Source organism: Mesorhizobium sp. YL-MeA3-2017, from assembly GCF_030814575.1.
Taxonomy (GTDB): Bacteria; Pseudomonadota; Alphaproteobacteria; order Rhizobiales; family Rhizobiaceae; genus Mesorhizobium; species Mesorhizobium terrae.
Window position 1 is genome coordinate 3,387,314 of the sequence record NZ_JAUSVH010000001.1, and the last position, 55,983, is coordinate 3,443,296.

Annotated in this window: 51 protein-coding genes (2 of these 51 only partly in view); 30 read left to right on the plus strand and 21 right to left on the minus strand. The window is 64.5% G+C overall.

Going from position 1 to position 55,983, the window contains the following annotated elements; genetic code table 11:
* From QFZ88_RS16290 to QFZ88_RS16300, 3 genes are all read right to left on the minus strand, one after another.
* On the minus strand, positions 1-81 hold the start of the coding sequence (locus tag QFZ88_RS16290; protein ID WP_024922559.1) for a hypothetical protein. The gene continues 333 nt to the left of window position 1, outside the view; 81 of the gene's 414 nt are visible here — the first part of the coding sequence; it begins with the start codon at positions 79-81; its stop codon lies beyond the left edge, outside the window.
* Positions 82-247: 166 nt separating this feature from the next.
* Positions 248-2,386 carry a ParB/RepB/Spo0J family partition protein gene (locus QFZ88_RS16295; RefSeq protein ID WP_024922560.1) on the minus strand — a complete coding sequence of 713 codons (2,139 nt, stop codon included), beginning with the start codon at positions 2,384-2,386 and terminating at the stop codon, positions 248-250.
* A 172-nt stretch (positions 2,387-2,558) separates the two neighbouring features.
* Complete coding sequence (locus tag QFZ88_RS16300; RefSeq protein WP_024922561.1) at positions 2,559-3,752, minus strand: hypothetical protein; 1,194 nt, start codon at positions 3,750-3,752, stop codon at positions 2,559-2,561.
* A gap of 254 nt (positions 3,753-4,006) precedes the next feature.
* On the opposite strand from QFZ88_RS16300, the gene QFZ88_RS16305 reads away from it, so the two are divergent.
* The 7 genes from QFZ88_RS16305 to QFZ88_RS16330 all read left to right on the plus strand — a co-directional run bounded on the left by QFZ88_RS16305 (position 4,007) and on the right by QFZ88_RS16330 (position 11,865).
* Positions 4,007-4,600 (plus strand): DUF6088 family protein, encoded by a 594-nt coding sequence (locus QFZ88_RS16305; protein WP_024922562.1) that lies wholly within the window; start codon positions 4,007-4,009, stop codon positions 4,598-4,600.
* Entirely contained in the window at positions 4,593-5,609 is a 1,017-nt protein-coding gene (locus QFZ88_RS16310) for a nucleotidyl transferase AbiEii/AbiGii toxin family protein (protein ID WP_024922563.1), read from the plus strand. The genes QFZ88_RS16305 and QFZ88_RS16310 overlap by 8 nt, the downstream gene beginning before the upstream one ends.
* Positions 5,610-5,626: 17 nt before the next feature.
* A complete protein-coding gene (locus QFZ88_RS16315) occupies positions 5,627-6,409 on the plus strand; it encodes a HamA C-terminal domain-containing protein (RefSeq protein ID WP_024922564.1) in 783 nt (260 codons plus the stop codon).
* Positions 6,396-9,899 (plus strand): DEAD/DEAH box helicase, encoded by a 3,504-nt coding sequence (locus QFZ88_RS16320; protein WP_024922565.1) that lies wholly within the window; start codon positions 6,396-6,398, stop codon positions 9,897-9,899. Before QFZ88_RS16315 ends, QFZ88_RS16320 begins: the two co-directional genes overlap by 14 nt.
* A 96-nt stretch (positions 9,900-9,995) precedes the next feature.
* Complete coding sequence (locus QFZ88_RS16325) at positions 9,996-10,616, plus strand: competence protein CoiA (protein ID WP_244431158.1); 621 nt, start codon at positions 9,996-9,998, stop codon at positions 10,614-10,616.
* Positions 10,613-10,729, plus strand: a complete 117-nt coding sequence (locus QFZ88_RS29535; RefSeq protein ID WP_161773054.1) for an SEC-C metal-binding domain-containing protein — start codon at positions 10,613-10,615, stop codon at positions 10,727-10,729. The genes QFZ88_RS16325 and QFZ88_RS29535 overlap by 4 nt, the downstream gene beginning before the upstream one ends.
* Entirely contained in the window at positions 10,726-11,865 is a 1,140-nt protein-coding gene (locus tag QFZ88_RS16330; RefSeq protein WP_024922567.1) for a DUF3800 domain-containing protein, read from the plus strand. Before QFZ88_RS29535 ends, QFZ88_RS16330 begins: the two co-directional genes overlap by 4 nt.
* A 26-nt stretch (positions 11,866-11,891) precedes the next feature.
* Here QFZ88_RS16330 and QFZ88_RS16335 read toward each other — a convergent pair whose 3' ends face one another.
* Positions 11,892-13,253 carry a tyrosine-type recombinase/integrase gene (locus QFZ88_RS16335; protein ID WP_024922568.1) on the minus strand — a complete coding sequence of 454 codons (1,362 nt, stop codon included), beginning with the start codon at positions 13,251-13,253 and terminating at the stop codon, positions 11,892-11,894.
* A 332-nt stretch (positions 13,254-13,585) separates the two neighbouring features.
* Positions 13,586-14,737, minus strand: coding sequence for an acyltransferase family protein (locus tag QFZ88_RS16340; RefSeq protein ID WP_024922569.1), 1,152 nt, complete (start codon positions 14,735-14,737; stop codon positions 13,586-13,588).
* 296 nt (positions 14,738-15,033) lie between these two features.
* Between QFZ88_RS16340 and QFZ88_RS16345 the strand changes: the two genes are divergently transcribed.
* Entirely contained in the window at positions 15,034-15,825 is a 792-nt protein-coding gene (locus QFZ88_RS16345; protein WP_024922570.1) for a metallophosphoesterase family protein, read from the plus strand.
* Between the two features lie 28 nt (positions 15,826-15,853).
* Here QFZ88_RS16345 and QFZ88_RS16350 read toward each other — a convergent pair whose 3' ends face one another.
* The 10 genes from QFZ88_RS16350 to QFZ88_RS16395 all read right to left on the minus strand — a co-directional run bounded on the left by QFZ88_RS16350 (position 15,854) and on the right by QFZ88_RS16395 (position 27,403).
* Positions 15,854-18,214 carry a polysaccharide biosynthesis tyrosine autokinase gene (locus tag QFZ88_RS16350; protein ID WP_024922571.1) on the minus strand — a complete coding sequence of 787 codons (2,361 nt, stop codon included), beginning with the start codon at positions 18,212-18,214 and terminating at the stop codon, positions 15,854-15,856.
* Positions 18,215-18,302: 88 nt separating this feature from the next.
* A complete protein-coding gene (locus QFZ88_RS16355) occupies positions 18,303-19,199 on the minus strand; it encodes a UTP--glucose-1-phosphate uridylyltransferase (RefSeq protein ID WP_024922572.1) in 897 nt (298 codons plus the stop codon).
* 52 nt (positions 19,200-19,251) lie between these two features.
* Positions 19,252-20,214 (minus strand): glycosyltransferase family 2 protein, encoded by a 963-nt coding sequence (locus QFZ88_RS16360; RefSeq protein WP_024922573.1) that lies wholly within the window; start codon positions 20,212-20,214, stop codon positions 19,252-19,254.
* The gene (locus QFZ88_RS16365) at positions 20,204-21,163 is read right to left on the minus strand and encodes a glycosyltransferase (protein ID WP_036253693.1); all 960 of its coding nucleotides are present in this window, start codon (positions 21,161-21,163) and stop codon (positions 20,204-20,206) included. Before QFZ88_RS16365 ends, QFZ88_RS16360 begins: the two co-directional genes overlap by 11 nt.
* Positions 21,160-22,128, minus strand: coding sequence for a glycosyltransferase family 2 protein (locus QFZ88_RS16370; RefSeq protein ID WP_036253770.1), 969 nt, complete (start codon positions 22,126-22,128; stop codon positions 21,160-21,162). Before QFZ88_RS16370 ends, QFZ88_RS16365 begins: the two co-directional genes overlap by 4 nt.
* Before the next feature lie 77 nt (positions 22,129-22,205).
* On the minus strand, positions 22,206-23,381 hold the full coding sequence (locus QFZ88_RS16375) for a glycosyltransferase (protein ID WP_024922576.1): 1,176 nt from the start codon (positions 23,379-23,381) through the stop codon (positions 22,206-22,208).
* 57 nt (positions 23,382-23,438) lie between these two features.
* On the minus strand, positions 23,439-24,287 hold the full coding sequence (locus tag QFZ88_RS16380) for a glycoside hydrolase family 16 protein (RefSeq protein ID WP_081766818.1): 849 nt from the start codon (positions 24,285-24,287) through the stop codon (positions 23,439-23,441).
* A 157-nt stretch (positions 24,288-24,444) separates the two neighbouring features.
* Positions 24,445-24,843: a hypothetical protein gene (locus QFZ88_RS16385; RefSeq protein ID WP_024922578.1), complete on the minus strand. Its 399-nt coding sequence runs from the start codon at positions 24,841-24,843 to the stop codon at positions 24,445-24,447.
* Between the two features lie 32 nt (positions 24,844-24,875).
* Positions 24,876-25,862: a UDP-glucose 4-epimerase GalE gene (galE, locus tag QFZ88_RS16390; protein ID WP_081766819.1), complete on the minus strand. Its 987-nt coding sequence runs from the start codon at positions 25,860-25,862 to the stop codon at positions 24,876-24,878.
* Positions 25,863-25,909: 47 nt separating this feature from the next.
* Positions 25,910-27,403 carry a lipopolysaccharide biosynthesis protein gene (locus QFZ88_RS16395; protein ID WP_024922580.1) on the minus strand — a complete coding sequence of 498 codons (1,494 nt, stop codon included), beginning with the start codon at positions 27,401-27,403 and terminating at the stop codon, positions 25,910-25,912.
* Positions 27,404-27,528: 125 nt separating this feature from the next.
* Between QFZ88_RS16395 and QFZ88_RS16400 the strand changes: the two genes are divergently transcribed.
* Positions 27,529-28,488: a glycosyltransferase family 2 protein gene (locus tag QFZ88_RS16400; RefSeq protein ID WP_024922581.1), complete on the plus strand. Its 960-nt coding sequence runs from the start codon at positions 27,529-27,531 to the stop codon at positions 28,486-28,488.
* 11 nt (positions 28,489-28,499) lie between these two features.
* The gene (locus QFZ88_RS16405; RefSeq protein ID WP_024922582.1) at positions 28,500-29,450 is read left to right on the plus strand and encodes a polysaccharide pyruvyl transferase family protein; all 951 of its coding nucleotides are present in this window, start codon (positions 28,500-28,502) and stop codon (positions 29,448-29,450) included.
* On the opposite strand, the gene QFZ88_RS16410 is transcribed toward QFZ88_RS16405, so the two are convergent.
* Both QFZ88_RS16410 and QFZ88_RS16415 read right to left on the minus strand, forming a co-directional pair.
* Entirely contained in the window at positions 29,441-30,448 is a 1,008-nt protein-coding gene (locus QFZ88_RS16410) for a glycosyltransferase family 2 protein (protein ID WP_024922583.1), read from the minus strand. The two genes, QFZ88_RS16405 and QFZ88_RS16410, sit on opposite strands and share 10 nt — an antisense overlap.
* A 146-nt stretch (positions 30,449-30,594) precedes the next feature.
* The gene (locus QFZ88_RS16415) at positions 30,595-30,891 is read right to left on the minus strand and encodes an exopolysaccharide production repressor protein (protein ID WP_024922584.1); all 297 of its coding nucleotides are present in this window, start codon (positions 30,889-30,891) and stop codon (positions 30,595-30,597) included.
* A gap of 619 nt (positions 30,892-31,510) precedes the next feature.
* Here QFZ88_RS16415 and QFZ88_RS16420 point away from each other — a divergent pair.
* From QFZ88_RS16420 to QFZ88_RS16435, 4 genes are all read left to right on the plus strand, one after another.
* Positions 31,511-32,188: a sugar transferase gene (locus QFZ88_RS16420; RefSeq protein ID WP_024922585.1), complete on the plus strand. Its 678-nt coding sequence runs from the start codon at positions 31,511-31,513 to the stop codon at positions 32,186-32,188.
* A 77-nt stretch (positions 32,189-32,265) separates the two neighbouring features.
* Positions 32,266-33,522, plus strand: coding sequence for a polysaccharide biosynthesis/export family protein (locus tag QFZ88_RS16425; protein WP_024922586.1), 1,257 nt, complete (start codon positions 32,266-32,268; stop codon positions 33,520-33,522).
* Between the two features lie 100 nt (positions 33,523-33,622).
* Positions 33,623-34,882, plus strand: a complete 1,260-nt coding sequence (locus tag QFZ88_RS16430; protein WP_024922587.1) for an O-antigen ligase family protein — start codon at positions 33,623-33,625, stop codon at positions 34,880-34,882.
* A complete protein-coding gene (locus tag QFZ88_RS16435) occupies positions 34,879-35,880 on the plus strand; it encodes an acyltransferase family protein (RefSeq protein WP_024922588.1) in 1,002 nt (333 codons plus the stop codon). Before QFZ88_RS16430 ends, QFZ88_RS16435 begins: the two co-directional genes overlap by 4 nt.
* 17 nt (positions 35,881-35,897) lie before the next feature.
* On the opposite strand, the gene hemN is transcribed toward QFZ88_RS16435, so the two are convergent.
* Complete coding sequence (gene hemN / locus QFZ88_RS16440; RefSeq protein ID WP_024922589.1) at positions 35,898-37,244, minus strand: oxygen-independent coproporphyrinogen III oxidase; 1,347 nt, start codon at positions 37,242-37,244, stop codon at positions 35,898-35,900.
* A 161-nt stretch (positions 37,245-37,405) separates the two neighbouring features.
* On the opposite strand from hemN, the gene QFZ88_RS16445 reads away from it, so the two are divergent.
* Positions 37,406-38,134, plus strand: coding sequence for a Crp/Fnr family transcriptional regulator (locus QFZ88_RS16445; protein WP_024922590.1), 729 nt, complete (start codon positions 37,406-37,408; stop codon positions 38,132-38,134).
* A gap of 138 nt (positions 38,135-38,272) precedes the next feature.
* On the opposite strand, the gene QFZ88_RS16450 is transcribed toward QFZ88_RS16445, so the two are convergent.
* A complete protein-coding gene (locus QFZ88_RS16450) occupies positions 38,273-38,680 on the minus strand; it encodes a hemerythrin domain-containing protein (protein WP_024922591.1) in 408 nt (135 codons plus the stop codon).
* A gap of 265 nt (positions 38,681-38,945) precedes the next feature.
* On the opposite strand from QFZ88_RS16450, the gene ccoN reads away from it, so the two are divergent.
* From ccoN to ccoS, 8 genes are all read left to right on the plus strand, one after another.
* Positions 38,946-40,556, plus strand: coding sequence for a cytochrome-c oxidase, cbb3-type subunit I (ccoN, locus tag QFZ88_RS16455; RefSeq protein WP_024922592.1), 1,611 nt, complete (start codon positions 38,946-38,948; stop codon positions 40,554-40,556).
* 12 nt (positions 40,557-40,568) lie between these two features.
* A complete protein-coding gene (gene ccoO, locus QFZ88_RS16460) occupies positions 40,569-41,300 on the plus strand; it encodes a cytochrome-c oxidase, cbb3-type subunit II (RefSeq protein ID WP_024922593.1) in 732 nt (243 codons plus the stop codon).
* Positions 41,301-41,312: 12 nt separating this feature from the next.
* A complete protein-coding gene (locus tag QFZ88_RS16465; RefSeq protein WP_024922594.1) occupies positions 41,313-41,471 on the plus strand; it encodes a CcoQ/FixQ family Cbb3-type cytochrome c oxidase assembly chaperone in 159 nt (52 codons plus the stop codon).
* Positions 41,468-42,331 carry a cytochrome-c oxidase, cbb3-type subunit III gene (gene ccoP, locus QFZ88_RS16470; RefSeq protein ID WP_024922595.1) on the plus strand — a complete coding sequence of 288 codons (864 nt, stop codon included), beginning with the start codon at positions 41,468-41,470 and terminating at the stop codon, positions 42,329-42,331. Before QFZ88_RS16465 ends, ccoP begins: the two co-directional genes overlap by 4 nt.
* A 161-nt stretch (positions 42,332-42,492) precedes the next feature.
* Entirely contained in the window at positions 42,493-44,052 is a 1,560-nt protein-coding gene (gene ccoG, locus QFZ88_RS16475) for a cytochrome c oxidase accessory protein CcoG (protein ID WP_024922596.1), read from the plus strand.
* Positions 44,049-44,546, plus strand: a complete 498-nt coding sequence (locus tag QFZ88_RS16480) for a FixH family protein (protein ID WP_024922597.1) — start codon at positions 44,049-44,051, stop codon at positions 44,544-44,546. Before ccoG ends, QFZ88_RS16480 begins: the two co-directional genes overlap by 4 nt.
* Complete coding sequence (locus tag QFZ88_RS16485; RefSeq protein WP_024922598.1) at positions 44,543-46,825, plus strand: cation-translocating P-type ATPase; 2,283 nt, start codon at positions 44,543-44,545, stop codon at positions 46,823-46,825. Before QFZ88_RS16480 ends, QFZ88_RS16485 begins: the two co-directional genes overlap by 4 nt.
* Complete coding sequence (gene ccoS, locus QFZ88_RS16490) at positions 46,822-46,977, plus strand: cbb3-type cytochrome oxidase assembly protein CcoS (protein WP_024922599.1); 156 nt, start codon at positions 46,822-46,824, stop codon at positions 46,975-46,977. The genes QFZ88_RS16485 and ccoS overlap by 4 nt, the downstream gene beginning before the upstream one ends.
* Positions 46,978-47,049: 72 nt before the next feature.
* On the opposite strand, the gene QFZ88_RS16495 is transcribed toward ccoS, so the two are convergent.
* A complete protein-coding gene (locus tag QFZ88_RS16495; protein WP_024922600.1) occupies positions 47,050-47,946 on the minus strand; it encodes a D-alanyl-D-alanine carboxypeptidase family protein in 897 nt (298 codons plus the stop codon).
* Positions 47,947-48,252: 306 nt separating this feature from the next.
* Between QFZ88_RS16495 and dnaK the strand changes: the two genes are divergently transcribed.
* The 6 genes from dnaK (at position 48,253) to QFZ88_RS16525 (ending at position 54,017) form a co-directional block, all read left to right on the plus strand.
* Positions 48,253-50,175, plus strand: a complete 1,923-nt coding sequence (gene dnaK, locus QFZ88_RS16500; protein ID WP_024922601.1) for a molecular chaperone DnaK — start codon at positions 48,253-48,255, stop codon at positions 50,173-50,175.
* Between the two features lie 220 nt (positions 50,176-50,395).
* The gene (gene dnaJ, locus QFZ88_RS16505) at positions 50,396-51,526 is read left to right on the plus strand and encodes a molecular chaperone DnaJ (RefSeq protein ID WP_024922602.1); all 1,131 of its coding nucleotides are present in this window, start codon (positions 50,396-50,398) and stop codon (positions 51,524-51,526) included.
* A gap of 118 nt (positions 51,527-51,644) precedes the next feature.
* Positions 51,645-52,253, plus strand: a complete 609-nt coding sequence (pmtA, locus tag QFZ88_RS16510; protein ID WP_024922603.1) for a phospholipid N-methyltransferase PmtA — start codon at positions 51,645-51,647, stop codon at positions 52,251-52,253.
* A 64-nt stretch (positions 52,254-52,317) separates the two neighbouring features.
* Positions 52,318-52,908 carry an NADPH-dependent FMN reductase gene (locus QFZ88_RS16515; RefSeq protein ID WP_024922604.1) on the plus strand — a complete coding sequence of 197 codons (591 nt, stop codon included), beginning with the start codon at positions 52,318-52,320 and terminating at the stop codon, positions 52,906-52,908.
* Complete coding sequence (gene pyrF / locus QFZ88_RS16520) at positions 52,905-53,597, plus strand: orotidine-5'-phosphate decarboxylase (protein WP_024922605.1); 693 nt, start codon at positions 52,905-52,907, stop codon at positions 53,595-53,597. Before QFZ88_RS16515 ends, pyrF begins: the two co-directional genes overlap by 4 nt.
* Positions 53,598-53,729: 132 nt before the next feature.
* A complete protein-coding gene (locus tag QFZ88_RS16525) occupies positions 53,730-54,017 on the plus strand; it encodes a DUF1330 domain-containing protein (protein WP_024922606.1) in 288 nt (95 codons plus the stop codon).
* Positions 54,018-54,029: 12 nt separating this feature from the next.
* On the opposite strand, the gene QFZ88_RS16530 is transcribed toward QFZ88_RS16525, so the two are convergent.
* Positions 54,030-55,118, minus strand: coding sequence for a citrate synthase/methylcitrate synthase (locus tag QFZ88_RS16530; protein WP_024922607.1), 1,089 nt, complete (start codon positions 55,116-55,118; stop codon positions 54,030-54,032).
* Positions 55,119-55,196: 78 nt separating this feature from the next.
* On the opposite strand from QFZ88_RS16530, the gene QFZ88_RS16535 reads away from it, so the two are divergent.
* Positions 55,197-55,983, plus strand: partial view of a citrate synthase gene (locus QFZ88_RS16535; RefSeq protein ID WP_024922608.1) — the 5' portion only. It continues 353 nt past the right edge of the window; the window shows 787 of its 1,140 coding nt (coding positions 1-787); the start codon lies at positions 55,197-55,199; the stop codon falls past the right edge of the window.

Below are 55,983 nucleotides of genomic sequence, written 5' to 3' on the forward strand. Positions count from 1 at the left end.
GTAGAGGTCGAGCGCGCGAGCGGCGTTGTCAGCCGTGCGGACGTCGAGCAGGCATGAGAAATGGGTGAAGTATTCGGCCATGCGGCCTCTCCCAGAGAGCAGGGAACGGGAGAGCCGGCAGGCGCTCTCTCCTCCAGGTCTGGCTCGCCTCGTCCGGGCCAAACTCTCCCTCTCGATCGCCTCGCATGAAAAAAGCCCGGCGCCTTCGAAGGGACGCCGGGCTGATCAGATCAGGAAAGGTACATCGTCACTCGGCGGCGGCGAGGTGCTGTTCCTCGTCATCGTCGGCAACGGTCTCCTCGTCATCGCCAGCGAGGAAGTCCGGCAACGCGTCGTCGCCCTCGCCAGCATCCGCCTCGATGGTTCCAGCATCGATGCCGGAATTGCGCAGCGGCTCGGGCAGCCAGCCTGTCTCGACAAGGAGGCGTTCCGCTTCGGTCGCCATATCGCCCTTCTTCAGATGCTCGATGAGGTGGGCGGCACGCTCGCCGACGCCTTCACGCACGGCTTCGAGGATGCGGGGCTTGGTGACGCGACCGAGATAATTGGCAACCGTCGGCCGCCAGCCCGCTTCGGCCATGTCGAGCCCGACTGCGAGCGACAGGCGATCGGCCTCGGCGATACGCTGGTCAATGCTGTGCGCCGAGACGCGGCCACCATAGCGATCGGCCTTCTCGTAGAGCGCATTGACGCCGAATGAAGCGCAATGGGCGAAGAGTTCCGCCTGTTCGGGGCCAGTCAGTGCGGCCAGCCCATCCCAGAGATCAGCCACCTTGCCCGGGAGCCGCTTGCGCCAGCCATCATGCCGGGCCTCGATCGCCTTGGCATAGACGCTGTCACGCAACCCTTCGGGCTGCGAATGGAAGGTCGTGCCGCGCACGCTGACCTCCATCGCGAAGCCATACTGGCTGCCGCCGTAGAACACGTCCTGGCAGAACTTGTGCAGGACGGCGACGAAGGCGACCGAGGGATCGCTGGCGAGTTTGTCGCGCAGCGCGAGGGTGCGATCGGCGGTCAGCTCGGTGATGAGGCGATCAGGGAGCGGCTTGATCGTGTCGTCCTCGTCCTCCTCCTCGGACCCGGCGGGTTTGCCGCCGATGGTGATGACCGCACGCTGGACCGAAGGCGTCATCGGATGGTCAGCGTCATGTTCGCCATCATCCTGCTCATCCCCTTCGCCGCCGTCCAACTGGTTGGCGGGCTCGTCGTCGGGGCGGACATAGCCGCGGTCGATCGACAGCGTGCCGTCGGCATCCAAGCTGACGAAGACACCTGCGATCGCGATGTCTGCGGGCTCGTAGTGGACCGGCCGCTCGTCGAAGCTGGCGAGCGCGGTTTCGATTTCGCCAAGGCGCTGATCGATCTCGTCCGGCAACTCGTCGGCGTGCTCATATTCGGCCTCCAGCTTGGCGTACTCGGCGTTGAGCGCCTCGATGGTCGCCTGTTCGTCAGCCGTCAGGTCGAGCGGCGTGCCCACGATCTCGCGCAGGCCGTGGGTGGCGCCATAGGGGAAGCTCATCGCCACCTCGATCCATTTCCAGCCTTCGCCGGCGATCGCTTCGGCGGAGGCCTTCAGCTTGTCGGCGACCAGGCGATCGAGCAGCGCAGGATCCTGCAGCCAGCCGCCGTCGTCATCCTGGAAGAGATCGCGCAGCACGCAGCCGCCGGCGGTTTCATAGGCATCGATACCGACGAATACGGCCCGCTTGTCGGATGCGCGGACGGCGCTCTCGGTCAGCATGCGCCGGATCTGGTAGGGTTCCTTCTGCCAGCTATTGCGAACCGACTCCCAGACCTGCTCCTGTCGCGCATGATCGTCGGTGACGGTGAACGCCATGAGCTGTTCGAGCGTGATGCCGTCCTCGGCATAGATATCGAGCAGTGCCGGCGAGACGGCCGCGAGGCGAAGCCGCTGCTTCACGACCTGGACGGGCGCGAAGAATGCTGCCGCAATCGCCTCCTCGGTCATGCCCTTCTCGCGCATCGCCTGGAACGCGCGGAACTGGTCGAGAGGATGCAGCGGGGCGCGTTCGATATTCTCGGCCAGCGACACCTCGTCGACGAGGATGTCGGCATTGGCGTCCGACACCACGCACGGCACCTTGGAGGTCTTGGTGAGGCGCTTCTGCTTGACGAGGAGTTGCAGCGCGCGGAAGCGACGCCCGCCCGCCGGCACTTCGTACATGCCGGTTTCCTGTCCTTCGGCATCGAGCACCGGCCGGACGTGGAGGGACTGGATGAGACCGCGCCGGGCGATCGATTCGGCCAGCTCGTCGATCGAGACGCCGGCCTTGACGCGGCGGACGTTCGACTGGCTCAGCACCAGTTTGTTGAAGGGGATGTCCTGCGCCGACGACAGGGTGATCTTCTGAATGGCAGTTGCCATGAGACTTACTCCGCGACGGGCGCCGAGAGCCTCTCTCTCGATCCTAAACCCGTCACGAAGCGAAGCACCGCCCTCTCACTCTAGGAGGGCAGCGCATCGAGGGTCGGGGAAACGCTGGAGGAAAAACGCAAAGCCGGAGACACGGACAACCGCATCTCCGGCTTTGTGGGAATCAGGCGGCGCGATCGAGGAGCTTCTTGGCCTTGCCTTCGAGTTCGAGCCGCGCGTCCTGATGCGGCTTGTCGCGGGCGACGGCGGTGATGCCCTGCACGAAATCGAAGATGCTCTCCGGCGGACGGCCTTCCTCGGCCAGCACCGCGTCGATGATCTTGCCGGTCTCGGCCTTCGAGAAACCCCGGCGGCGCAGGAATTCGGTGCGTTCCTCGTCCTTGTGCGCGACGATGCGTTCGCGCGCCGCCTTGATGCCGTTGATGAACGGCTGCGGCGAGGAGTCCGCGAAGGAGAGCAACGCCGGCGCCGCCTCATGGGCGAAGCGCGAGGCGGCGTATTTGGAGTGGCGGATGGAGATCTCCTCGAAATCCTCGACGCCCCACAAATTGCGATTCTGGCACACGGCCCTGAGATAAAAGGACGCGATGCCGAGCGTTTTCGCGCCCACCTCGCTGTTCCAGGCATAGAAGCCCCGGAAATAGAGATCGGGCGATCCGTCCGCGAGCTTGCCGGCCTCGATCGGATTCAGATCGTCGACAAGGAAGAGGAAGACGTCGCGATCGGAGGCGTAGAGCGTCGTGGTGTCCTTGGTGATATCGACGCGCGGATTATAGACGCCGGTCGACCAGTCGAGGACGCCCGGCACTTTCCATCGGGTGTCGCCGGTGCCGTTGCCGGCGATGCGCTGCACGGCTTCGACCAGCTCGTGGTCGTAGATCCGGCCGTAATCAGGGCCGGTCACGGCGCGCAGCTCGACGCGGCCGTCGTCGGTCTCGAGCGTCTTGATCTGCTCGGCGCGGTGAGCGGTCAGGCCATATTGCAGGTTGATGCCGGCGAGCGCGGCGGGGAGCTGCCGCAGATAGGCGGCCGGCGCGCCGACCTGGCTGGCGAGCTGGCCGAAGCTCCAGTGCGTCGGCGCGATGGGCTTGTCGGCGCCTGGTAGGATCAGGGCAAGCCGTTCGGGATCGGTGCGGCTGGCTTCGACATGGATGAGCGCGGATTCGACGACGCGCGTCCGGCTGCGCTCAGTCCGCTCGCGGACGGTCCGGCCGAGTTCGGCGAGCGAGAGATAGCGCTCGTCGTCGGGCCGCGAGAACCACTCCGAGGAAACGCGGCCGATGCGCTCGCCGCGGTTGACGTCCACCTTCCAGCCGCCACTCACGTCGCGCCGGGCATCGAGAACCTGCATGTTCATGGGATCAAACTCCATGACGGGCGTCGGAAGACTCTCTCCCGACCCTCAACCCGTCACGGAAATCCGGTCCACACTCTCACTCTAATGGGGGCGTTGCGGGGTCTCCCCGCAGAAGGGGTCGGCCGAGACCCTGGGCTCGGCCGCAGGGGAAGGCTTTCCCCTCCAGGCCCCTCTCAATCGCTGGCCCTTCCAGCCGGTTTTGGGGAGATTGAAAACTGTCAGAAAACTGCGTATATTTCTGACAGGAGATTATCGTGCAGCGACTGACCGAACAGATTCTGGCGCATACTGAGGGCTTGCCCGAGGGCGCTCCGATCGCGGCGAAGAGCCTACTCCATCTCGGCAATCGCGCCGCGGTGGACCAGGCCTTGTCGCGACTGGCTGAACGTGGCCGGCTGATGCGCGCCGGGCGCGGCGTCTATCTGCGCCCGGTTTCCAGCCGGTTCGGCTCTCGCGCGCCGTCCGTCGAGAAGGCCGTCGAAGCCCTCGCGCTCCAGCGCGGCGAAACCATCGTGTCGAACGGCGCCGCCGCCGCCAACGCGCTCGGCCTCACGACCCAGGTGCCGGTCCGGTCGGTCTATCTGACATCGGGCCGTAGCCGGACGATGAATCTCGGTCAGCAGGTCGTCGAGCTGCGGCATGCGCCGCGCTGGCAGTTGGCGCTGGCCGATCGGCCCGCCGGTCAGGCCGTACGTGCGCTCGCCTGGTTGGGGCCGGAGAAGGCGGAAGCCGCCTTGAAGACGTTGAAGCGCAAGTTGCCGTCTTCCACCTTCGGCGAACTCGTCGCGGCCGCGCCCCAGCTTCCGAGCTGGCTCGCCAGGACGGTGGGCAAAGTCGCGCATGGCTGAGGCGTTCCTGACATTGTCGGCGGACGATCGGCGCGAGGCTCTGGCCGTCGCCGCCGATCGATCCGGGCGACCGCTCCATCTGCTGGAGAAGGATGTCTGGATCGTCTGGACCCTCGCGACGCTGTTCGGGTCCGACCTTGGCGTGCATCTCGTGTTCAAGGGCGGCACGTCGCTGTCGAAAGCGTATCATGTCATCCGGCGGTTTTCCGAAGACGTGGATCTCACCTACGACATCCGCGCCATCGCCCCCGACCTGGTGGGCGAGAACGGCGAGGCCCTGCCGAAAAATCGCAGCGAGGAGAAGCGGTGGTCGAAGGCTGTCCGGCACCGCCTGCCCGAGTGGGTCGACGGAACGGTCCAGCCCCTTCTTGCCGGCGCGATCAAAGCACTATCGCTCCCCGCAGCGCTCCGGGTCGAAGGCGACAAGCTGTTCGTCGACTATGAGGCGACCTCGGCGGGGTCGGGCTATGTGGCTCCAAGCGTGATGCTGGAGTTCGGCGCCCGCTCGACCGGCGAGCCGGCAAGTCCGCGGAATGTCGTGTGCGACGCGGCCGGGCTGATCGAAGGTGTCGAATTTCCAACGGCGCATCCGCGCGTGATGCACGCCGAGCGGACCTTCTGGGAGAAGGCGACGGCCATGCACGTCTTCTGCCTGCAGGAACGGCTCCGTGGCGAACGCTTCGCCCGCCACTGGCATGATGTTGTTCGACTGGATGATGCGGGGATCGCCACCGCCGCATTGGCCGACCGCGACCTCGCCAACGCCGTCGCCCGCCATAAGAGCATGTTCTTCGCCGAGAAGGCGGCCGATGGCGAGACTATTGATTACGAAGCCGCCGTCGGCGGGAAATTACAGCTCGCACCGAGTGGTGAGGCGCGCGCGGCATTGGCTACGGACTATGCGCGCATGGTCGAAGACGGGTTGCTGCTGGAAGACGCAGAGCCGTTCGAGGCGCTGATCGAGCGATGCGCAGACGTCGCCGAACGGGCGAACCGCGCGGCGGAATAACAGGAGTTGGGGAAAGCGTGGGGCTGTATAAGAAGTGGTGTGATGCCACCAGGGAAAAGGACAAGCGCAAGCGCTACTGGACCTATGTCGAGAAGGACGGCGGCCGCGACGAGATTCGCGATGACCTCGCCGAGACTATCCGCTCGCACTACGACCGGCTCGAACGCATCGCCGAGGACGTGGAGCGGCTCGGCTACAAGGTCGCCGCGAAGATCCTCAGCGAGGCGATGCCCCAGACGCCAAAGGGCCGTTCCGGCGATCTCGGTGAAATTCTCGCGACCGAGCTGGTCGAGGAAGAGATCGGCCTGCGCGTCCCTGTGCGCCGCCTCCGCTACAAGGACGGCCGCAACATGGCCATGCGCGGCGACGACTTCATCGGCGCTGGATACGATGCGGCCGGCGAGAAGCTCTGGCTCCTGAAGGGCGAAGCTAAGAGCAACAAGGTGCTCGGCAAGGCCACGGTCACGAGCGCCCGCAAGGTGCTCAACCGCGATAGCGGCCGTTGCACGCCCGATTCCCTGCTGTTCGTCGCCAACCGCCTGTTGGAGAGCAACGACCCGGACGACAACGCGCTAGGCCGCAGCCTGCGTGACGAAGTGGGCCTGAAGTCCCTCCGCGCCGATCGCATCGACCATATGCTCTTCACGGTGTCGGGCAACGGCCCGCACGCCTTGCTGAAGGAGGATCTCGACGCCACCGGAACCAACCGGGACCACTATGTCGTGAACGTCCACGTCGAGGACCATCAGGACTTCATCGCAGCCATGTATCAGGAGGCGGAAGACCTTGGAGACGATTGACGAACTGACCGCGTTCCTGGCGACCGCGACCGTCGACGGCATCCTCGGGCGCCTGCTCTATCGTGGCGCCGCCTGGTCGCTGATGCGTGAGGAAGGCGTGTTGCCGGCGAACGCGCCGCCGCTCGGTGCGACGATCGAAACTGATCTTGCCGAACACGGCTTTGCCCTGCTTCGTGGGGCGATGGCCCTGCGCGCTCAGGCCGGTGCGTCGGATCTGACCAGCAAGGCGTTCGAGCGCGCCGCCAACGCCTTCGAAGCCCTGGTGCGCAACGGCGATCCTGAGTCTCCCGATCGCGGTTTCCGCCGGACGATCGCCGCAGCGGCCTATCACCTGGCCGGCTTCTCGGCCGTCGCCTATTCGCTCTTCAACGAGACCGCGGACGATCTCAATGCCTCACCCGGCGAAACGGCGATCCGGCATCTGATCCTGCGCGATCTTGGCCAGTTGCGCGGGTTCGTTCGCGAGTGGTTGGACGATGAGGCTCACAGAGATGAGCAGATCGCCGAGGCGCTGACGGGCGAAGAGCCGGACATCGACGAGGCCCTATCGACGATCCTCAACACGACGATCTGCCGAGCTCTCGCGCATTTTGACTTCGCGCTCGAGACGGGCGAACCCGAGCCGATCGAAACCGCGCGGATGCTGCTCGGCACCGCGGTCAGCCTGGCGGACAACGCCGAGAATGTTCCGCTGTGGTGGATCTCGAATCTCTGTCGTCACCTGATCGATGACCTTTGGCAGCATTCGCTGCACGAGAACCTGCCCACCGAGCCGCCGGAGGGAACGGAGGAAAAATACCCGGACCTGCGCCGTCTATTCATCTCGTCGCTCTACGCCCGCAAGACGTCCGAGGTGGAGCTATGGCCATCGCAGCGCGAAGCGGCCCGGCGCTCCACGGACGTCACCGACGATCTGGTCGTCGCCCTGCCGACCAGTGCCGGCAAGACCCGCGTGGCCGAGATCGCCGCGCTGATGACCCTGTCGTCGGCGCGCCGGGTGCTGATCGTGACGCCGCTGCGCGCGCTGTCCGCCCAGACCGAGCGATCGTTCAGAAAGACGTTTGCGCCGCTCGGCTTCAGCGTCTCCTCCCTCTACGGCGCCAGCGGCCTTTCGGCTGGCGATGAAGACGCGCTGCGCTCCCGCGAGATCATCATCGCGACGCCCGAGAAACTCGACTTCGCGCTGAGAAGCGACCCGTCGCTGATCGACGATGTCGGCCTGATCGTCCTCGACGAAGGCCACATGATCGGCCCGAGCGAACGCGAGATCCGATACGAGACGCTGGTGCAGCGTTTGCTTCGACGTGCGGACGCGGGCGAACGCCGCATCGTCTGTCTGTCCGCGATCCTGCCCAGCGGCGACGAACTCGATGATCTCACCGCGTGGATACGCTCTGACGAACCGGGCGAGCCGGTGCGCTCCGACTGGCGCCCCACGCGCCAGCGGTTCGGCGCACTCACCTGGCGGGGCAAGGACGCGCGGCTGCGACTGGATCTCGACGATGATGGTCCGTTCCTCGACAAATTCGTCGTGCAGAAACCTGCGCGGGGGAAAGAGAAGAAGCCCTATCCGCGCAAGAACTCACATCTCGCCCTGTTCGCGGCATGGGAATTCGCGGGCCAGGGCAAGCGGACGCTGATTTTCTCCACCCAGGCGAATTGGGTCGAGAGCTACGGCAAACAGGTCGTGGACCTCTGCAAGCGCGGCTATCTGGACTCACTGTTGGAGGATGAGGCCTCCATCGCCCGCGCTCTGGAGGTCGGCAAAGAATGGTTGGGCGAAGACCATCCCGCCGTCGCCTGCCTGAAGGCCGGCGTTGCCATCCACCACGGCCGGCTGCCGAGCCCGTTCCTGCGTGAGCTGGAAGCCCTGTTGTCCGAGGGTGTCCTGAAGGTCATCGTCGCGTCGCCGACACTCTCGCAGGGTCTCAACCTCAACGCCGCCGTCCTGTTGGTGCCGGCGCTATATCGGGCGTCCGAGAAGATCAAAGGCGAGGAGTTTGCGAACGTCGCCGGCCGCGCCGGGCGCGCCTTCGTGGACGTCGAAGGCCTCATCGTCCATGTCATGTTCGATAAGGTCGATTGGCGAAAGAAGGAATGGGGGAAGCTGGTCGCTTCCGCCAAGGCCCGCACGCTGAAGAGCGGTCTCATCCAGATCGTCGCCGAGATCCTTGAGCGCCTGTCCCGCGAAGGTGTCCTGGATCGCGACGATGCCTGGGAATATCTGGCCAACGCCCGTGAAGCCTGGAGATCGCCCGAGGAGGAAGCCGCGGTCGCCGAGCGCCTGGCGGCCGGCGCGGAGTACGACGCTGACGGCGATGATGATGAAGGCGGCGGCGAGGACGAGGAAGAAACCATCGACGAGGAGCCGCTGTCGCAGATCGTCGAACGCCTCGACGCGACAGTGTTCGGTCTGATCGAAGCACTCGATTCCGATCGCGCCGACCTGCCGAAGCTCTTGGACGAAGCGCTCAAGGGATCGCTCTGGGCGCGCCAGATCGCCCGCGAAGACGAGGATGTCGCCCCGCTGCACAAAAAGGTGTTCGAGGCGCGTGCGGATCTCATCTGGAGGACCACCACGGCGCAGGCGCGGCGCGGACATTTCGCCATGGGCGTTGGGCTTGAGGCTGGACTCACCATCGACGCCATGGCCGACGAGCTGGCCGAACTTCTGGACCGGGCTGACGATGCGGCGTTGAGCGGCGACGTTGACGCACTTGTCGAGGCGCTCGGCGGTCTTGGCGAGCGCCTGCTGTTCATGCGGCCCTTCATCCCCGACAAGGCGAACGCGCTGCCGGCGAATTGGAAGGCTATTCTGCGCAGTTGGGTGTCCGGCGAGGATGTGGCCAAGATCGGACCGCAGAACATGCGGGCCGTGGAAGAGGCCTTCACCTATCGCCTGGTCTGGGCGCTGGAAGCTGTCCGCACTCGTCGCATGTCCCTCGGCTGGTCACCGGAAACGGTGGCGGGTGGCGCCGCGGCGGCGGTCGAAACCGGCGTCCCGCAATTCATGATGTCGATGTTGATCCGCGCGGGCCTTCCGTCACGGCGCGCGGCCATGGCGGCGATCGAGGATGCCAAGCCGGTTTTCGTCACGCCCGCCGAGATGAGGGCCTGGCTCGAATCCGACGAGATCACAGCCTACACGGATGCCGGCGACTGGCCGACGCCCGACACCGCCGCGCTATGGGCACGGTTCCGAACCGAAGCCCTCAGCGGCGGCATCCAGAAGTGGTCGGTCGAACACTACAAGCGCTTGCTCGACGTCGCGGCCGCCCCGCCTTCCGGCCTCTATCGGATCGTCACCGACGAGGGCGACGGGCGAACCTGGCTGACGACGCCCGACTATCAGCGGGTCGCTGCTTTCAAGAAGCCAGCGGTCGATCCCAAGCCCAGCCTCTTTTCAGGCCGATTGCCCGGCGGCACCAGGCTGGTGGAGGCCTTGCGTGTCGGCCGCGGGAAACTGCGCTGGCCGACAGCCGATGCGTAAAAGGAAGCCGTAGCTATGCTCTATGCCTGGGTCGACGACCAGAAGCGCGCGCCCTTCGCGAAGGGAGAGCGCACGACCTGCCGCGACTGCGGCGGCTTGCTCACCGCTGTCATGCCTGTCGAGAACACGCCCCATTGGCGGCACAAGGCGGGTGACTGCGATCCTTGGAGCGAGCCCGAGGGGCCTTGGCACCTCGGCTGGAAAGAACTTTTCGACATGGCGTGCCGTGAGATCGCTTTGCGCGATCCGGCGACCGGAGAATTGCATCGCGCCGATGTTCTGGTCGGTAGCGGCACCCCCAGGGCGACGGTGCTGGAGCTGCAGCACTCCTCAATCAGCGAGGACGAGCGCAACGCGCGGGAAGCTTTTTATCGCCGCGGGCATCGGATGTTCTGGCTGGTCCACATCCATAGCGAAAGCTCGTTCCTGGGAACCTATTTCGGCATGTCGCTCGATTTCAAATCGCGTGTCGTCAATCTCGACGGCAAGGAATTCGCGATCATGCGGTGGATGGGACCGAACAAGCAGTTCATTGAGAAATGGAAGCGCGCTGCTGCCCACGTCTTCTTCCATGCCGGTCCATACATCTTCTACCTCGCCGGTCCTGGCGTGGCCGCCCGCCTCGGCAGTCCATTGAAGCGTGGCGAGTTCGCCCTTTGCGCTCTGACACGCGATGAGTTTTTGCGGGCCGTCCGCTGGGAGGATGGTGCTGCTTGACGAACTACTCGTATCGAGCGGCGCGGCCCCCACGAAGTCGAACCAAGGTCGGTCGAAACCAGCGGTGTCAGTGCCAGTCAGACCGGAACTTCAAGCAGTGTCACGGCCGATGACCGACGACAGCAAACACCCATCATCGAGCGTTGCTGTAGACCGCTATTTCCTCGACGAAAGCGGCCATAGCGGCGATCTAGCCTCGGCGAAAGCGCCCGATTTCGCTGGGCAACCATTCTTCGCGCTGGCCTGTGTCGGCGCTGCGGATGCTGCGCTGTTGGCCGCGGAGCTGGATCGGCTGCGTGTGCATTACGCCTGCGGTGAAGGCGAGCTGAAATCGACCAAGTTGGGAAAGAAGCTGACGCCAATCGCGGGTGAGCTGATCACCTTCCTTGGCCGGCATCGATGGCCGCTCTTCGTGAAGCTGGTGGACAAGCGGTTCTTCGTCGCGATCCACATCGTTAACCACCTGCTTTGCGGCTCCTACGGACTCGATGATGTCGACATGGCGAGCCGCAATATGATCGCCGAGTTCCTCTCGGACGAGGATTCCGACGCGGTGCTGCTGGCCTATATTAACGCCTGCGAGACACTCTCGGTGACATCCGTGGCGGCCGTCATCGATCTGCTCTGGGACTGGCTGGATCGCTCCGACGCCGAGATCGCCCGAACCGCACAGATGCTGACGATGTTCGCGCGGGACCGCGTGCGGAAATCGTCGGCGAAGGCCGAGGAATTTCTGCCAATCGCTGATGAGTCAGCCACCGGGAAGAAGGTTTGGATGCTGCCCAACCTCCAGTGCCTCACGAACATCTACGCTCGTCTCAACCAGTCCCGCCCTGCGAGCCTCGACGGCGCCCAACTCGTTCACGACGGGCAGATGCAGTACGCAAAGGTACTCGAGGACTCCAAGACGCTCATGGAGCAACTCGCGGCTGAGGCGGCTCTGCCGATCGTTCCGTTCGCCGACTATCGTTTGCGAGGGCGTGGCGATCTCATCTTTGCGACAGGGAAGATCGAACCCTGCCTCCAGGCAGCCGACATCCTTGCGGGCTGCGCGATGCGTTTCGCGCGGGACGGCAAGGCGCGGAAGGGGCGCATCGAAAAGCCGCTCCGCGAGGTCTTCCACCGGATGATCGACGCCGGCAACCCGATGCAAGCGACTGGCATCAACCTGGTGATGAGCACCCGCCTGCTCGAAGCGCTGGGTGTTCCGCATATCCCGGCGGACTTCGCGGATCGGATGTTCTCCTAGTCCTAATGGCGCTCCGCACAGAGATCTCAGGCAGCCAGACGACGCTCCTCGTCCTCCGCTTCGTTCGCCGGCTCTCCCACCGCTTTGCTCAGGAAGAGATCGAGTGCAGCGCGCCGGGAATCGCGATCCAGCGCGTAGGCCGTCTGCTTGAATTCGATGCCCTCAAGCAGCCCGTTGATGTAGCCCGAGATCGTGTCGGCCGCCATGATGAGCGCAGTGTCGAGCGTGTGAATGTATTTGCTCGTCACCGAGCCCTTGGAATGGCCGACGAGCGCCGCGATCGTCACCTCGGTGAAACCGAGATCGTTGGCGATGCTGGCAAAGCTGTGACGCAGGACGTGCGGCGTGACGCCGGCGAGCGGGCTGTCGTTGAAAATCTGTTCCCAATGGTTCGGGAAGCTGCCGAACGCATTGTCCTCGCCCTGACCTGGGAAGACATAGGTGCCCGCTGCGGTCTTGCGCCGTTCCTCCAGATACTCGACGACGGGCAATCCGATTGGACGAATGGACTCACCTTCCTTGCTGTCCACCAGGCGCATGCAACTCGCGTCGGTGTCAGCCTCGATCCACATTAGCGAGATCATTTCCGAGCGGCGGCAGCCGGTGAGCGCGATCTGCCGGATGATGTCCACGGTCATGGCGTATTTTTCGTTCGCCGCGGCATCGCGAAGCATTTGCCCGAGGGTGCGATACTCCGCCTCGGTCAGCCGACGATTCCGAACATTGTCCTTGGGCTTCTTGATGCCGTGCGCCGGATTGACCTCGATGATCCCAGCATCGACAGCGTAGGTGAGGATTCCGCCCAATAGGCCGACGGTGCGCGTGGCCGTGCCCGCGCCACCACGAACAATGGCCTTTCCTCGCAGCTTCTTCGTCTTGACGGCGACGCGCGTCTTGCCGGCCATGATGTCCTTCAAGACTTTGTTGATGTCGGCCTTGGTGAGATCCTTGACGCGGCGTGCGCCGATCAGCGGGATGATGTGTCGCTCGATACGGCCAGTGTCGGTGACGATGGTGGTCGGCTTTTTCGATCTCCCGCCCTTACCCAGGATGAGGCCAGCGTTCAGGTCGGCGGTATAGAGAGCGCAAAGCTCCTTGACCGTGATGGCCTTGTGATCGAGCTGACGTTCCTCGGAAGGGTTGTCTCCGCGCGCGACGCGACCCAGTTGGACCTTCGCTTCTTGCCGGGCTGTCTCTGGCGTCCACACGCCATGCAGGCCGATGGTGTAGCGTCGCGTGCGTCCAGCAGCGCGATATTGAATGAGGTAGCTGCGTTTGCCGGAAGCGAACACGCGGAGGCCGAAGCCGGGCAGTTCGTCGTCCCAGATGAAATAGTCCTTCTCGCGGACATCGGCAGCATCCACGATCCGCTTGGTCAGCTTTGCCATGAGGCGTTCCCCTCGCTAGTGCGGGGTTGCTTCCGCGGAAGCACCACGGAAGCAACCGGATGGATATCGGAGCGAATTTCTGGATAGACAGTTCGGCGCGGAAATCCGAATTGTCTAGCGACTTCAGTAACATATCGCATTGTAGCGTGCCCTATCGTGCATTTAGGATAGGCAGGCTAAATTGCTCCGAAGGCAGAGGTCACAGGTTCGAATCCTGTCGGGTGCGCCAATGATTTCAATAAGTTAGATGGCACATGCCCTTTCTAGAAAGAGTTGGGTCGCACTAAACTGCATATTTCCAGAGCCGATCTTCATTCTCCACCAGTCGCGCTCTAACCTCCCCCGCTTTCAGACGGCAGCGGCCGCGCGCCTAGTTGGCCGGGCTTTTTCCTTTCCTCGGTAGCGCAGCCGTTTCGTAGCGGCGGCGCCTCGCGCAGCGGTGGCACGCCGTGGCCGGCGTTGAACAGGAAGAGCAGCAGTGAGGATCGGCGGATGAGCTGGAGGCCGATGACGGCCGAGACCATCGCCAGCGCGGGCAGCGTGAAGAAGGTGATCGGGAAGAGGTCCGAGCCGTAATTGCCGAAGAAGCGCCTGAAGACGATACCGGCGAAGTTGAAGAGGATGGCGTGGCTGCAGAACAGGAGGAAGGCACAGGGTTCGAGCCGGCTGAAGGCTGGCGCCAGCCCCGCGTGCCGGATCAGGCCGGTGAGCGCCCAGAAGCCGCCGGCCATGGTGATGCGCAGCGAGGTGTCGAGGGTCAGCCTGAGCACGGCGTCCATTTCGGCAAGCAGGATGCGTTCGACCCGGATGGTGATGAAGACAGCGACCATCACCACGAGCCCGGCGGTCAGCGCCAGCGCCAGCCGGTCGAGGAACTGAGCGCTCGTCCCGGCGATGCGCAGCCACATGCCGAGGCCGAAAAACAGCATCAGCTGCGGGCGCTGCAGCAGATAAAGATCCTCGCCGAACAGCGTGTAGACGACCAAAAGCGCGATGGTGGGCAGCGCGAAGCGCCGCAGCCCGAACAGCAGAAGCGGCGACAACAGGCTGCAGATGAAGAGGTCGCGCAGGAACCACAGCGGCACGTCCAGCGGCCATCCGGTGACGGCGAAAAAGGCGTTTGACCAGCCGAGCAACGTGTTGTCGGGCATGTCCTGCCATTTGCCCGATATCAGCCCATAGGCGGTCAGCAGCACCAGCATCGCCATGTTCCAGGCGACGAGCGGGACGATGAGCGTCTTGAATTTGGACTTCGCCAGCGACAGCGTGCCGGCCTTCATCAGGCTGGCGACGATGAAATAGCCCGAGACGATGCTGAGCAGCGAAACCGAGCTCAGCCCGACAAGGCGCGACAGGGTGAAATAGACGAGGTCGAAGAAGCCGGGGTCGCGATCATGCACATTCTCGGCGATGCCGGGCTGCACGTGAACGAACATCATGAAGAAGATGCACAGCACGCGCGCAATTCTGACACGGTCGGACACTAACGGCGGAATGGGTGGAACGGCCGGGGCGTGGGAAACAGCGGTTTTCAGGATTCGTCTCCTCGAATCTGGCCGCCCCGGCATGCGGAGCGGCTCGTGACGCGGTCTCTCAGGAGGCGGAGCACGGAGACGCGAAGTGGTGTCTAGGGCGACGGACGAGGTCCGGCGACAAACCTAGGGGATTCGATGCACCCGGCGGGTTCACAAAATGCTACCCGGCATAACAGGACGACGGCTGATGGCGCCGGGCATCCGGTCGCCGCATGCGTTCGGGTTCGTTTGAAACACGGTGCGCGATGAAGGCCGTCGCGCGGTTTCTCGGCCTGAAGGCCGGTTTTGCGCGGCCAAGGCTGCCGCGCCTGCGCCTCGACATGGCCGACACCGCCGTCTACGCGGTCGGCGATATCCATGGCTGCCTCGACGAATTGCTGGCGCTGGAAGATGTGATCGCGGCGGACGCCGCGACGCTGCCGGGCCGCAAGGTCGTCGTCATGCTGGGCGACTATGTCGATCGCGGGCCGGCATCGGCACAGGTCATCGATCACCTGGTCGCGCCGCCGCCGGCGGGGTTGGAGCGGATCTGCCTGGCCGGCAACCACGAACTCGCCATGCTGGATTATCTCGAAGGGCGGCGCGGGCGCTTCCCCTGGCTGCGTATCGGCGGCGAAAGCACGCTTCTGTCCTATGGCATCGACCATCGGCGGCTGGTCGAGATCTGCCGCGACGACCGCCAGGTCGACGACACCATCCGCAAGTCGATCCCGGCGACGCACCTGGCGTTCCTGCGCACGCTGCCGGTGCTGGTGGAAACGGCGCGTTATCTGTTCGTGCATGCCGGCCTGCGGCCGGGCGTGCCGCTGGACAAACAGACCGACGAGGATCTCGTCTCCATCCGCAAGGCCTTTTACGAGCGGGCCGACCTGATGACGCGCTATGTCGTGCACGGCCATACGCCGGTCGAGGAAGCCCGGCGCGACGGCATGCATGTCAATCTCGACACCGGCGCCTTCTTCAGCGGCCGGCTGACGGCGCTGCGCATCTGGCAGGACAAGGGCCGCTATTTCAGCAATCTGCCGCAGGACGCCTGAGAGCGGCGAGGCTCCCGGTCTTCCCGGCTCAGGCCGTCTCCATGCGTTTCGGGTCCGGTTCGGCAACCGTCTGCTCGACATAATAGGAGGCGTAGCGGTCGAGATAGTGCTCGGCGCCGCCGAACAGGCCGTAGTGGGCGAGCTTCTTCATATCGGTCCGGTTCAGCACCACGCCGAGTGTCTTGGCCGCGATCTGGCGGTCGGCCTGCAGGGCGGAACGCACCAAAACGCGCGGCGTCGCCCCCCATTCGGCAACCAGCACGAAACCGTCGGCCAGCGGCGCGAAGGCCTTGGCGTCGACGACAGGTCCAAGCGGCGGCAGGTCGACCACCACATAATCGAAGGATTTGCGCGCTTCCTCGATGAGGCTGGCCATGGCCGGGCCGGAAATCAGCTCGCTGGTGTGCGACATGCGCCGGCGCACCACCGCCGGGAGAATGACCAGCTTGGTCTTGCGGTCGACCAGGCAGGCGCTTTGCCAGCGCTGTTCGCCGACCAGCGCCTCGACCAGGCCCTTGTCGGGCGTCAGCGACAGGCCGCGGCTCAGCCCCGGATTGCGCAGATCGGCATCGATCAGCAAGGTACGCGAACCATTGGCGGCGAGCAGGCCGGCGAAATTGGCGGCAACCGTGGTCTTGCCCTCGCGCGGCAGCACGGAGACGAAGCCGATCACCTTGCCGGCGGTGCGGTGCAGCACCACGTCGGACGCCAGTTTGACGCTGCGCAGCGTCTCGGCGAAAGACGAGGCCGGCTGGTTGATGGCGACCCGCAGGATGCGCGGGGTGACGGTCTCGGCGCTGGCCGGCCGGGCCGTGTCATCCTCCGCCGGCTGGGCTCTCGGGCGCGCGTCGGCATATTGCCCGCCGATCGCCGGCAAATAGCCGAGGAAATTGAGATCGAGCACATCGCGCACGTCCTCGCCGGTGCGGAAAAAGCGTTCGCGGAATTCCTGCACGGCACCGGCCAGCGCGCCGGCGAACAGGCCGAGCACCACCGACAGGCCGAGCACCATCGCCTTGCGCGGGCTGGAGGCCGAGACAGGATTGCCGGCCTGCGAGATGACGCGCGCCTCGGCGATCGGGAAGGAACGCTGCTGCGAGGCTTCCTGGTAACGCGACAGGAAGGATTGGTAGAGGGTGTTCAGCGCCTGCGATTTCTGTTCGAGGTCGCGCAATTCGACCTGCGCTTCGCTCGTCTGCGAATTCTGTCCGGCGAGGTCGCCGACATTGCTGCGCAGCGAATCCTCGCGCGACTTGGCGACCTGATATTCGTTGCGGTAGCTCTCGGTCAGGCGCTGCAGCTCGGCGAAGATCTGGTTGGTCAGGTCGGCCTGTTCGCGGCGCAGCGCCACCGCCTGCGGATGGTCCTGGCCGAAGCGGCTGGAGATGTCCTGCTCGCGCTTGCTGATGTTGAGATAGCGCGACTTCATGTCGTTGATGACGCTGCTGTTGTTGCCGCCGGCGCCTTTCTCCTGCGGGATCGTGGCGTTCTTGACGGCGTTGTCGGACCCGCTGTCGACGATCGACTTGAACTGGTTGTAGCGGGCGAAGGCGTTGGCGGTGTCGGCCTGCGCCAGGATGAGCTGCTTGTTCAGGTCGGAGAGCTGCTGGTCCGACATCAGCTGGCCGCTGGCGGCGGTCAGCCCATGGGCGGTGCGGAACTGTTCCACCTCCAGCGCCGCCTTCTGGGAATTCTGGCGCAGCTCGTCGAGGCGGCCCTGCAGCCAGACCGTGGCGCGCTGGGTGGCATCGAAATTGGCGTCGAGATGGTCCGACAGATAGGCGTTGGCATAGGCGCGCGCGATCGAGCCGGCGAGCTTGGGGTCGCTGGCGGTAAACGACAGGTCGATAACGAGGCTGCGCCCGACGCGTTCGGCGTTGAGCCCGTCCTGCAACAGGCCGATGGCACGGCCGATCTTGGCGTTCTCGACGGAACCGGGCTCGTCCTCCGAGCCCGAGGAGAAGAAGCCGGCAAGGCTCTTTGCAGTCGACTTCAGCCAGCCGAGCGGCGAGCGCGGTGGGTTGAGGAAGGCTTCATTGGCTTGCAGCTTCTCCGCGACCACGACAGCACGGGCGAGGCGACTGGATTTCAGGATTTCCACCTCCGACAGCACCATGGAATCGGCCTGGGTACCGGCCTGCGTCGGCTGCTTGTCCTGCGCGAAACGGGTCAGGCTGTCGTCCAGCAAAATGCGTGTCGAGGCCGTGTATTGCGGCGGCGTCACCACCAGATAGGCGACGCCGAGTATCAGGCCGGCCAGCGCGAACAGTCCGGCCAGCCGTGCCTGACGGCGCGCCGCCGCCAGCAAGGCGTCGAGGTCGATGAAATCGGACCTAGCTTCCGGGGGCATGGGAACCCTGTTGTTCAACGGAAAACTTCCCTGGTTCATGTCTGTTCCGGTGTTCTGTCTCGATGAAGAAAAAGCCGGCCACGGCGCGTGGCCGTGGCGCGATGATTATGTGTCGGGCGGTTTCGGGTCAGGCCGCCCGGCGGCTGCGTGCCTGCAAGGCGATCATCTCCTCGATCGGCTCGAAGACCAGGTCGCGCATGTCCTCGCGGGCCAGCGCGAAGGCGACGTTGGCCTGGATGAAGCCGTCCTTCGAGCCGCAATCGAACATGCGGCCCTCGAATGGGGATGCGTAGAATTTCTGGCTGGCCGACAGCCGCACCATGGCGTCGGTAAGCTGGATCTCGTTGCCCTTGCCGCGTTCCTGCGTGGCCAGAATGTCGAACACTTCCGGCTGCAGCACGTAGCGGCCGTTGATGTAATGGTTGGAAGGGGCGACCTCGGGTGCCGGCTTCTCGACCATCTCCGTGATGACGAAGCCGTCGCCGACGTTGGCGCCCTTGCCGACGATGCCGTAGCTGCCGGTCTCCAGCGGGTCGCATTGCTCGACGGCGACGACATTGCCGCCGGTCTCGTTGTAGAGGTCGATGACGCCGGCAAGACAGCCGCGTTCGCCGAAGGAGACCATGTCGGGCAACAACAGGGCAAAAGGCTCGTCGCCGACGATGTCGCGCGCGCACCAGACGGCGTGGCCGAGGCCGTGCGGCGCCTGTTGGCGGGTGAACGAGACGGTTCCCGGCTGCGGCTGCATACGGGTCAGCGAGGCGAGCTGCTCGTTCTTGCCCGAACGGGCCAGCGTCTCCACCAGCTCCGGCTGGATGTCGAAATAGTCCTCGATCACATGCTTGTTGCGACCGGTGACGAAGACGATGTGCTCGATGCCAGCCTCCAGTGCCTCGTCGACGGCATATTGCACGACGGGGCGATCCACCACCGTCAACATTTCCTTCGGCATCGCCTTCGTGGCTGGCAGAAACCGTGTGCCGAGACCGGCAACCGGTATCACCGCTTTTCTCACCTTTTTCATCGCGTTATCCCTGTTTGAGATCGAGCCCCCGCCGATTTCAAAAAACTCCTTGTCAGCCCGGTCCGATTGCTGCCTTGCCGAGCGGCAAGGATGACACCAGCCGGCGCAGCCGGGCTTCGATCGGCATGCGCAGATGGCGCAGCGCCGCCGGATCGCGCAGCGCCGTACGGACGGCACGCATCGGCGCGCGATCCTTGAGATGGCCGACCAGTTGCAGAAAGGAAGCCGCCCGCCGCAGGCTGCGGGTGCGTCGCGCCTGTGCGTCGAGCGCCTCGGCATCGAGCGCATGGTTCTCAAGGAAAGCCGCGTCCGCCTTCAGCATCGCCTCGACATGGGCGGGCTCGAGCACGCGCGAGATCGACCCTTCGCGAATGTGATAGGCATAGCCGACGCTGGGTTCCACCGCGCAGCGGCCGCCACGGGCCAGCGCCGAGGCAAACAGGATGTAGTCTTCGCCGATGCGCAGCGCCTCGTCGTAGCGGATGCGGTGTCTTTCCAGGAAGGCACGTTCGAAGACGGGTTTCAAATAGCCGTACGAGAACGTTCCTTCGAACATGATGTTGGCGGCGATGAAATCGGCCAGCGTGATTTCGGGGCGGGCTTCGAGGATCTGCGGCGCGAACATCGGCTCGCGGGCCGCGCTGCCGTCGCGTACCACTTCGAGATTGTCGACGACGATCCGGGCGCCCCGCGCCTCGGCGCGGCCGATCATGCGGCGCAGGCGCTCGGGATGCACGCTGTCGTCGGAATCGAGCACGGCGACCCAGCGGCCGGTGGCGGCATCGAGGCCGGCATTGCGGGCACCGCCCGGGCCGCGATTGCAGTCAAGCGCGATCACCCGCACCTGTTCGGGCGGATAGGCGCGCGCCAGTTCCACTGTGCCGTCGCTGGAGCGGTCGTCCACGACGACGACTTCGGTCGAGACGCCGCGCTGTGCCAGCGCGCTGTCGATGGCGCGCGCGATCGAAGCTTCCGCATTGTAGGCGGCGATGACGAAGGAGACGTCAGGCTGCATGGGGCCGCCCTCCCGCCTGGCTGTCGCCATAAAGGCGGATTTCGCGGACGCCGAGCAGGCCGCTGATGGCACCGACATGCATCAGGCCACGTAGGGCCTCGCGGTTGCGGCGATGCGGCACGGCAAGCAAAGCGGCGGCGCTGGCGAAACAGTAGGCGGCTTTGGCGGCCGCCATGCCGACCTGCTTCAGCGCCCGGCCCCGATGTTGCGCCGCCAGCAGCCGGCCGTGGGTCTGGCCCGAGCGGAAACGCCGCTTGGCCAGCCATTGCAGCCGCGCCCGTTCTGGCATCACCGGCTCCAGCACAACCGCCTCGGCCGCGTAGGCGATGCGGCCGCCGGCCTCGTGCAGCTGCGAGAAATATTCGGTGTCCTCGCCGCCGGTCTTGCCCAGCGCCAGATTGAAGCGCCGGCCGGCAACATGGGCGGATGCGCGGCGCAGCAGCACATTGCCGCTGTAGCCGGTGCGGATCTGCCCATCGACCCAGACGGGGCGGGTGGAGTGGAAATCGCCGCGCCGCATCCAGCCGGGGGCGGCATCGGCATAGACGGCCTCGACCGGCCCCAGCACCGCATCGGCGCCGGTGGCCTCGGCGGTCGCGACCAGCGCTGTCAGCCAGGGCGGCGTCACGGTCGAATCGTCGTCGACGAAGGCGAGGAAATCGCCGCGCGCGGCATCGAGGCAGGTATTGCGCGCCAGCGAGATGTTGGCGGCGGGGCAGTGGATGTACTGGACTTCGAACGGCAGCGACGGCGCCAGCAACTGCACCAGCTGCCGCGCGCTGTCGGTGATGTCGTTGTCGGCGACGACGATGCGGGCAGCAACGCCGGCCGGCATGTCGAGCATCGCCAGCGAGCGCAGCGTCTCTTCGAGGTAGGGCCGGCGATAGGTGCACACGCACAGATCGACCAGGGTTTTCGCGGAGGCGGCAGTGGGGACGGACAGGCTCATGACGCGGCCGCCCTCCGTTTCCACGATCCGAAGAGCTGCAGCCAGAATCCCATCGACCAGCCGAGGTGCATGATCATCGCTGAGACGGCGGCGAGCGGTCCGTATGGATTGCGCTGGCCGACCGCCATCCAGATGCCGTAGCCGAGACATGCAGCGATCCACAGGCCGGCCGGAACCAGCGCCGACAGGCTGAGGAAGGCGAGCGACGTGCCCACCACCACCGGGAAGACCAGCAGCGGGATGGCTTGTCTCAGCCGCGGCCAGGTGCCGTGCTTGAGGATGTTGCGGGCCCGGCCGCGCCCGTAGCCAAGATATTGGCGAAACAGCGCGGTCGCCGTCGCGCGCGGATAATAGGTCATGAAGGTCTTGTCGGTCATCCAGATGCGATGGCCGGCAGCGCGAAGCCGGAAGTCGAGTTCGGCGTCCTCATTGTGGCTGAAGCTCTCGTCATAGCCGCCGACGGCGCGGAAGGCGTCGATGCGCATGAAGGCGTGATGGCCATGGTCGGTCCAATGGCCCGGCGCGCCTTCGCGATGCGGCGAACCGCCATTGCCGAGCTTGGAATTCTGCGCCGCCGCTGTCGCCTTCTGGAACAGGCCGAAACCTTTCGTCGCCATCGAGACGACGACGGAATCGGCGCCAGTGACCGAGGCCTCCTCGATCAGCCGTTCGCAATAGTCGGCCGGATAGCCGCCATGGGCGTCGATGCGAATGAAGCCGTCGACGTTGTCGCCGAAAACGGCCACGGCCAGGTTGACGGCCGCGCTTTGCAGGCGGCGCGGATTGTCGAGCAAAACGACGCACGGATTTCGGGCGGCGATATCGCGCACGATATCGCGCGTGCCGTCGGTGCTGCCGCCGTCGGCGACGACGATGCGAAGGCCAAGCCGCTCGGCCGGATCCGCGAGTTCGCCGAGCAGTGCGCCGATATGCTTGGCCTCGTTGAGGCAGGGGATCACCACCATGCAGCGTTCGACCGGCCGCGATGTCGTCTGCGGAAGCTCCACCGCGTCAACAGTTGGTATCTCGATTGCCAGTGCCGTCATGCCGCCACCTCCAGCGGCACGTCCTGGCGCGCGATGCCGGCAAGGCGGCCAAGCCGCTCGACCAGCGCGCGGCAGTCGGCCGCGTCGCAAATCCAGGTGCCGAGATCCTGAACGGTGATCTTGCGGCGGCGCACGATATAGCCGTCGGTGTCGATGCCGCCCACAAGCGCGACAAGATTGTCGACCGACGCTTCCGAGAGCAGCAGGCCGATATGGCGGTCGGCGAGGAAGCGGGCGGTCTCCGTTCCTTTCATCGCAATCGGCACGGCGCCGAAGCGGCAGCCTTCGTAGAGCCGGTTGGGCAGGAGCCAGCTCGAATTCAGGCCTTCCTCGAAGAAATCGATCGCCCAGGAAAAATGCACCTCGCCATAGATGGCGGCGAGCTCGTCCGGATTGCGATAGGCGCCGTGGAAGGAGAGGTAAGGTTCGGCGCGGACGAAACCGTCGAAATCCTCGAATTCGACATGCGCCGGGCGACCGCGCAACACGACCTCGAACCGTCCCTGCATCTGGCGGGTGAAGGCGGCGAGCAGCTCCAGCGATTTGCGGCAGCGCAGCGCCCCGAACCAGCCGATTTTCCAGGGCTCGTTGGCCGTTGGGGGCCGCGGCAGTTTCGCCTGGCCGGGTGGTTTGCCGCTGAGGTCGAGGATCTTGTTCTGTAAGAGCACGGCCGGAGCCCTGATCTGGCCATACGCCTCGAAATAGTCGCGAACGAAGGCCGGCGAGCTGGTCAGGAGCAGCGCGGTCTCGCGTCCGAACAGGCGCTCGGCGCCGCGCATGGCGCGGCCGACGGCGCCGTCGCTCAAAAGCAGGCGGTGGATGTCCAGGCACTCATAGACGACAGGGGCGGAGCCGCCGAACAGCGCCTTGGCCCGGTTGGCCAGCGCCAGCATCTCGAGATTGCGGCCGATGATGATGTCCGGCTTTTCGATGGTCGCAAGCTTGGCGCCGAGCGAAAGGGCTGCCCTGGCGATCGCCGCCAGGCGCTGCGCGAAGGCACGGTCACTGGTCGGGCCAAGGTCGATCGGCGACAGGCCGTCGAAATCCGGCACGGTCTCGGTGCGCCGGAAACCGGCCAGCGTCACCGAGGCGCCGCCGGCCCGCAGCATCGTCACGCGGCGGCGCACCGCCGGGTCGCAAAGATCATGGACCAGGTAGAGGATGTTCAGCATGCTCATGCCGTCAGCGCGATTGTCGGTGCGCTTTGGGGCGCGTGTAAGCGGCAATGCTCATTGCGTGCCCTTGTTCAGCTTGCAGACGATGGAATCGGGGAACTGGCAGGCATCGCCCGGCGCGGTGAAGGCGACGCGGTCGACCTCGGCGGCGATCGGCTTGCCCGGATCGACGAACGGACCCATCCAGGATTTCAGCGTGTCCGAACCCCAGATACTCAGATAGATCTTGGCCGGGTGGCTGGGCAGCTTGGCGGGATCGGTCGCTTCGTCGACAAGTTTGCCGTCTACATACCAGCGAATGCGGTCCTTCTCCCAGACGAAGGCATAGTTGTGGAAGCCCTTGTCGGCGCCGCCGGGCACCTCGACCAGCTTGGCCGAGCCGACGCTCTTGGCGTTGACATACTGGTTGACCTGCACCTTGGAGGGGTCCTTGCCGAGCACCTCGAAATCGATCTCGTCATGCGGCTGTTTGTGGACTGGGCCGATATAGCTGAAGAAGCCGGTGTTGAGGCCAGAGCCCGCCACCGCCTTCATGCGCACTTCGAAGGCGCCGTAGCCGAAGCGCTGGTTTGTCTGCACTTCGCCGCAGACATATTTGCGGCCCTTGCTCTCGCCGGCCGCGAAGCCGAGCTTCAGCGTGCCGCCGGAGACGCTGACCTGCTTGGCCGACCAGGTGCAGTTCTGATGGTCGCCATTCGACCAGCCGTCGGAAACGTACCAGAGTTTCTTGTCGAGCGTGTCGAAGGTCTCGACGAAGGATTTGCCCGGCTTCTGCTGTTCGGGCTTCTGCTGTTCCTGGGCCTGCGCCGAAACGATGCCCGCAGCCATTGCCGTCAGCGCGGTTCCCGCAGTCAAAAACCACACCAGACCGGCTCGCGCCGGTGTCCTCAAAATCACAGCCATACCGCTTGCTACTTTCGTTTTGGACCGCCCCTTCCGGTGGCGGACCCGCGTCAATTTCGGGCGAATGTTGCAATGCACATATGATGGATTAGCGGATCAGAATGTGACGCGTGGGCACATTCCCGGTGGGCGTCCGGTAACTTTTTATGATCGCCGGTTAAGCCAGCCGTCGGCTTGGGACGACGTCGTTTGGCGCGACCTGTTCATTTTCATGGGGAAACGCCGTGGCCCGGTCGCGCAGTCCGGTAACGAAATCGATCTGCTGCTCGAGTGTGGCGATGCGCGCCGTGTAGCGCATCATCGCCGTGGTCAGATCATCGATCACCGGCGACATGCCAGCGGCCTGATCGTCCTCCAGCGCCTGCTGCGAGAAGGCCGCCCGCGCCGCCACGCTTTCGTGGCGATCGCGCAAGCCGTTGCGTTCGCGCGCGATCTCGCGACCCAGGTCGTCGAGCAGGGCAAGCAGGCGCGCCAGCCGCGCGGCGTCGGTCTCGCCGTCGCGGTGAACGCTTCTTACGCGGAACGGGTTACGGGCACGGAATCTGAACAAAGCCATGGCGGATCCCTTCTCCTGCCTTATAGCGATATCTATTCGGCCGCCGCTCGGTCGGCGCCGGCATGCCAGTTCCAAGCACTTGCCACGATTGATTCGAGATCGTGCCTGGGGCTCCATCCTAGCACATCCCTGGCTTGCGCATTATCGGCAACCAGAACGGGCGCATCGCCGGCGCGGCGGCCTTCGTAGCGAACCGGGAACGGCTTTCCTGACTGATGCGCCACCGCTGCGAGCAGTTCACGAACGGTGGTTCCGGTGCCGGTGCCGAGATTGAGGGCGACGCTGTCGCCACCCTTCAGCAAATGCTCGACGGCGCGGCCATGGGCATCGGCAAGGTCGCAGACATGAATGAAATCGCGCACGCAGGTGCCGTCGCGCGTGTCGTAGTCGGTGCCGAACACGCTGAAGCCGGCGCGACGGCCGAGTGCGGCCTCGATGGCAAGCGGCACGGCATGGGTTTCGGGCGAGTGGCGCTCGCCGATGCGCCCTTCGGGATCGGCCCCGGCGGCGTTGAAATAGCGCAGCACCACGGAACGGAAGCCCTGATGACGGTCGAGATCGGCCAGCATCTGCTCGACGATCAGCTTGGAGCGGCCATAGGGGTTGATCGGGTTTTGCGGATGCGTCTCGCGCATCGGCACGTCGACCGGCAGGCCATAGGTGGCGCAGGTCGAGGAGAAGACCAGCTTGTCGATGCCGGCCTGCTGCGCGGCGAGCAGCAGCGAGAGTGTGCCGGCCACGTTGTTGTCGAAAAACGCCGCCGGCGCCTTCACCGATTCGCCGACCTCGATCAGCGCCGCGAAATGCACGATGGCTTGCGGCCGGTAGGTCTCGATGACCGCGGCCAGGCGTTGCCGGTCGCGGATATCGCCGTGCTCCAGCGGTCCCCATTTGACGAATTCGGCGTGGCCGTTGCTCAGATTGTCGTAGACAACCGGGGTGAACCCGCGTTCGGCCAGATTGAGGCAGGTGTGGGAACCGATATATCCGGCGCCGCCGACGACAAGAACATTGGTCACTGGGATCAATCCTTTCGGTGATGACGAAGGGTGGGTATCGGTTTGAGCTAGCTTCCGGCGCCCGCGGGTTGCGCCTTGCGCTGGCGGATCAGCTCGACCAGCTTCCTCAGCAGGTCGCGTTCGGTGAGCAGCAGGAGCACGCCATAGATGGCCGCACCGGCCGCAGCTCCGACCAGGACTTGCCAGATGGCATTCGCCGAGGCACCGCCTGGCAGGCCGGTCTTGATGTGGTCGATGAGGAAGCGCACGGCCACCGCCATGATGATCGCGGCGATCATCGGCCGTGTCGTGACATAGAGCCCCGACAGGAAGGCGGTGCCGTTGGTGCGGAACACAGCCCAGGAATAGAACACCAGCGTGATGGCGTTGGCGACGCAGAGCCAGACCATGGCCGCGACCAGACCGCCGGTCATGACGCCATAGCTGACCAGGCCGTAGACGAGGCCGGCGCGCAGCACCGCCACCCACCACAGCACGCCGGAACGGCCGGCTCCCTTGAGGAAGGGAATGTAGGTGCTGCAGGGCGACATGATGCCCTTGGAGACGGCGAGAAGGCCGAGGACCGGCCAGGCATAGGCCCATTGCTGGCCGAAGATCAGCAGCATGCCGGGCTCCGCGATCGCCCATATGCCGAACATCATCGGCGCCAGCACCACGGTCGAGACCTGCGTGCTCAGCATCAGCGCGTCGGAGCGGCGGCGCGTGTCGTTGCTCATATGGCTGAAGACGGGAAACAGCACGCCCATCAGGCCGGCCAAAAGCACCTGGTTGGGAATGCTGGAGAAGCGGTTCGCGGCCGAATAGGCGCCGGCGTCGGCGAGGCCGAGATGGCGCGAGACCACCACCAGCGGCGACTGGAAGGTGATGAAGTTGAAGATTTCCGAGCCCATGATGCCGAGGCTGTATTTGGTCAGCGCACCCACCTTCGCCATCGACAAGACAAAACGCGGCCGGTAGCCGCTAGCGTAGAAGAGCCCGCCAAGCCGCACGATGGCCGAGACGAACAATTGGCCGATCAGAGACCAGACGCCGAAGCCGGCCAGCGCCATGCCGACGGCGGTCAGCGCGCCGATTGATTCGGAAACCACGCTCCATGCGGCATCCTTCTGGAAGGCCAGCCGGCGCGCCAAGAGCGAATAGGCGACATCGCCGGCGAGCTGCAGCGGAATGAGGAAGGCCATGATCTTGAGCAGGTAACCGGCATCCGCCGCACCAAGGAAGCCGGCAAAGGAATCGGCCCATAGATAGATGCAGGCCGCCATGGCGATAGCGACGGCCAGATTGACCCAGAACACCGAATGCACCGTTTCGTCGTCTTCCTCCGCCTCCAGGATGAGCGAAGCCGACAGTCCGGCCGAGCCGATCATGGTCAGGAACATGACCACGGTCTGCGCCACCGCCACCACACCGAACTCCTGCGGCGACAGGATGCGCGCCAGGATCGGGACGGTGACAAATTTCAGCCCGAATGTGCTGGTTTTGGAAAGCACGCTCCAGCCGACATTGTTTGTCACGCTTTTCAGGTTAACTGCAGTTGGCATGGGCAGGCACCGTTTGTTGGGACGAGCGGGCCATGTCGTCAGCGAGCCCTTGGACGGGGGGCACCGACCGGAATTCATCGGGACCCTGCGAAGTGGTCCCCCTAAACTCCCGAAGGCGCAAAAAAATGACGAAGTGCACGGTTATCATTCCCTACTACCAGCGAGAGCCCGGAATTCTCGCTCGCGCGCTCACATCCGTGTTCGCGCAAACGCATTCCGATTTCGACGTGATCGTCGTCGACGACGCGTCTCCGTCGCCGGCGGAAGACGATCTGCAAATGTTCTCGCTCGCCGAACGGGCGCGGATTGCCGTTATAAAACAACCGAATGCCGGGCCGGGCGGCGCGCGCAACATGGGGCTCGACCATATCGGGGCCGACAGCGCCTATGCGGCCTTCCTCGATTCCGACGATGAGTGGGCACCCAACCATCTGAAGAATGCTGTGGGCGCGCTCTCACTTTTTGATGCAGATTGTTACTGGGCCTCGATCAAGGGCGGCGCGGAATTCTACTATCATTTCGGCGTGGCCGATCTCGCCGACGTCACCGAAGTGGTGCGGCTGGGGGATAATCCGCCGATCGTCGAGATCCCGGAACTCGCCGCTACCATGTTGAAAAACTGGAGCTTTCTGCATCTGTCCTGCATGGTGATCGGACCGGCGCTGTTTCGCCAAATGCGGTTCGACGCGTCGCTGCGGCTGGCGGCGGAGGATGTGCTGTTCTTCTACGATTGCGTGCGCAACGCCCGCCGCGTCGTCCTCTCCGAGGGCATCGGCGCGGTGCGCGGCGAGGGCATCAACATCTTCCACGGCATGGGCAGCGATTCGCCGCTGTTCCTGAAGCAGCAGTTCAACACCTGGGTGGCGCTGGACCGGCTGCAGAGCCGGTTCCCGCATCGTCCCGACGAAAAGGCCTCCATCGAGGCCTACAAGCAGACGGCGCGAAATCAGGCGCTGTGGGGGCAGGCGAGGCTGGTGCGGGCGCGCAAGGCGCCGCAGCTCCGGCAATTGGCGCAATGGGCCTGGCGCGATCCGAAGCTGCTGCGCAGCGCCGTCGGTCTCGCCGTTTCCAAGATGTCGAAATAAGGACGCGCCACATGCAGCCTTTCTATTGGGAATCCGCGCACGGCAATTTCGGCGACGACCTCAACCTGTGGCTCTGGGATTTCCTGCTGCCGGGGTTCCGCGAGGTTCACCCGGAGGTACTCCTGGTCGGTGTCGGCACCGTGCTCAACCAGGCGCTGTTGCCGGCGGGGATCAAGAAACTCGTTGTCGGCAGCGGCTTCGGCTATGGCAAGCAGCCCGATCTCTCCGACGCCAAGGAGTGGGACGTGCGTGCGGTGCGCGGGCCGCTGACGGCCGACAAGCTTGGGCTCGACGCCGCGCTCGGCATCATCGACCCCGCGGTGATGGTGGCCGAGATGCCGGAATTCCGGAACCTGCCGAGAACCGGCGGCGCGATCTTCGTGCCGCATTGGGAATCGACCATCGGCGGCATCTGGCCGATGGTCTGCCAGGCCGCCGGGCTGGGCTATGTAGATCCCTGCGGCGAGGCCAAGGCGGTCATCAAGGCGATTGCCCAGGCCGAGCTGGTGGTGGCCGAATCCATGCATGCCGCGATCCTGGCCGATGCCTTCCGGGTGCCCTGGGTGGCCGTCACCACTTCGCGCTCCATCAACTCCTTCAAATGGCGCGACTGGGCGAATTCGCTTGGGGTCGAGTACAAGCCGCGGCATGTGCCGATCTCCTCGCGCGCCGAGGCGGTGACCAAGGGCGCGCGCTTCTGGGGCGTCAATTTCGAGGCGCCCGCGACGAAGGCGGACGAGACAGGCCGCCACGACGCGCATGAAACGCTGGTGCTGACGCGCGACGACCCCGCCCCGTCATCGCTACGCGCCATGGCCAAGCAGGTGCTGGCCGCCCCCTCGACACTGGCATTATGGCAAGCGCGCCGGGCAAAACCGCAGCTCAGCGATGCGGCAATGCTGGCGGAGAAAAAGGACCGTTTTCGCGAGGTTCTGGCCGGGGTGCGGCGCGACTATCTCTGAACGTCGGCGCGTGCGGGAAGCAGATAGCGCGGTGCCGCCGGTTCGTTGCCGGCGGCTTTCCCGCGCGCGCCGAACGCCTCGAGCTTGTCGCCGAGCACGCCCCTGACGATTGCCGGTAGCGCGCCCGGATGGCCGAGCGCATGGGCGCCGGCCGCCGCCAGTCCGCGCGCGGCCTTGATGTCGAGGAAATGCCGCAGCTCGTAGCGGGCGCGAATGTGCCGCTCGTGGTTCTGCAGCGCCGTCCGGGTATCCTGCAACAATGCGCCCGAGAGCATGGCGCGGTCGGCCTCGTAGAGACGTTTCAGATCCTCGGTGCGGTGCTTGCCGCTGAGCGAATCGGGGCGCACGACCGCGCCGTAGCCGCAGCCATGGACGACCTTGTAGCGGGCACCCTTGAGCAGAGCGCGCGCATAGAGTTCGTAGTCTTCGCCGAGGCGCAGCTTCTCGTCGTAGCGCAGGCCGTGCGCGTCGAGAAAGGCGCGCCGCATCACCGGTTTCAGGAAGCCGATCTCGCCGCGCGAGGCGCCGCGCCGGGAGATGTTGCCGTCGATGAAACCCTTGATGTTGAGGAAGCGTGGCGCCGGCTCGAAATGCGGCACCTGCGGTGCAGTTCCTGGCACGTTGCGGCTGTCGATGAAGACGATGTTGTCGGCGATGAAATCCCAGTCGTCGGCGCCGGCAAGCAGGCTGTCGAATCGGCCAGGGAGAAAGAAATCGTCCGCATCCAGAATGGCGATCAGCGGCGCGCTGGACTGCGCGATCGCCCGGTTGCGGGCGAAGGCCGGCCCGTGATTGCGATCGAGCTTCAGGATCTGGAGGCGGCCGCTGGCGTCATCGGCCTCGATGCTCGCCTGCGGTGTAGAATCGTCGGAACCGTCATCGACCACGACGACTTCGGAAACCGCCGTTTCGCGCAGCGCCGAGGCGATCGCGCGGCCGATGGTTCTCTCGGCATTCTTGGCCGCGATGATAACGCAGACGGTGGTCGTGGAAGCCATCGCCACACTCCAGCTGGGCCGCTCGCTTTCGGCCTGTTTATCCCCATGCCCTGTTCGGCGACGCGGCACCGCCACGGCTCAGCGTCGCGGCGCCAGTTGCCACAGGCGCAAGGCGATTTGATGACAGCTGACGATGTGTGGAAAAGTCAGGGCAGGGGCGAACGCCGCACGCCCGGCAGCGGCGCGACTTCGCTTTCCGGCTGATTCTCCTTGGCGGCGGCGGGCACGATCTCGTTGCGCGCAACGGCTTCGGCGCTTTTGGCGGCCGGCTTTGTGTGCCCGATCATAAACAGGATGGCGATGAAATAGCCGACCTGGATGATGACGGCGCAGATCAGCGTGTTGATGAAGGTTGTCCAGGCCGACTGGGTAATCGCGTAGGTGGCGATGGCGAATACGACCAGCACCCCGATAAGACCGCGAAGGAAAAGCAGAAAGGACATTCTATCCCTTCTTGCCGGTCATACTTGATCTGGTTCTAAAATACCCACGCAAGACCTGTCTCCCGCCGCGACGAGCGTTGGTCTTACACCACCACCAACGAGATCAAGACTCGACTTCTTCGAGGCCTGAAGCCCTGATCCGACATTTACCCGCGCACCGACAAATATAAGAATTTCGGCAACACTGCGCAATACGAGACGCGGCTCCCGGCACGTCCGGGAATTACCTTACGTCCGCTCGAAATATTGTAGCGGAGGGCCGGGGAGAACGGTTCCGATTGGGCTAGCCCAAATGAGCACTGTGCCTTTGTTTAAGGTTTACTGGTAATGATCGCGACATTTTCATGGAGAAACGCAATACAACTCGATTATGGGATGATACGTACCGTGATTAATATAGTTCATTATTGAAAACACAAAGGAAATCAAACGCAAAAGTTGCCCTCCATGAAGGGCATGAACATTGCTGGACCCGCAATGTTTCGATTCGTTACAAAATATGACTGTCGGTCGGTTTTCGTGACCGATTTTCATCACAGAGGTGACATATCCAACGCTCTATTGTTCGTATGTTGCGGTGCAGCAACGTTGACCTGACCATTTTTCGCGGAGCAACAAAATGAGATATGCCGCCCGATTGGCCAACAGGTTGTCGTCACGGTCGGACGGCGAAGCGCCGCCGGCGATCGGCGGTGTCATCAAGCGCGGTTTCGACATTGTCGGCGTATTGGCGGGAATTGCCCTGCTGAGCCCGCTGCTGCTCATGCTGGCGGCTTTGGTGAAGGCCACCGACGGCGGCAGCATCCTTTACGGCCACCCGCGAATCGGCCGCAACGGCGCCGTCTTCCGATGTTGGAAATTTCGGACGATGGTCGAGAATGGCGAGGAGGTTCTCGCCGCCCATTTCGCCAGCAATCCGCAAGATCGCGACGAATGGAATGCCACCCGCAAATTGCAGAACGATCCGCGCGTCACCCGCGTCGGCGTCGTGCTGCGCAAGCTCAGCCTCGACGAGCTGCCGCAGATCGTCAACATTTTGCGCGGCGAGATGAGCCTGGTCGGCCCGCGTCCGGTGGTGCGGGATGAACTCGAACTCTATGGCAACGCCGCCGCCTTTTATCTGCAGTCGCGCCCGGGTCTGACCGGCCTGTGGCAAGTCAGCGGCCGCAATGACGTTTCCTACGGTGCTCGCGTCGCCTTCGACCAGCACTATGTCGAGAACTGGTCCTTCATCTTCGACCTGAAGATCCTCGTGCGCACGGTTCCGGCGGTGTTCTCCTCGCGCGGCAGCTACTGACGCCGGCAATTGGCGGCCCGACACTTCAAGCAAACCGCCACAGCAAAGGACGGCTCCTGGTGAAAGATATCCGCTTTATGTCGCGTCGCGCGCGCCTTCTGCGCGCCATCGCATGTCTGGCTCTCCTGACGATGGCGGGCATCACCGCTGCTGCCGCTTCGGATTCCTACCGGCTGGACGCGATGGACAAGCTGCGCATCCGTGTCGCCGAGTGGCAGAGCGCGGAAGGCGCTGTCCGCGACTGGGCGACGATTAGCGGCGACTATGGCGTAAGTCCGTCGGGCGACGTCTCGTTGCCGTTCATTGGCGAGCTCGCGGTGAAGGGCAAGACGACCGTCGAGGTGGCTGCCGCGATCGCCGCCGGCCTGCAGCAGAAGCTCGGCCTGCCCGACAAGCCCGAAGCTTCGGTAGAGATCTCGGAGTTCCGCCCACTGTTCCTTGCCGGCGACGTGCAGACGCCCGGCAAATATGCCTATGCGCCCGGCCTGACCGTCCTGAAGGCCTTGAGCCTCGGCGGCGGCCTGCGCCGCTCCGACAATGGCGGCCAGGGCGGGCCGCGCGACTTCATCATGGCGCAAGGCAATTACGACGTGCTGGTTGCGCAGCGAAACGGGTTGCTGGCGCGGCGCGCCAGGCTGGCTGCCGAAACCGAAGGCAAGGACCAGATCGACTTCCCCGAGGAATTGAACAAGACCGAACAGGGCCGCAAGCTGGTCAGCGACGAGAGCGCATTGATGGCGGCGCGCCAGAAGCGCCTGCGCCTGCAGCTGGGCGCGCTCGACGACCTCAAGAAGCTGCTCCAGTCCGAGATCGAAACGCTCGACCAGAAGATGGTCACGCAGAACCGGCAGCTCGAACTTTCGCGCACGGAACTGAAGAGCCTCGGCGAGCTCGCCGAAAAGGGTCTTGTCGTCAACCAGCGCATCCTGACGCTGGAACAGACGAATGCCGAGCAGGAAGGCAAGGCGCTCGACATGGAGACCGCCAGCCTGCGCGCCAAGCAGGACATCGCCAAGGCAACGCAGGACGCCATCAGCCTGCAGAACGACCGAGATACCGAGATCGCGCAGGATCGTCAGCAGACCGAGGCCGATCTCAGGGAAATGGACCTGAAGATGGGCATGTATTCCGGCCTGATGACCGAGGCTGTCGCGCGGGCACCCGATGCCGCCCGCAATCCGGCCAACGGCACCGCGCCGACCATTCGCTACGCCATCGTCCGCACCGACGCGGACGGCAAGACCGGCCAGGTCAGCGCCGACGAAAACACGCCGGTGCTGCCGGGCGACGTGGTCAAGATCGAGATCGCTGGCCCGAGCGTGACGTCCAACTGAGGGCCGTCATGTCGCCAATGACAGGCGCGGGCCGGCGCCGTGATGCGCTGTCGACGGCGGCGCTTCCGCACACCGCCGGTCGCGCCATGGAAACCACGCCATGAAGATAGCCAAGGCCGCCCTCATCAGCCCCGACCGCAATTTCTGGTACGGCGCGCTGGCGGTTGCGCTGTCGATCTTCGTCTTTGCCTATTCGAGCCGCTTCGGCCAGGCCTCGATCATGGCCTTTTACGCCTGCTGGCTGCCGCTCATCCTTGTCGACTATCGGCGCGTGCTCGGCGACTACCGCCGCTTCTTGTGGATCATCGCTTTCGCGGTTCTTGCCTGCCTGTCGGTGTTCTGGTCGGCGGCGCCCGGCGTCACCGCGCGTGCCGCCCTGCAATTATTGTCGCATATCGTCTGCGCGCTGATCGCGGCCCGCACGGTTTCGGTGCGCACGCTGAACCTCGGCGCACTGGTCGGCATCCTGGCCGTGGTGCTGTTTTCGGTGGCCTTCGGCCAGTACAATTACGACCCGCTCGACGGCACTTACAGTTTTGTCGGGGCCTTCGGCTCGAAGAACCAGCTCGGCCTGTTTTCCTCGCTTGGCATCTATTTCGCCTTTACCGCCATCCTCGTCCTGCACGAGCGCGGCCCGTGGCGGCTTCTGGCGCTGGCTTGCGGCGTGCTCTGCGTCTACACGCTGCACGCCGCGCAATCGGCCACCTCGGTTCTGGCGATCGCGGCGACCCTTGCGCTGATGGTCTGCCTGAAGCTCGCCATGCTGTTTTCGCCGAAGACCCGCAAGGCGGCGCTGGTCGTCGGCGTCACGCTGGCGCTGGTCGCGGTTTTCGCCGCACTCAATCTCGGCGCCGCCGATCTTGTGCTGGGCGCTTTCGGCAAGGATTCGACGCTGACCGGCCGCACCTATCTGTGGTCGCAGGGCTGGGCGGCCGCTGCTGAAACTCCCTATTTCGGCGTCGGCTACCAGGCCTATTGGGTTCAGGGCTTCTCCGAGGCCGAGCGGCTGTGGGACGAGTTCTACATCGGCACCAGAAGCGGCTTCCATTTCCACAACACCTATATCGAGGTGCTGGTGGAGATGGGGGCGTTCGGCCTGGCCGCGCTGGCGCTGCTGATGCTGCGCGTGCCGTTCGGCCTGCTCTTGCGGCTCGTCGATGCCCGGCGCGATCCCGCCACTTTCACGCTTTTCGGCATCGCGGTGATGTTCCTCATCCGCTCCTTCGTCGAGGTCGATGTCATCAATCCTTATGTGGTCGGCTCCTTCCTCATTTATTACGCCGCCGGCCAACTCGCTTTGCCGCAGCGCGCTGGGCAGTCCGAGCCGGCGCCGCGCCTCGTGTTGCGGAACGCGACATGACCAGGCTCTACGGCGTACAATATCTGCGGGCGATTGCCGCCCTCGGCGTGGTCGTCTTCCACGCCGCCGAGCGCAACGGCAGCCATTTCACCATCGGCGCGGCCGGCGTCGACGTTTTCTTCGTCGTCAGCGGCTTCATCATGTGGGTGCTGGCCGAGACGCGGCAGCCGTCGCCGCTGACATTCCTGCGCGAACGCGCCGAACGCGTGGTGCCGCTCTATTGGGCGGCGACCGCGGTGATGGTCGCCGGCGGCCTGGTTGGGCTTTTCCCCAACATGCACCTCACCGCCTTCCATGTCGCGGCCTCGTTCGCCTTTGTCCCGCATGTCTCGCCGAGCGATGGCGGCACCTGGCCGGTGCTGGTGCAGGGCTGGACGCTGAACTACGAAATGTTCTTCTACCTGGTGTTCGCGGCGGTCCTGTTCCTGCCGCCGGCGCGACGTCTGCCGGCACTGGTGGCGATATTCGGCGCGCTCGTGTGCCTGGGTCTTTTGCTGCAGCCGGAAGGCGCAGCGCTGCGCACCTATACCAGCCCGCTGCTCGCCGAATTCCTGATCGGCATCGGCATTGGCAAATTATGGCTGGCGGGCGCCATGCCTCGGCCAGCGTTTGGTGCACTGCTTGTCGTCGCCGCGATCGCTGGCTTCGTGCTGGTCGCGGCCGGTCTTGCCGGTTTCAATCCGCTCGTGCTGGGCCCGCTGTCGGCGATGCTGCTTGTCGGCGTGCTGGCGCTGGAGCAGGGCAAGTGGCTCTTCCGCTTCATCCCGCTCGCTTATCTCGGCGACGCCTCTTATTCGATCTATCTGTGGCACACGCTGGCGATCTCGGTGGTCATGAAGGCGAGCGGGCTTCTGTCTCTGCCTGCCGCGACCGCCATTGCCCTGTCGATCGCCGCCGGCGTCGCCATCGGCATTGCCTGCCATGAATTCCTGGAAAAGCCGATCGCCGGCTATCTCAAAGCCCGCCGGCTTCGGCAGAAGGTCGGCTACGCCGTGTGAGTTGGCGGCCGGCTCCATCACACCGCCGTGGAATGGCGGGCGGGGCCGGCTGAGAGATAGGTATCGAAATGGGCGGCGATCGAGCGTACGAACGGTTTGGCCACTTCCGCGATATGAAAACGATCGCCGTCGAGGACAAAACCGCTCGATGGGTCGGCGGCGAGAAGCAGGGCATCTTCGAGAGCGCTTTTGGCGTCCGGCCCGAACCGGGCGCGCAGTTCAGTCCGCGAAAACGCGCAATCGCACATCAGCCGCTCGATGATCCAGGCGCGAACCCGGTCTTGTGGGGTGAAGGCGATGCCGCGCACCACGGCCAGCTCGTCTTTCCCCGCCATTTTTTGATATTCGCCGGTTGCCGGCATGTTCTGCACATAGCCTTGCGGCAGTCGGCCGATCGACGATGCGCCCAGCCCGATCAGGGCATCGGCCTCGTCGACCGTGTAACCCTGGAAGTTCCGCTTCAGCGAACCGTCGGCCAGCGCCAGCGCCATGCCATCTTCGGGCCGGGCGAAATGATCGAGCCCGATCGCCGCATAGCCGGCACCCGCGATCATTTCCGCCGACAATTGCAGTTGTGCCAACCGTTCGGTGGCGTCGGGGAGCGCCGTCTCGTCGATCAGCCGCTGATGTTTCTTGAACCAGGGCACATGTGCGTAGCCGAACAGCGCGATGCGGTCCGGCTGCAACGAAAGCGCCTTCTTCACGGTCTCAGTGAGCGAATGCCGGGTCTGATGCGGCAGGCCATAGAGCATGTCGAGATTGATCGAGCCGATGCCGCGGGCCCTGAGGTTCTCGACCACCCAGCGGGTTTTCTCGAAACTCTGCTCGCGATTGATCGCCTCTTGTACCTTCGGGTTGAAATCCTGCACGCCGAGGCTGGCGCGCGTCATCGCCATGCGTGCCAGCGCGTCGAAGCGCGCTTCGTCCATGTCGTTGGGGTCGATCTCGACGCTGACCTCGGCGTCGGCCCGGAAATGGAATGCGCCGCGCAGCGCCGCATTGAGCGTGATCATGTCGCGCGGGCTGAGCAAGGTGGGCGAGCCGCCGCCAAAGTGCAGGGCACTGATCGTGATGCCGCTGTCGAGCAGGGCGGCAACCGTTTCGATTTCCCTGAGCAGCGCGCCGACGTAGCGGCTGACGGGCGCATAGGACAGGGTCTGCTTGGTATGACAGGCGCAGAACCAGCAAAGCCGGTCGCAATAGGGAACATGCACGTAAAGCGACACGGCGCTTTTGACCGGAAGCGCCTGCAACCAGGCCTTGTAGGTGGCCGCCGACACGCTTGGGTGAAAATGCGGGGCGGTGGGATAGCTCGTATAGCGCGGCACGGGTGCGCGGTATCGACGCAGAAGCGCTTCTTGCACGGTGCCTCCGAAATCATGAGTTCGACACGCTGGCAACAATGGCGCATTGGCCGGCATTGGCCTTTGACCCAGATCAACTTGCGGTGGAGACAAACTGACGCGGGATTTCTCGAGCCGGAGGGGATAGAACAAGGGCATAGGCAAGGCGGGGTGCGAGTGGCATGAACCTGCGAGAAGATGTTCATACGGCGGGAATTCCGGTCCTGTGCCAGGCATGCGAGGCCCGGCATCGCGGTGTCTGCGGCGCGCTCGATCCGAACCAACTGGTGACGCTGGCGAAAGCCTCCTCGAAACAGACGATCGAAGCCGGAGCCGAACTGGTCGGCGATATGGAAACGGTCGATCACTATTCCAATGTGCTCGCCGGCGTGGTGAAGCTGACCAAGACCTTGTCCGACGGCCGCCAGCAGATTGTCGGCCTGCAATTCGCGCCGGACTTCCTCGGCCGCCCGTTCAAGTCGGAAAGTGCGGTCAATGCCGAAGCGGCGACGAATGTGTCGCTGTGCTCGTTTCCCAAAGGCGCCATCGAGCGGATGATGCGGGAGAGCCCGGGACTGGAGAACCGGCTGCTGCGGCAGACACTGAAAGAACTGGACGAGGCCCGGGACTGGATGGTGACGCTTGGCCGCAAGACCGCGGCGGAGAAAGTGGCCAGTTTCCTCCTGCTCATCGCAAATCATATTGATCCGAGCTCGGGCGACGAGGGGCGCGCGACAACGTTCGACCTGCCGCTGACCCGCGCGGCTATCGCCGACTTCCTCGGCCTGACCATCGAGACCGTCTCGCGGCAATTGTCCAAGCTGCGCGCCGAAGGTGTCATCTCGATCGAAAACAACCGCCATGTCAGCGTGGCGCGGCGCGATCGGCTGGAGGCAAGGGCCGGGCATTAAGGGGCGGGATAAAGTGGTCGGGGTAGATCGATAAACCGCAGCCTTCCCTAAGCGGCGTCCGCGTTTTGGAGCCTTTCCGCTCAACCCAGATCGCTTTCCAGCGAACAGCGACGATGCCAGAACCGGCCCAAGAACGCACTAGTCCCCCACAATCACCGGCAGTACATGCTCGCGTTCGAAGGCGATGTGGCGCCGCAGCGTTTCGAACAGGCCGCGCAACATGAAGCCGAACGCTTCGGGGTTCTCGATCGGCTTGCCGTGGCCGACCGCCAGCAGCACCTCCGTCACTTCGTCGGCAAAACTTTCGTCCTCGACATGTTCGACGCGTAGCCGGTGAAGGGTGGGGTCGGTGTCGCTCCGCCCGGTCGCACTGGCAAAGGCGGGGAAGATGACGTCGCCCTCGTAGTTGTGCGCGTCGCGCAGCATCGGCACCAGGATACTGGCGATACGCAGGCATTCGAGCCGGCACACAGCATCCGGCAAGGTGTCGGCGATCGTTTCCAGCGCCGCGCACAGCGTGAGCTTGTCTTCATGGATGCGCTGCATCTCCAAAGCGGGATGTCTCGACCGGTCTTGCCCCGGTATGGCCGCGAGCGGGCCAGGCGACGGGCCGACCGCGATGGATTTCAGGAATTGCTCGCACCGCACAGGTCAGCCTCTCCGCCTCTCGCCAGTCACGAAGGCTGACAAATCGAACCTCGGAAGGCTTTGACCTGGATCAAGGCAAAGCGTCGCGCGCTGGTGGAGATGAAGGCGTCAAGGAACGCATGGGGATGCGGGATCCGAAGCAACCAATCCATGGGGTCGCCCAATGAGATACGGCGCTGAAATTGTCTGGATGAGCCTGGCGACGTTCCTGGCGTTGCTGGGTGCCGGCTTTGCCGCCGACGATCTGTTCAGAGCGCATATGTGGGTGCTGTTCGCCGTATTGGCGATCGGCACGATCGTTCTGTTGCGCAATGTCAGTTTCGAGCCGGAGCAGCCGGTCGATCCGTCCACCTACATGGACGGGCCGATACGCTACGGCTCGGTCGCGACGGTGTTGTGGGCGGTCGTCGGCCTTCTGGCCGGCCTGGTCATTGCCATGCAGCTCGCCTATCCCGACCTCAATCTCGAGCCCTGGTTCAATTTCGGCCGCATGCGGCCGCTGCACACTTCGGCGGTCGTCTTCGCCTTCGGCGGCAACGCGCTGATGGCGACATCCTTCTATGTCGTGCAGCGTACCTGCCGCGCGCGCCTCTTCGGCGGCAATCTCGCCTGGTATGTGTTCTGGGGCTACCAGCTGTTCATCGTGATGGCGGCCACTGGTTACCTGCTCGGCATCACCCAGAGCCGCGAATATGCCGAGCCCGAATGGTATGTCGACGTGTTCCTCACCGTCGTCTGGGTCGCCTATCTCGTTGTGTTCCTGGGCACGATCCTGAAGCGCAAGGAACCGCATATCTACGTCGCCAACTGGTTCTATCTGTCCTTCATCGTCACCATCGCGATGCTGCATGTGGTCAACAATCTGGCGGTGCCGGTCTCCTTCGTCGGATCGAAAAGCTATTCGCTGTTTTCGGGTGTGCAGGACGCGCTGACCCAATGGTGGTACGGCCACAACGCGGTGGGCTTCTTCCTGACCGCCGGCTTCCTAGGGATGATGTATTATTTCATCCCCAAGCAGGTGAACCGGCCGGTCTATTCCTACCGGCTGTCGATCATCCACTTCTGGGCGCTGATCTTCCTCTATATCTGGGCGGGTCCGCACCATCTCCATTACACCGCGCTGCCTGACTGGGCGCAGACGCTGGGCATGGTCTTTTCGATCATGCTGTGGATGCCGTCCTGGGGCGGCATGATCAACGGCCTGATGACGCTGTCGGGCGCCTGGGACAAGCTGCGCACCGACCCGATCGTGCGCATGATGGTGACGGCGGTCGCCTTCTACGGCATGTCGACCTTCGAGGGGCCGATGATGTCGATCAAGGCGGTCAACTCGCTGTCCCACTACACCGACTGGACCATCGGCCACGTGCATTCCGCCGCCCTTGGCTGGGTCGGGCTGATCTCCTTCGGGGCGGTCTATTTCATGGTGCCGCGCCTGTGGAACCGCGAGCGGCTCTATTCGGTGCGCATGGTCAACTGGCACTTCTGGCTGGCGACGCTGGGCATCGTTGTCTACGCGGCCGTCATGTGGGTGTCGGGCATCATGCAGGGCCTGATGTGGCGCGAATACGACGAGCAGGGCTTCCTGGTCTATTCCTTCGCCGAGTCCGTCGCAGCCATGCACCCCTATTACGTGACGCGCGCACTCGGCGGCGGGCTCTATCTGGCCGGCGCGCTGGTGATGGCCTGGAACATCTTCATGACCATACGCGGCCATCTGCGCGAGGAAGCCCCGACGACGGGCGTCGCTCCCGCTTTGCAGCCGGCCGAATAGGAGTTCCCAAAAATGTCTCTCCTGGACAAACACGCCCTCATCGAGCGCAACGCCACGCTCCTGCTCGTCGGCTCCTTCCTGGTCGTCACCATCGGCGGCATCGTCGAGATCGCCCCGCTGTTCTATCTCCAGAACACCATCGAGAAGGTCGAGGGCATGCGCCCCTACTCGCCGCTGGAGCTGGCGGGGCGCAACATCTACGTCCGCGAAGGCTGCTATCTGTGCCACAGTCAGATGATCCGCCCCTTCCGCGACGAGGTCGAGCGCTACGGGCATTACAGCCTGGCCGCGGAGTCCATGTACGACCATCCCTTCCAATGGGGATCGAAGCGAACCGGTCCGGATCTCGCCCGCGTCGGCGACCGCTATTCCAACGAATGGCATGTCCAGCATCTGAGCGACCCGCGCTCGGTGGTGCCGGAATCGATCATGCCCCGCTACGCCTTCCTGAAGGACGTGCCGCTGTCGCCGAAGGGCTTCTCCACGCAACTGGTTGCCAATGTCGATGTCGGCGTTCCCTACACCAAGGACATGATTGCCAATGCCGAGGCCGACCTGATCGCGCAGGCCGATCCGAACGCCGATACGTCGGGCCTCACCAAGCGCTATCCGAAGGTGAAGGTTGGCGATTTCGACGGCAATCGAAGCCAGGTGACCGAGATGGACGCGCTGGTTGCCTATCTGCAGATGCTCGGCACGCTGGTCGATTTCTCGACCTATGACGATGCCGCCGGTTACCGCTGACGGAGTCGCACCATGGAAACCTACACCGCCATGCGTCATTTCGCCGACAGCTGGGGCCTGCTGGCCATGGCCGTATTCTTCGTCGGCGCCGTGCTCTTCACCCTTCGTCCGGGCAGCCGAAAGCAGGCTGATGCCGCCGCCAGGATCCCACTCGAGGACGACACGCCATGACCGACAAGCACATAGATGATGTCTCCGGCGTCGCCACCACCGGCCACGAATGGGACGGCATTCGCGAACTCGACAATCCGATGCCGCGCTGGTGGCTGTGGACCTTCTACGCCACCATTGTCTGGGCGATCGCCTACACGGTCGCTTATCCGGCATGGCCGCTGCTGACCTCCGCAACCAAGGGCGTGCTCAACTATTCGAGCCGCGGCGAGATCAAACAGGAAATGGCCGCGGCCGGCGCCGCCCAGGAAAAATACCTGGCCGCGATCCAGTCGAAGACGGTCGCCGAGATCGATGCCGACGAGAAGCTGCGGGAATTCGCTTCGGCGGCGGGCGCCGCTACATTTCGCGTCAACTGCGTCCAGTGCCACGGCTCGGGCGCGCAAGGCTCACCGGGCTTCCCCAACCTCAATGACGACGAGTGGCTATGGGGCGGTTCCGCCGAACAGATCTACAAGACGATCACCCACGGCATCCGCTTTGCCGACGATTCCGACACCCACACCTCCGAGATGCCGCCATTCGGCGACGTGCTCAATGCCGGGCAGATCACTGATGTCAGCATCTATGTCGCGAGCCTGTCCGGGCCGGTCAGCGATGCGTCCCGGGTGGCCGACGGTGCCAAGGTCTACACCGACAATTGCGCGGCCTGCCATGGCGGCGATGCCAGGGGCAACCGCGATCTCGGCGCGCCGAACCTGACCGACGCGATCTGGCTCTACGGCTCCGGCGAGCGGGCGATCGCCGCGCAGGTGCGGGCGCCGAAGAATGGCGTCATGCCGGCCTGGGGCGCTCGCCTCGGCGACGTCAAGGTCAAGGAATTGTCGGTCTACGTGCATTCGCTGGGCGGCGGAGAATAGAGACTTGCAAAGGGGGACATTCTCCCCGCCCGGCGACGGGGCCCGTCTCATGGCGGCGGGCCCCGACATGCATCGAGCGGGCCCGGTCTTGACCTGGGTCAAGGCGGGTCGCGCCTCGAAGATGCAAGTACGATTGCTGGAACAGCAAACGAGCGCATGTCATGCTTGATATCGGGCAGGTTGAAACGCTGGAGGCGGAGGCGGTCAATTCCGCCAAGGTCCGCCAGCCCCTCTATGCGTCGCGCAGGAAGATATTTCCCAAGCGCGCTGCCGGGCGTTTCCGCTCCTTCAAATGGATCGTCATGGCGGTCACGCTGGGCATCTATTATCTGACGCCGTGGCTGCGCTGGGACCGTGGTCCCTACGCGCCCGACCAGGCCGTTCTGATCGACCTCGCCAACCGTCGCTTCTATTTCTTCTTTATCGAAATCTGGCCGCAGGAATTCTTCTTCGTAGCCGGCCTTTTGGTGATGGCGGGCATCGGCCTGTTTCTCATCACCTCCACCGTCGGCCGCGCCTGGTGTGGCTACGCCTGCCCGCAGACCGTCTGGGTCGACCTCTTCCTCGTGGTCGAGCGCGCCGTCGAGGGCGACCGCAATGCGCGCATCAAACTCGACGAGAGCCCGTGGACGGCCCGCAAATCGGTGCTGCGGCTGACCAAGCACGCCATCTGGCTGTTGATCGCGGTCGCCACCGGCGGCGCCTGGATCTTCTATTTCGCCGATGCGCCGACGCTGTTGGCCGACGTCGTGACCGGTCAGGCCGCGGCCGTTGCCTACATCACCGTCGCCGTTCTCACCGCCACGACTTATGTCTTCGGCGGGCTGATGCGTGAGCAGGTCTGCACCTATATGTGCCCGTGGCCGCGCATCCAGGCGGCGATGCTCGACGAGAATTCGCTGACAGTCACCTATAATGACTGGCGCGGCGAGCCGCGTTCGCGCCATGCCAAGAAGGCGGCCGCCGCCGGCCACAGCATCGGCGACTGCGTCGACTGCAACGCCTGCGTCGCCGTCTGCCCGATGGGCATCGATATTCGCGACGGCCAGCAGCTCGAATGCATCACCTGCGCGTTGTGCATCGACGCTTGCGACGGCGTCATGGACAAGATCGGCAAGGAACGCGGCCTGATCTCCTATGCGACGCTGAACGACTACAACGCCAATATGGCGCTCGCCACCGGCAACGGCGCGCATGTGCCCGATCCGGCTTCGATACGGCAGGCTGACGGGCGCCTGTCTGAAAAGGTCGCGCAGTTCCATCCCGGCAAGATCTTCAGGCCGCGCACCTTCATCTACACCGCCGTCTGGGCGCTGATCGGCCTTGCCATGCTCTACGCGCTCATGACCCGCGAGCGGTTGCAGCTCAATGTCCTGCACGACCGCAACCCGCAATTCGTCGTTTTGTCGGATGGGGCGATCCGCAACGGCTACACGGTGAAACTGCTCAACATGATCCCCGAGCCGCGCACCATCCAGCTCTCGGTCGACGGCTTGCCGGATGCTGCCATCACCGCGGTCGGTGTCGAGCAGATCGAGGCGGAACCGCTGGCGATCGAGGTCGAACCGGACAGGTTGAGATCGGTCAAGGTCTATGTGCGGCTGCCGCGCGATCGCGTCGCCGGCACGAACACCGTCTTCCGGTTCGTCGCCAAGGATGCCGCCGGCGCCGAAACAGCCAGCTACGCCGCCACTTTCATCGCTCCGGAGGCATCAAGATGACGACGCGCCGCCATTCGCCTCGCGAGTTCACCGGCTACCACATGCTGGCACTCATCCTCGCCTTCTTCGGCGTCATCATCGCCGTCAATCTGACGATGGCGACGCTGGCGCGGACGAGCTGGACGGGACTGGTCGTGCAAAACACCTATGTCGCCAGCCAGGAGTTCAACCGCAAGGCCGAGGAGGGACGCGCGCAGGCGGCGCTGCATTGGCAGGGCAAGCTGACGCTGGCGGACGGCACCCTTCGCTACGAACTTGCCGACGCCGCGGGCAAGGCGATCTTGCCCACGGGCGTGAAAGTGGCATTCCGCCATCCCGCCTATGACGCGGAAGACCGGGTGATCGACCTCGTTCGCCAGGCGGATGGAGGCTTCAGTTCGCAACAGACCATAAGCGACGGCGTCTGGATCGTTGAGGTCGACGCCCAAACCGGGCGCGAGCGTCCCTATCGGCAGGTGCGGCGTGTGATCGTGCGCAACGGAGCGATCGAATGAGCTGCTGTGCGCCGGGCGCCGAATCCGCGCTCGATCTGGATCGCGACGCCAGTGCCGACCCGTCGGACGATGAGATCAGGCTGGCCAGCCGCTCACTTGGCGGCGGGCTGTCGCAGGTCGATCTCGCCGTTCCCGGCGTGCATTGCGCCGCCTGCATCCGTTCGGTCGAAGGCGGCCTGCGGAAACTGCCGGGAGTGGTTGGCGCGCGCGTCAATTTGTCGACCCGGCGTGTATCGGTTCGCTTTCGCGAGGGTGAGGTGCCGCCTCTAGTGGCGTCGCTCGCCGGGCTGGGCTACGAAGCGCATCTGTTCGATGCCGAAGGCGGCGACGGCAAGGACCCTATCCTTGCCGAACTCATCCGCGCCGTCGCCGTGGCCGGTTTCGCCGCCGGCAACATCATGCTTTTGTCGGTTTCGGTGTGGTCCGGAGCGACGGACGCCACGCGCGACCTGTTCCACTGGATCTCGGCGTTGATCGCCATTCCCGTTCTGGTCTTTGCCGGCCGCATCTATTTCCGCTCGGCCTGGAACGCGCTTCGCCATGGCCGCATGAACATGGATGTGCCGATCGCCGTCGGCGTCGGCCTCGCCTATGGCATGAGCCTTTACGAAACGATCAATCACGGCCCGCACGCCTATTTCGACGCCTCGGTATCGTTGCTGTTCTTCCTGCTAATCGGCCGCACGCTCGACCATGTCATGCGCGAAAAGGCACGCACCGCCGTTTCCGGCCTGAGGCGGCTGGCCGCGCGCGGCGCCATGGTGATCGCCAAGGACGGCAGCCACATTTATGTGCCGGTCGAGGAGATCGCCGAGGGTGACATGCTTCTTTTGGCAGCGGGCGAACGCGTGCCGGTCGACGCGCGTGTCGTGAAAGGTGCCTCCGAGGTCGATCGCTCGCTGGTCAGTGGCGAAAGCGAGCCGGAAGCGGTGCGCGAGGGTTCGCTGCTGCAGGCGGGCGCGCTCAATCTTACCGGCGCTTTGACCGTGGAAGCGATCGCCGCCGCAAAGGATTCCTTCCTGGCCGAGATGGTGCGCCTGATGGAGGTCGCCGAAGGTGGCCGCGCGCGCTACCGCCGCATCGCCGACCGCGCGTCGGCGCTCTATTCGCCCGTGGTCCATTTGACGGCGCTGTTGACCTTCGCCGGCTGGATGCTGGCCTCCGGCGACTGGCACCGCTCGATCACCATCGCCATTGCCGTCCTCATCATCACCTGCCCCTGCGCGCTTGGCCTCGCCGTGCCGATCGTGCAGGTGGTGGCGGCGCGCCGGCTGTTCGAGAACGGCATCATGGTCAAGGACGGTTCGGCGATGGAACGGCTCGCCGTCATCGACACGGTCGTCTTCGACAAGACCGGGACGCTGACCCTAGGCGCGCTGCGGCTGACCAATGGCGGCGAGATCGCGCCGGTCGACATGACTGTCGCGGCGCAGCTGGTGGCGCATTCCCGCCATCCCGTCGCGCGCGCCATCGTGCAGGCCAATCAAGACGGCTCCCCGCGGTCCGGTCCATTCGATACGGTCACCGAAGTTCCCGGCTACGGGCTGGAGGCGCAAATCGACGGTTCGGTCTGGCGGTTGGGCCGCGCGCAATGGGCGCTTGGCGATGCGGCAGGCGCGGCGGACGATGGCACCGTGCTTGCCCGCGACGGTGTCCTGCGGGCGCGCTTTGTCTGCGAGGACCAGCTGCGCGCCGGCGCCACAGGCACGGTGAGTGACCTGTTGGGCCAAGGCCTCGCGGTCGAGATGCTGACCGGCGACCATCGGCGTAACGCCGAAGCGACTGCAGCACAGGCCGGCATCGCCAACTATCGTTTCGGCATGCTGCCCGGCGAGAAAGTGGCGCGGATCGCCGAACTCGCGAAGGATGGCCACGAGGTGCTGATGGTGGGTGACGGCTTGAACGATGCCCCCGCGCTCGCTGCTGCCCGCGTCTCGATGGCGCCGGCCACCGCCGCCGATGTCGGTCGCAACGCTGCTGATTTCGTTTTCCTGCGCGAAAGCCTGTCGGCGATCCCCTTCGCGCTGGACATCTCTCGTAAGGCCGGCCGGTTGATCCGCCTGAATCTCGCTTTCGCCATCGCCTATAATTTCGTTGCCGTGCCCATCGCCGTGCTCGGCTATGTCACGCCGCTGATCGCGGCGATCGCCATGTCGTTGTCGTCGATCATCGTCGTCGCCAACGCCATGCGGTTGCATGGCGGGCGTTCGGTTGTCGCGGGCGAGGGGCGGACCGCTGCTCCGGCGATGGTCGGATTGGCCGAAAGGTCCGCCTCATGAGCAACCTTGTCGTGCTGATCCCGGTTGCGCTCTTTCTCGGCGGGCTCGGCCTTGCCGCCTTCCTGTGGGCGCTGCGCAGCGGTCAGTACGACGATATCGAGGGCAGCGCCGAACGCATCCTCATCGATGAGGATGGTGCCGATCGGAGCTAACGACAGGTGCCGGACGCGCCCGTTTGGCCCGTCACAGGCGAAGATACGGAGGCTCAGATGTTGCGTCAGGCGCTATTGCGCGCCGTTGAACACCAGCTTCGCCTTGTCGGACGAAGGGGAAAGGGCCCGTTGCAACAGGGTTTCGACATGGGCGTTGCGCTGGCGTGCGGTATCGGCCCCCATCACCACGATGACGAAGCGTTTGCCGTCGGCGTCGTAGGAGGTGACGATGTTGAAGCCGGAGGCGCGGATATAGCCGGTCTTGATGCCGTCGACGCCGCGCACACGCCCCAGCATGTCGTTGTGGCCGCGCACCAGCTTGCCACGGAACATGAAGTCGGAGGCGGAGAAGTAGTGATAGTGCTGCGGGAAACGCGCCCTGAGCGCCAGTCCCAGCACCGCCATGTCGCGCGCCGTGGTCTGCTGGCCATCGTCAGGCAGGCCCGATGCATTGCGGAATGTGGTCGCACGCATGCCGATCTGGCGCGCCTTGGCGGTCATGGTGCCGGCGAAAGCTTCTTCGCTGCCGCCCAGATATTCCGCCACCGAGACGGCGACGTCATTGGCGGATTTCACCACCAGCGCCCGGATGGCGGAATCGACGTCGATCGTCTCGCCCGGCCGGAAGCGCAGCTTGGTCGGCGGCTGCGAGGCGGCATTGGCCGAGACCGGTATCTGCGTCTGCTTGGTGACGCGGCCGCTCTCCAAGGCTTCGAACAGCAAATAGAGCGTCATCATCTTGGTCAGCGAGGCCGGAAAACGCGGCGTCGTCGAATTGGCCTCGAACAGCGTGCCGCCGGTTTTGGCGTCGACCACGATGGCGGCATATTTTTGCGCGGGAGCCGGCACGGCCAGCAGCTGTTCGGGCGGCGTCGCCGTCGTACAGCCGGCCACGAACGTCACGATGGCGAGCGCGTAGATGCATTTCTGGGCGAGGGCGAACAGGCGCGAAACGGGCTGGGAGGGCATTTCCAAGGGCGGGAAGACGTTGCTGAGATCGCCGGACCCTATCCTAGCCCGTTGTCCACGTCCATTTGGTTTGCTGGGTTATCACCGGCCGTTGTATGGTGAGGGCGGTATCTTTCCGGCCGCGACAGGCAGTGGAAAAGCCACAACGCAGAATGCTTGCGTGCCGGGCGACCTGTTCTTATATACGCCGCAACCGTGCGGCCCGCCCCTGAAGGCGGTCTGGCGCGGAATTTCTGTGAACAGGGGCTTTCGCCGGAACGCCTGACAGGGTCCTTGAAAGCCTGCTTAGTGGAGAGACTAGACAAGATGGCAAAAGTAATCGGCATCGACCTGGGAACAACCAATTCCTGCGTCGCCGTCATGGACGGCAAGGACGCCAAGGTCATTGAAAACGCGGAAGGCGCGCGCACCACGCCTTCGATCGTCGCCTTCAGCGGCGACGGCGAACGCCTCGTCGGCCAGCCGGCCAAGCGCCAGGCGGTCACCAACCCTGAAAACACCGTCTTCGCGGTCAAGCGCCTGATCGGCCGTCGCTACGACGATCCGGTCACCGCCAAGGACAAGAAGCTCGTCCCCTACGAGATCGTCAATGGCGACAACGGCGACGCCTGGGTCCATGCCGGCGGCAAGAACCAGTCGCCCAGCCAGATCTCGGCAATGATCCTGCAGAAGATGAAGGAAACGGCGGAAGCCTATCTCGGCGAGAAGGTCGAGAAGGCGGTCATCACCGTTCCGGCCTATTTCAACGACGCCCAGCGCCAGGCCACCAAGGATGCCGGCAAGATCGCCGGCCTGGAAGTGCTGCGCATCATCAACGAGCCGACCGCGGCAGCCCTTGCCTACGGCCTCGACAAGAAGGACGGCAAGACCATCGCCGTCTACGACCTTGGCGGCGGCACCTTCGATATCTCCGTGCTCGAAATCGGCGATGGCGTCTTCGAGGTGAAGTCGACCAATGGTGACACCTTCCTCGGCGGCGAAGACTTCGACATGCGCCTGGTCGAATACCTGGCGGCCGAGTTCAAGAAGGAACAGGGCATCGACCTGAAGAACGACAAGCTTGCCCTGCAGCGCCTCAAGGAAGCCGCTGAAAAGGCCAAGATCGAGCTGTCGTCCTCGGCCCAGACCGAAATCAACCTGCCCTTCATCACCGCCGATGCTTCCGGTCCGAAGCACCTGACCTTGAAGCTGACCCGCGCCAAGTTCGAATCGCTCGTGGATGATCTCATCCAGCGCACCGTCGAGCCGCTCAAGGCGGCGCTGAAGGATGCGGGCCTCAAGGCCGGCGAGATTGACGAGGTCGTTCTGGTCGGCGGCATGACCCGCATGCCGAAGGTCCAGGAAGTTGTGAAGCAGTTCTTCGGCAAGGAGCCGCACAAGGGCGTCAACCCGGATGAAGTCGTCGCTCTCGGCGCCGCCATCCAGGCCGGCGTTCTGCAGGGCGACGTCAAGGACGTGCTGTTGCTCGACGTGACCCCGCTGTCGCTGGGCATCGAGACGCTGGGTGGCGTGTTCACCCGCCTGATCGAGCGCAACACCACGATCCCAACCAAGAAGAGCCAGGTGTTCTCGACCGCCGAGGATTCGCAGAGCGCGGTGACCATCCGCGTCTTCCAGGGCGAGCGTGAAATGGCGGCCGACAACAAGATGCTCGGCCAGTTCGACCTGGTCGGCATTCCGCCGGCGCCGCGTGGCGTGCCGCAGATCGAGGTGACCTTCGACATCGACGCCAACGGCATCGTCAACGTCTCGGCCAAGGACAAGGGCACCGGCAAGGAGCACCAGATCCGCATCCAGGCATCTGGCGGTCTCTCCGACGCCGACATCGAGAAGATGGTCAAGGACGCCGAGGCCAATGCCGAGAGCGACAAGAAGCGCAAGGCGCTGGTGGAAGCCCGCAACCAGGCCGAAGCCCTGGTCCATTCGGCTGAGAAGTCGCTGAAGGATTATGGCGATAAGGTTTCGGAGGCAGACCGCACCGCGATCGCCGACGCCATCGCCGCGCTGAAGACCGCCGCCGAAGGCGACGACGCCGCCGAGATCGAAGCCAAGAGCCAGACGCTCACCGAAGCCTCGATGAAGCTCGGCCAGGCCATGTACGAGGCTTCGCAGAAGGAAGCCGCCGAGGCCGACGCCAAGGCGGACGCTGCCAAGGACTCGGATGTAGTCGACGCCGATTTCGAGGAAATCGACGAGAACGACGACAAGAACAAGAAGAAGTCGGCCTAAGTGGCCTGACGGCCCAAAATTCAGAAAAGCCCGGCGCCAAGCCGGGCTTTTTTGCAACCATGCACTGGAAAATTGCGGCGTCTCCTTGCCGGTACTGGCATTGCCACCGCATCGTTACTAAATCGGAGATCAGTCTTCTTTAGTTGACTGGTCAAAACAATGCGCAAGGACGTTGGCTGTTGCTTGAGCCATTAGTCAGCGGGATTGGAACAGGCTCTCGATGAAAGCTGATTTCTACGAAACGCTCGGCGTGCAAAAAAGCGCCGACGAGAAGGAACTCAAGAGCGCCTTCCGCAAGCTCGCTATGCAGTTCCATCCCGATCGCAACCCGGGCGATGCGGCTTGCGAGCACAAGTTCAAGGAAATCAACGAAGCCTACGAGACGCTGAAGGACCCGCAGAAGCGCGCGGCCTATGACCGTTTCGGCCACGCCGCCTTCGAAAATGGCGGCATGAATGGCGCCGGTGCCGGCTTTGGAGCCGGCGGCTTCGCCGACATCTTCGAGGATATCTTCGGCGAGATGATGGGCGGCGGCCGCCGTCGCTCGTCCGGCGGGCGCGAGCGTGGCGCCGACCTGCGCTACAATATGGAAATCAGCCTGGAAGAGGCCTTTGCCGGCAAGACCGCGCAGATCCGCGTGCCGACATCGCTGTCCTGCACCGATTGTTCGGGTACGGGCGCCAAGCCCGGCACGCAGCCGGTCACCTGTTCGATGTGCCACGGCCACGGCAAGGTGCGGGCGAGCCAGGGCTTCTTCTCGATCGAACGCACCTGCCCGCAGTGCCAGGGCCGCGGCCAGACTATCAAGGACCCGTGCCCGAAATGCGCCGGCCAGGGCCGTGTCACCGAGGAGCGCTCGCTGTCGGTCAACATCCCGGCCGGTATCGAGGACGGCACCCGCATCCGGTTGGCCGGCGAAGGCGAGGCCGGGCTGCGCGGCGGTCCGACGGGCGATCTCTACATTTTCCTCGCCATCAAGCCGCATGAATTCTTCCAGCGCGACGGCGCCGACCTCTATTGCAAGGTGCCGATCTCGATGACGACGGCCGCCCTCGGCGGCTCCTTCGAGGTGGCGACGCTTGACGGTTCGCAGACCCGCGTGAAAGTGCCGGAAGGCACCCAGAACGGCCGCCAGTTCCGGCTCAAGGGCAAGGGCATGCCAGTGCTGCGCCAGACGCAGATCGGCGACCTCTATATCCAGACAGCGGTCGAGACGCCGCAGAGCCTGACCCGGCGCCAGCGAGAACTGCTCGAGGAGTTCGAACAGCTTTCGTCCAAGGAGAACAGCCCGCAGTCGAGCGGCTTCTTCACGCGGATGAAGGATTTCTTCGAATCCTTCAGCGAGCGTTGAGGGCGACAAATTCTGTCTTGTCCACGACATTGGTGGGCGGATACCTTGTCTACCCCGGCGTAACTGGTAAGTAGCGTCTGAACAGTGGGTTCCGGGGGGAGCCGGTCGGGAGAGCTTGATGGGAAGAGGTCCGGGACTGAGGAAGTCGCTCGCTGAAAAGTTCGACGACGAGCTGAAATTCTTCAAAGGGTGGATCGACAAGCCGAAAACCGTCGGTTCCATCGTGCCGACCAGTTCGGTCACCGCGCGCAAGATGGCCTCGATCGTCAATCCGGACTCCGGGCTGCCGGTGCTCGAGGTCGGGCCTGGCACCGGTGTCATCACCCGCGCCATCCTGGCGCGCGGGATCAAGCCGCAGAACCTCTACGCCGTTGAATATTCGACCGATTTCGTGCGCCATCTGCGCACGCTCTATCCCGGCGTGAACGTCATCGAGGGCGATGCCTTCAATCTCGACGCGACGCTGGGCGAGCACAAGGACGTTGTCTTCGATTCGGTGGTGACGGGCGTGCCGCTGCTCAATTTCCCGGTCGACCAGCGCATCCGCTACATCGAGAGCCTGCTCGACCGCATCCCGGCCGGCCGGCCGATCGTGCAACTGTGCTATGGCCCGCTGTCGCCGATCCCGCCCGGTCGTGGCAACTACACGGTGGAGCACTTCCATTTCGTGCTGCGCAACATTCCGCCGACCCGGCTCTGGATCTACCGCCGTCCGGCCAGGAACTGAGATCGGTCTTGGCGTTGATTTGTGCCTCGCTTCGCCATAGGAAGGCGAAGGAGGCAGTCGCCTGATGATCCCCAAAATTCTCGTCTTCGCGGGTTCGGTCCGTAGCGGCGCGTTCAGCGGCAGGACCGCCGACGCAGCGCAGAAGGCGCTGGCCTTGCAGGGCGCCGACGTGACCCGCATTTCGCTGGCTGATTATCCGATGCCGATCTTCGACGAGGATCTGGAGCGGGAAGAGGGCATCCCCGAAAACGTCATGAAGCTGGCGCGCATGATTGGCGCGCATGACGGGCTGCTCATCGCCACGCCGGAATATAACGGGTCGCTGCCGCCGCTGCTCAAGAATGCCATCGACTGGGTAAGCGTGGTCAGGCATGACGGCGGCCGGCAGTTGAAGCCGCTGGCCGGCAAGGCGGTGGCGCTGTGCTCGTCGTCAAAGGGCCAACATGCCGGCGTGCGCGCCATCAACCATCTGCGCGCGGTGCTGGTACGCTGCCATATGGAGATCGTGACGCCGGAATGCTCGGTGCCGAACGGGGGCAGCGCTTTCGATGCAGAAGGCGGTTTCGCCGACGAGCGGTTGCGCCATGCCATGGATATCGTTGCGCAGGTTCTGATCGAACGCGCCCGAATGCTGTCAGCCAGGGGAGACATATGAGCGATATGCGCGACAAGCTGATCGTCGGCCTCGACCTTCCGACCCTGACCGAGGCCGAGAAGGCGGTGCGCGAACTGGGCGACACCGTCTCCTTCTACAAGATCGGCTACCAGCTCGCCTTTGCCGGCGGGCTCGACTTCGCCCGCGAGCTTGCCGAGGACGGCAAGAAGATCTTCCTCGACATGAAGCTGCTCGACATCGACAACACCGTGGCCAAGGGCGTCGAGAACATCGTCAAGATGGGCATGACCATGCTGACGCTTCACGCCTACCCCAAGGCCATGCGCGCGGCGGTGGAGGCGGCCAAGGGCAGCAATCTGTGCCTGCTGGCGGTGACGGTGCTGACCTCGATGAACGAGCAGGACGTCATCGACGCCGGTTATGAATATGACCCGCATACGCTTGTGCTGCGCCGCGCCGAACAGGCGCTGACCGCCGGCATGGGTGGCATTGTCTGCTCGGCCGAGGAAGCATCGGCGGTGCGCAAGATCGTCGGTCCGGCGATGGCGGTGGTGACGCCGGGCATCCGCCCCGTGGGCTCCGACCGTGGCGACCAGAAGCGCGTGGTGACGCCGGCGGATGCGATCCGCAACGGCTCCAGCCATCTCGTCGTGGCACGCCCGATCGTCGCGGCATCGAACCGCAAGGCCGCGGCCGAGGCGATCCTGGCGGAGATGCGCTCGGCCTGAGCCTTTGGCCCACAAACTTGGCGACGAAGTGGATCACCGCTTTGACGCAAGGGCTTGCGCAACGGCGGTAACTCGGCTCTGACTTGGATGAAACCGCATCTGGACGGCGCGGCGGAGAGCGAGGAGAAGCAGATGCCCAAGGGATATTGGATCGCCCGCGTCGATGTGCGCGATGCGGAGGGTTACAAGGCCTATGTCGAGGCCTCGAAGCTTGCCTTCGACCGGTTTGGCGCGAAGTTCCTGGCGCGCGGCGGCCAGCACGAAAAGGCCGAAGGGCAGGGCCGCGGCCGCAATGTCATCATCGAATTCGAATCGCTGCAGGTAGCGCATGACTGCTACCATTCGCCCGAATATCAGCGTGCCGTGGCCATCCGCCAAAAGGTGGCGGACGGCGAGATCGTTCTGGTCGAAGGGGTCTGACGCCGTCGCCGGTCAGGCGACAAGGTCCGGCACAGGCCCGATATAACGCGATTGCGGGCGCATCAGACGGCCCGTCGCCAGCTGTTCGCGCGCATGCGCGATCCAGCCGGCCGTGCGTCCGGCCGCGAAGACGCAGGTAAAAGCCTCTTCCGGGAACCCCGCCGCCTCGAGCAGCAGCGCGGTGTAGAACTCGACATTGGTCTGCAGGACACGATCGGGCTTGGCGCGCTTCAGCGCGGCAAGCGCTGCCTGCTCGACCGTTTCGGCGAAAGCCAGGCGGCGTCCGGCCTCGCCATCGGGACCGAGCCGGCGCACCACGCTCTTCAGCACGTCGGCGCGCGGGTCGCGTACACGGTAGATGCGGTGGCCAAAGCCCATGATGCGGCGGCCTGCGGCCAGTTCCTTTGAGATCCAGCCGGCGGCGTCGCCGGAGGCGGCGATGGCATCCAGCATGGCGATGACCGGGCCGGGCGCGCCGCCATGCAGAGGGCCTTTCAAGGCGCCAAGCCCCGCGAGTGTCGCGGAGGTCAGGCCGGCCTGGGTCGAGGCCACCACGCGCGCGGCAAAGGTCGAGGCGTTGAGGCCATGATCGCAGACCGTGACGAGATAGGCGTCGAGCGCAGCCGCCAGTTCCGGTTTCGCCGGTTTGCCGGCCAGCATGCGCAGCATGTCGGCGGCATGGGAGGCCTTGGCATCGGGCGCGACCGTCGTTTTGCCCTGGCGCAGCCGCAGCAATGCGGGGGTCAACACCGCAGGCGCCGCGACCAGCCTCAGTGCATCGTCCAATGTGGCGCCGTCCGGCATCAGCGCTGTGCCGGCGCGCATGCCGTCATAGACATCCAATTTGGCAAGGGTCGGCAGCAGCGGGGCGATCCGCTCGAACACCTCGACGCGTGCCTGGCCAAGCCGCGCCGCCAGTTCCTTCGCATCCGGCAGGTCAGCGAAGAAGCCGTCGAACAGAAGGTGCACCGCACCGGCGAAGTCGCGGTGGCCGGCAAGGTCGCGTAGGGCATAGCCCCTTATGGTGAGATGGCCGCCGAGGCCGTCGACCTCGGATAGCACGGTTTCGGCTGCAATCACGTCGTCGAGCCCGCTTGTCATCGTCCGTCTCCTTGATCGTTGTTCGAGACGAGATAATGCTGCTATTGATTGTCATCAATCTTGATCAAGAGAATCAATATGAATGCCTGGCTGACCCGGGACGAAGCGCTGGACAGGCTGGGCGTGCGGCCGCAGACCCTTTACGCCTATGTCAGTCGCGGCCAGATCGGCATGCGGCCCGATCCGGCAGATCCGCGCCGCAGCCTCTATCGTTCCGAGGACATCGCTGCTCTGACCACGCGCCGCGCCCGCGGTCGGCGGGTTTCGGCGATCGCCGAAAGCGCGGTGGCCTGGGGCGAACCGGTTTTCGCCACCGCCATTTCCACGGTGATCGGCGGTCGGCTGATCTATCGCGGCAAGGATGCGGTGGAGTTTTCCCGTACAGCGACACTGGAGGAAGCGGCGCGCCTTTTGTGGGCGGCCGATGGTCCGGCGCGTTTCGCGACATCGGGCGCTCCGACCGAGACGGGCCTCGCCCAGGCTTTCGCCGTGCTCGCGGCCTTGGCCGCGAAGGGACAGCCTTCGCTTGGGCGCACGGCAACGGCATTGCAGGCCGACGCGATGCCGGCGATCGCGGCCCTTGCCGGCGCGCTCGGCGCGACGCCGGGAACCGAGCCGGTGCATGCCAGGCTTGCCAGGGGCTGGCGTGTCGAACCGGCGACCGAGGTGATCCGCCGGGTGTTGGTGCTTGTGGCTGACCATGAGCTCAACGCCTCGGCTTTCGCGGCACGGGTGGCCGCCTCGACCGGCGCGCCGCTGGCCGCCTGTCTTCTGGCCGGTCTTTCGACGCTTTATGGCCCACGCCACGGCACCGCCGCCGAAGCCGTCGCCATGCTGGTGGACGATGCGGCGCGGCTTGGCGCGA

What these genes read in the sequence shown, in the direction of transcription:
- QFZ88_RS16295 (WP_024922560.1), bottom strand. Translation starts at nt 2,386, where the DNA reads ATGGCAACTGCCATTCAGAAGATCACCCTGTCGTCGGCGCAGGACATC.
- QFZ88_RS16300 (WP_024922561.1), bottom strand. Translation starts at nt 3,752, where the DNA reads ATGAACATGCAGGTTCTCGATGCCCGGCGCGACGTGAGTGGCGGCTGG.
- QFZ88_RS16310 (WP_024922563.1), top strand. Translation starts at nt 4,593, where the DNA reads ATGGCTGAGGCGTTCCTGACATTGTCGGCGGACGATCGGCGCGAGGCT.
- QFZ88_RS16330 (WP_024922567.1), top strand. Translation starts at nt 10,726, where the DNA reads ATGACCGACGACAGCAAACACCCATCATCGAGCGTTGCTGTAGACCGC.
- QFZ88_RS16335 (WP_024922568.1), bottom strand. Translation starts at nt 13,253, where the DNA reads ATGGCAAAGCTGACCAAGCGGATCGTGGATGCTGCCGATGTCCGCGAG.
- QFZ88_RS16345 (WP_024922570.1), top strand. Translation starts at nt 15,034, where the DNA reads ATGAAGGCCGTCGCGCGGTTTCTCGGCCTGAAGGCCGGTTTTGCGCGG.
- QFZ88_RS16350 (WP_024922571.1), bottom strand. Translation starts at nt 18,214, where the DNA reads ATGAACCAGGGAAGTTTTCCGTTGAACAACAGGGTTCCCATGCCCCCG.
- QFZ88_RS16355 (WP_024922572.1), bottom strand. Translation starts at nt 19,199, where the DNA reads ATGAAAAAGGTGAGAAAAGCGGTGATACCGGTTGCCGGTCTCGGCACA.
- QFZ88_RS16360 (WP_024922573.1), bottom strand. Translation starts at nt 20,214, where the DNA reads ATGCAGCCTGACGTCTCCTTCGTCATCGCCGCCTACAATGCGGAAGCT.
- QFZ88_RS16365 (WP_036253693.1), bottom strand. Translation starts at nt 21,163, where the DNA reads ATGAGCCTGTCCGTCCCCACTGCCGCCTCCGCGAAAACCCTGGTCGAT.
- QFZ88_RS16370 (WP_036253770.1), bottom strand. Translation starts at nt 22,128, where the DNA reads ATGGTGGTGATCCCCTGCCTCAACGAGGCCAAGCATATCGGCGCACTG.
- QFZ88_RS16375 (WP_024922576.1), bottom strand. Translation starts at nt 23,381, where the DNA reads ATGCTGAACATCCTCTACCTGGTCCATGATCTTTGCGACCCGGCGGTG.
- QFZ88_RS16380 (WP_081766818.1), bottom strand. Translation starts at nt 24,287, where the DNA reads ATGGCTGTGATTTTGAGGACACCGGCGCGAGCCGGTCTGGTGTGGTTT.
- QFZ88_RS16385 (WP_024922578.1), bottom strand. Translation starts at nt 24,843, where the DNA reads ATGGCTTTGTTCAGATTCCGTGCCCGTAACCCGTTCCGCGTAAGAAGC.
- QFZ88_RS16395 (WP_024922580.1), bottom strand. Translation starts at nt 27,403, where the DNA reads ATGCCAACTGCAGTTAACCTGAAAAGCGTGACAAACAATGTCGGCTGG.
- QFZ88_RS16400 (WP_024922581.1), top strand. Translation starts at nt 27,529, where the DNA reads ATGACGAAGTGCACGGTTATCATTCCCTACTACCAGCGAGAGCCCGGA.
- QFZ88_RS16405 (WP_024922582.1), top strand. Translation starts at nt 28,500, where the DNA reads ATGCAGCCTTTCTATTGGGAATCCGCGCACGGCAATTTCGGCGACGAC.
- QFZ88_RS16410 (WP_024922583.1), bottom strand. Translation starts at nt 30,448, where the DNA reads ATGGCTTCCACGACCACCGTCTGCGTTATCATCGCGGCCAAGAATGCC.
- QFZ88_RS16415 (WP_024922584.1), bottom strand. Translation starts at nt 30,891, where the DNA reads ATGTCCTTTCTGCTTTTCCTTCGCGGTCTTATCGGGGTGCTGGTCGTA.
- QFZ88_RS16420 (WP_024922585.1), top strand. Translation starts at nt 31,511, where the DNA reads ATGAGATATGCCGCCCGATTGGCCAACAGGTTGTCGTCACGGTCGGAC.
- QFZ88_RS16425 (WP_024922586.1), top strand. Translation starts at nt 32,266, where the DNA reads ATGTCGCGTCGCGCGCGCCTTCTGCGCGCCATCGCATGTCTGGCTCTC.
- QFZ88_RS16430 (WP_024922587.1), top strand. Translation starts at nt 33,623, where the DNA reads ATGAAGATAGCCAAGGCCGCCCTCATCAGCCCCGACCGCAATTTCTGG.
- QFZ88_RS16435 (WP_024922588.1), top strand. Translation starts at nt 34,879, where the DNA reads ATGACCAGGCTCTACGGCGTACAATATCTGCGGGCGATTGCCGCCCTC.
- QFZ88_RS16445 (WP_024922590.1), top strand. Translation starts at nt 37,406, where the DNA reads ATGAACCTGCGAGAAGATGTTCATACGGCGGGAATTCCGGTCCTGTGC.
- QFZ88_RS16450 (WP_024922591.1), bottom strand. Translation starts at nt 38,680, where the DNA reads ATGCAGCGCATCCATGAAGACAAGCTCACGCTGTGCGCGGCGCTGGAA.
- ccoN (WP_024922592.1), top strand. Translation starts at nt 38,946, where the DNA reads ATGAGATACGGCGCTGAAATTGTCTGGATGAGCCTGGCGACGTTCCTG.
- ccoO (WP_024922593.1), top strand. Translation starts at nt 40,569, where the DNA reads ATGTCTCTCCTGGACAAACACGCCCTCATCGAGCGCAACGCCACGCTC.
- QFZ88_RS16465 (WP_024922594.1), top strand. Translation starts at nt 41,313, where the DNA reads ATGGAAACCTACACCGCCATGCGTCATTTCGCCGACAGCTGGGGCCTG.
- ccoP (WP_024922595.1), top strand. Translation starts at nt 41,468, where the DNA reads ATGACCGACAAGCACATAGATGATGTCTCCGGCGTCGCCACCACCGGC.
- ccoG (WP_024922596.1), top strand. Translation starts at nt 42,493, where the DNA reads ATGCTTGATATCGGGCAGGTTGAAACGCTGGAGGCGGAGGCGGTCAAT.
- QFZ88_RS16480 (WP_024922597.1), top strand. Translation starts at nt 44,049, where the DNA reads ATGACGACGCGCCGCCATTCGCCTCGCGAGTTCACCGGCTACCACATG.
- QFZ88_RS16485 (WP_024922598.1), top strand. Translation starts at nt 44,543, where the DNA reads ATGAGCTGCTGTGCGCCGGGCGCCGAATCCGCGCTCGATCTGGATCGC.
- ccoS (WP_024922599.1), top strand. Translation starts at nt 46,822, where the DNA reads ATGAGCAACCTTGTCGTGCTGATCCCGGTTGCGCTCTTTCTCGGCGGG.
- QFZ88_RS16495 (WP_024922600.1), bottom strand. Translation starts at nt 47,946, where the DNA reads ATGCCCTCCCAGCCCGTTTCGCGCCTGTTCGCCCTCGCCCAGAAATGC.
- dnaK (WP_024922601.1), top strand. Translation starts at nt 48,253, where the DNA reads ATGGCAAAAGTAATCGGCATCGACCTGGGAACAACCAATTCCTGCGTC.
- dnaJ (WP_024922602.1), top strand. Translation starts at nt 50,396, where the DNA reads ATGAAAGCTGATTTCTACGAAACGCTCGGCGTGCAAAAAAGCGCCGAC.
- pmtA (WP_024922603.1), top strand. Translation starts at nt 51,645, where the DNA reads ATGGGAAGAGGTCCGGGACTGAGGAAGTCGCTCGCTGAAAAGTTCGAC.
- QFZ88_RS16515 (WP_024922604.1), top strand. Translation starts at nt 52,318, where the DNA reads ATGATCCCCAAAATTCTCGTCTTCGCGGGTTCGGTCCGTAGCGGCGCG.
- pyrF (WP_024922605.1), top strand. Translation starts at nt 52,905, where the DNA reads ATGAGCGATATGCGCGACAAGCTGATCGTCGGCCTCGACCTTCCGACC.
- QFZ88_RS16525 (WP_024922606.1), top strand. Translation starts at nt 53,730, where the DNA reads ATGCCCAAGGGATATTGGATCGCCCGCGTCGATGTGCGCGATGCGGAG.
- QFZ88_RS16530 (WP_024922607.1), bottom strand. Translation starts at nt 55,118, where the DNA reads ATGACAAGCGGGCTCGACGACGTGATTGCAGCCGAAACCGTGCTATCC.